Source organism: Lentzea sp. HUAS12, assembly GCF_024125735.1.
In the GTDB taxonomy this organism is placed as follows: domain Bacteria; phylum Actinomycetota; class Actinomycetes; order Mycobacteriales; family Pseudonocardiaceae; genus Lentzea; species Lentzea albida.
In genome coordinates this window covers 5,910,355-5,966,126 of record NZ_CP099738.1, presented here as the reverse complement: position 1 = coordinate 5,966,126, position 55,772 = coordinate 5,910,355, and the positions used below count along the sequence as shown (strand labels likewise).

Here is a 55,772-nt window from a genome sequence, read left to right as displayed (position 1 = left end):
TGGCGGCCTACCGCCTGGCGTGGGCGGCCCTGGTCGGCGCGCCGCTGGAGCAGGTGCGGGCAGCGTTCCACTACGTGCGGCACGACCACACGGTGCGGCCGGCGGACCTGCTGGAGGAGCAGGGCCTCAAGGACCTGATCCGGTCCGTCGAGTCGTGATCTTCGGGTTGTGCCGCCTGGCCATGATCGCGAGTTGTCCACAGGCCTTGGCTTTCTGAACTGCGGTTATCGTCTGGGCGGTAACCTGTGGACAGCCGGGAACCTAAGTCGCGGTTCGCTCGTTGCGTGGCAAGGAAGCGCGCGGGGGCAGCAGCAGGCCAGGTTGTGGAGGCCCGCCGACCCGCCACCGACGCGAGGTCGAGCTCCGAATGCGGGACCCAGCTGGATGCGAGACCCCGCAGCCCGTGACCGCAGGGCTGGGACGTGAGATCCGCTGCGATGCAGGACCACCTGTGGCGTGAGGCCTGCGGCGGCGCTAGGCCGAGCGGCGACGCGAGGCACCTTTGCGCCGCGAGACCCAGCTGCGACTCGAGACACCTGTTGCGACGTGAGACCCAGCTCAGCCCTGCGAGCCCGGGCTGCTGCCGGCCGGCGCGTGCGAGACCTTCAGCACCCGCTCGTAGAGCACCTCGAGCAGCCACCGCCCGAACAGGGACGGCCCGAATTCCGGCGAGCGGTCCTCCGGCGGCACCATGAGGTCGGCCGAGGTGTCGTCGCCCACCACGACGCCGATGCCGTAGTAGTCGAGCTCGATGAACGACCACGCCTGGGACTCGTCGGTGCGGGGGAGCATGACCGCGCACGGGGCGAGGGTCAGGAGGGTGCCGCACGACTGGAGGGCCCGGTCCGTTGTGGACTCGCTCACGAGGACGCCGACCAGTTCCACCGCGGCGACCGGGAGGCGGTCGTGTGCGGCCGGCTCGAACCAGGAGCGGAACCACGACGGGTCGGCTCTCGGGGGCCAGCCGTTCTGGGTTCGCCACTCGTGCACGTCGGACCGCAAACGCACCACCGCGGACACCTGCTGGCCCAGGACGGCGACGTCGGGAACGACGACTCCGTCCCAGCCGAGCGCTGTCGCGGCGCGCTGGAGAAGCGTTTGCACAGGGCGCATCCTAAGGTTCCTCGCGCGGGAAATGACAGCGTTTGCGGGATACTTGGTTAAGGATTACCCAGGGTGGTCGTTGGTCGCTTTCGCGACTTTCCACGCCCATGCGACAAGTGGGATCTGCAGCGGCAGGCGGCCGTAGGCGATGGCGCGGGCTTTGGGGGATTTGTCCCGGAAATCCAGAGCCATTTTCACGTTCGCTGGAAAGACGGCCGCGAACAGCGCTACGGCGGCGAGGCCGCCCAGGCGGCGCGTCTTGGGAGTGGCCACTGCGGCTGCCACGGCGAGTTCGGCCACGCCTGACGCGTACGTCCACTGCCTCGGGGTGCCGGGGAGTGCGCGGGGGACGATCGCGTCGTAGTACTTCGGCCTGGCGAAGTGGGTGGCGCCCGCGAGGCCGAGCAGTGCGGCCAGTGCCAGCGCCGACCGCGTTCGGGAACGGGTTGGTTCCATGGAGTCACCCTGTCATGCCTACGCCGCGTAGGCGAGGCGGGGCTGGCCTATTCTCCACGGGCGTGGCAGGTGATTCTCGTCATTCCGAACGTCCTGAGCGGTCCGTTCACGCCGAACGCACCGGATTCGGTGAGGGGACCGTTCACGCCGAACGGACCGCTCACGCCGAGCGCGGCGAGCATGGTGAGCACGACGCGGGGGCTGTTGCAGCTGAGCGTGCTGAGGGAGCGGTCGGCGCCGGGGGCGGTGACGGGTCGGCCGACGCCGGGGGTGGTGAGTGGACGGCTCACGTCGAACATGCCGAACAGCCCACCCGCGAACGTGCCGAACAGCCCACCAACCCCGAACGCACCGCCGTAACCGCCCTGAGCGACTCCTTCGTGCCCGCCCTCTGCGACTGGCTCAGGATCCCGAGCATCGGCGTCGACCCGGCCCACCACCCCGACGTGCGCAGATCCGCCGACTGGCTGGCGGCCCAGCTCAGGAAGGACGGCTGGCCCGAGGTCGAGGTCTGGGACGAGGGCCCCGCGCTCCCGGCGGTCTTCGCGTGCTGGCCGGCGGAGGACCCGGACGCGCCGACGGTGCTCGTCTACGGGCACCACGACGTGCAGCCGGTCGATCCCGTCGAGAAGTGGGAGCACCCGCCGTTCGAGCCGCGGGTCGTTGGCGAGGAGATCCGGGGCCGGGGCGCCAGCGACGACAAGGGGCAGGTCGCGATGCACCTGCTCGCGGTCAAGGCCCATCTCGCGGCCACGAAGCAGAGCGCGCCGAGCGTCACGCTCAAGTTGTTCGTCGAAGGGGAAGAGGAATCGGGGTCGCCGCACTTCCGGAAGACGCTCGAAGATCGCGGAGAGCGACTCGAATGCGATCTTGTCGTGTTCACCGACACGGCATTGCACGAACGTGACGCGCCCACGGTCAACACCGGGCAACGGGGTGTTCTCGGTGCCGAGATCGTGTTCGAAGGCGGCACCGAGGACGTTCATTCCGGACGTGCGGGCGGTGCCATTCCCAATCCCGCCACGGCCCTCGTGAAACTGATCGCCGCGCTGCACGACGACGACGGCAGGATCCAGCTCCCGCACTTCTACGACGACGTCCGCGAGCCGTCCGCGAAGGAGCGCGAGGACTACGGGTCGCTGCCGTTCGACGAGCAGGACTGGCTCAAGCGCAACGGGGGTGGCGCGCAGAAGACGCACGGCGAGCCCGGCTACACGACGTACGAACGGTTGTGGGTGCGGCCCACCGCCGAGGTCAACGGGATCAGCGGCGGCTACACCGGCCCCGGGTTCAAGACGATCATTCCCGCCGGCGCCACGGCGAAGATCAGCTTCCGGCTCGTGCCCGACCAGCACCCCGGCAGGACCACGGCGCAGCTCCGGAGGTTCGTCGAGGACCACACGCCGGACGGCATCACCGCCACCGTCACCATCCGGGGTGAGGGGGTGCCGCCGTACGCGATCAGTCCGGACGACCCCGCCAACGCCACCGTCAAGAAGGCACTGGAGATGGCGTTCGACCGGCCCGTCCGGTTCGCGCGGGCCGGTGGGTCCGGGCCCGCGGCGGTGCTCCAGCAGAAGCTCGGGGTGCCCCTCGTCTACCTCGGCGCGACGTTGCCGGATGATCGCGTCCACGCGCCGAACGAGCGCGTAGTGGTGCCGTTGCTCCTCAAAGGCGCGGAGGCGGCCGCTCACCTGTGGCGGATGCTCGCCGAAGCGGAGATCGCGAAGAGGGTGCCCTGATGAGCCTGACCGACGAAGCGTCGCACTCCCTCGTCGGCGTGATCAGGATGCCGGACAAGGTCGAGAGCCCTGTCCGCGCGATCCTGAAACGCGTCATCGGCGCCATGGCGGCGCTGATGCTCGCGGTGTTGATCGTTTACCTGGATCGCGACGGCTATCGCGACGTCAACGAGGACGGCGTCAGTCTTCTCGACGCGTTCTACTACGCGACGGTGTCTCTCTCGACGACGGGCTACGGCGACATCACGCCCGCGTCGTCGTCGGCGCGGCTGGTCAACGTCCTGGTCATCACGCCGTTGCGGGTCCTGTTCCTGATCGTGCTGGTCGGCACGACACTCGAAGTTCTCACCGAGCGCTCCCGTCAGGCGTTGCGCATTCAAAAGTGGAGGCGGGTCGTGAGGGACCACGTCGTGGTCGTGGGGTACGGCACCAAGGGGCGGTCGGCTGTCGCCGCGCTGCTCGGTGACGGTGTCGAGCCCGGCTCGATCGTCGTCGTCGACACCGTGCAGGAGTCGCTCGACGCGGCCACCGCCAAGGGGCTCGTGGTCGTGCACGGGTCCGGTACGCGCAACGACGTGCTGAGGGTCGCCGGTGCGGCCCGTGCGCGCGCGATCGTCGTTGCGCCCAACCGGGACGACACGGCGGTGCTGGTGACGTTGACGGCCCGCGAACTCGCCCCCAAGGCGCAGATCGTGGCGTCCGTGCGGGAACGCGAGAACGAGCACCTGCTGCGCCAGTCCGGTGCCGACTCGGTGGTCGTGTCGTCGGAGACGGCGGGACGGCTGCTCGGCATGGCCACGGCCACGCCGTCCGTGGTGGCCATGGTCGAGGACCTGCTCACGCCCGACCAGGGTCTCGCGATCTCCGAACGGGACGTCGAACCGTCCGAGATCGGTGGCTCGCCGCGGCACCTGCCCGACATAGTGCTCGGCGTGGTGCGGGGCGGGACGCTCTACCGGGTGGACGCCCCGGAGGCCGACGCGATCGAGCCCGGCGACCGGCTGCTCTACGTCAAGAAGGTGACTCCGCCCGGCGAGGAGTGACTTTCACCCGTGCGGCCTGTCCAATGGCGGGTCGTACGGGGAACGCACTCCGGGGGGATGCATGAGTTTTCCTGATGTCCTGATGGCGGCCGGCCTCGTCCTGCTGGTCGGGGTGGTGCTGGTGGCGATCACGAAAACCGGCGAGGAGAGCGCGAGTCTCCGCGCCGCCAAGGAGGCCACCGGCGCGGTCGACCGCTACGCGAAGACGGCCGGCTGGACGCACGTTCCCAAGGAGGAGCACGTCCCGGCCGGGCTGCTGAAGGGCCTGCCGAACGTCGGGCGGAGCGTGGCGGTGGCGGGAACTCACGAGGGACGGGCGGTCAAGGTCGCCGTTCTCAGCTCGTACGCCCCCAACCAGGCGGCCGGGGCGCAGAACGGCACGACCACCTTCGCGCTCGTGGTGGTGTTCGACGCGCCGGAACTCCCCGCGGACGCGGCGGTGGACCCCGGGTCGCGGGTCGTGTCCGCGCTCAAGCCCTACCAGGTGCCCGTCCTGGAGATCACCGACGGGCTCGCCTGCTTCACCTTCACCGACCTGGCCGTCGCCGGCGAGCTCGACCACGTGATCGGTCTGACGCACGACGTCGTCAAGGCGCTCGGGAGCGTCAGGAACGCGGAGTAGGCAGCACGGCCGGCGCGCGCAGAGGCGCGTAGCGGAACAGGAACGCGTAGAAGCCGCCCGCCAGCGCCGCCATGCACAGCAGCAGCGCGGTGAGGCGGCGCCCGACCGGGAGTCCGGCCGGGACGGACGCGGCGGACGACACCACCTCGCCGCCGGTGTTGACGATCTCGACGCTCTCGCCCTTGGTGTGGCCGCAGCCGTCGAGCTTCGCCTGCTTCTTCTGGCCGTCGGCGTCCCACTCGACCGTGTCCATGCCGGAGCCGCACGACCCGCTCTCGACGACTGTCGCCATCACGGGTCTAGGGGGTTCCTCGGCGCCCAACATCCTGGCGGGCACCAGAAGCGCGACCGCGACCCCGATCCCCACCAGTCCTACGACCAGCAGGATGAACACCCATCTGTCCGGGCTTCGCGGAACCGCCACACTGCGATGTTCGCAGACGCGGCGGCCCGCGTGGAGCCCAGGTTTTACTTCGGCAGCTGACGCAGCTTCTCGACCTTGATGGTCTTGCCGTCGGACACGGTGCCGGTCACCGCGACGAGGTCGCCGTTCTTCGGCTTCTCGCTCACGGCGGACAGGTCGAGCGGCGTCTGCAGGCCGTCGACCTGCACCAACGTCGCGTTGTTGCCGTTGACGTCCTTGACGGTGCCGCGCTCCTGCGCCTTCGCCAGCGCCACGTTGAGCGCCTTGCCGTCCTTCACGCGCACGGTCACGCGCTGGTCGGCCTTGAGGCCCGCGAGGTCGCCGCCGCGCAGCTTCGTCGAGCCGTCCGTGCTCAACGACACCTCGCCGCCGTCGTCCTTGGTGATCGTGAGCTTGCCGGACTCGACCGACTTGACCCGGCCGACGACGAGCGTGCTGTCCTTGAGCTTCTCCTTGCCGGGGCCGCCCTTGCCGTGACCACCGGGACCTCCGGGGTGGCGTTCCGCGAACGCCGCGGGCGGGCCGTCGGGGCCCTCGGCCGCCGTCGCGACCGCGATGCCGCCGACGGTGAGCCCGACGGCCGCGACGATGGCGCCGGCCCACGCTGATTTCTTCGACATGCGGACCAGCGTGCGCGCCCATTCTGAGCGCGAGCTGAAGGCGAGTCGCCCGAAGTCCCGATGATCAGCAGAATGGACACGTGTCCGCCAGGGTGTTGGTGATCGAGGACGCCGAGGCGATCGGCGCCGCGGTGTCGTCCGCGTTGCGCGAGTCCGGGTACGAGGTGCAGCACCGCCTGGACGGGCGCCAGCTGGAGACCGACCTCGGCCGCTTCCGCCCCGACCTCGTCGTGCTCGACGTGATGCTGCCCGGCCGCGACGGCTTCCAGCTCCTCGAGGTCATCCGGCGCTCGTCCGGCGCCGGGGTCGTCATGCTCACCGCGCGCGACGGCGTCCCCGACCGGCTGCGCGGCCTCGCCGGCGGCGCCGACGACTACGTGGGCAAGCCGTTCGTGCTGGCCGAGCTCGTGGCACGGGTGTCGGCGGTGCTGCGCCGCCTCGGCCGCACGCCGTCGACGGTGCAGGTCGGTGACCTGGTCGTGGACGCCGACGCGGGTGTCGTCATGCGTGCCGACCGGCCGATCGAACTGACGGCGACCGAGCTGCGCCTGCTGGTGTACCTGGCCGCGCAACGCGGGCGCGTAGTGTCGAAGACGCAGATCCTCACGGCCGTGTGGGGCTACGAGGACTACGACCCCAACCTGGTCGAGGTCCACGTCAGCGCCGTTCGCCGCAAGCTCGAGGAACACGGCACCCGGCTCGTGCACACCGTGCGCGGCCTTGGGTACGTGCTGCGGGCCGAAGAATGAACCTCCGCACGGTCTCGTTGCGGCGGCGGGTCGCGGTGTCCGTGCTGCTCGTGCTGTTCCTCGTGCTCGTGGCGCTGGTCATCTCGGTCGACCGGACGTTCGCCGGGCAGTCCTCGAAGGACGTCGACGGCGTGCTCGTCAGCTCCGGCAACCGCGCCGTGGAGATGTTGAAGAACGGCAGGCGCCCCGCCGAGGTCGTCGGCGCGCTGAGCAAGCGGAACATCCACGTCACCATCGACCTACCGAACGGCACGAAGGTCGGCAGCGTGCCGGACGGCGGCGAGCTCGAGAGCAGGGTCCGCAACTTCGGCCGCAACAAGATCACCGTCTACGCCGACACCGAGGTGATCTCGCAGGCGCAGCACCGGTTGCGCAAGCTGCTGCTCATCCTCGGACTCGGGGCGATCGCCGTCACCGGCGTGCTGATCGTCGTGGTCGTGCGGCGCGCGTTGGCGCCGTTGGACGCCATGACGTCGTTGGCGCAGGCCATCGCGGCCGGGCACAGAGGCGGGCGGCTCAACCCGTCGCGGACCGACACCGAACTCGGGCGCACCGCGGCCGCGTTCGACGGCATGCTCGACTCCCTGGAGGGCTCCGAGCAACGCACCCGGCGGTTCGTCGCCGACGCCGCCCACGAACTGAGGACGCCCATCACCGGCGTGCAGGCCGTCGCCGAGGCCCTCGTGCAGGCGCCCGTCGACTCACCCGACCGCGACCAGATGTCGTTCCTGCTGGTCCGGGAGGCGCGGCGGGCCGGGCGACTCGTCGACGACCTGCTCGCGCTGGCCCAGCTCGACGCCGGGTACGAGATGCAGCGCGAGTCGGTCGACCTGCTCGCGCTCGCGGAGGCCGAGGTGGCGCGGACCCGGTTCGTGGCGCCCGACTTCGACATCGCGGCCGAGGGCGTCCCGGTCGCGGTCGTCGGTGACGGGCAACGGCTCGCGCAGGTGCTCGCGAACCTCGTCGACAACGCCCGGCAGGCCACCGGCCCGTCCGGGACCGTGCGCATCCGGGTCGACCTCACCGGGTTCACCGTCTCCGACAACGGGCCGGGCGTCCCCGAGGCCGAACGGGAACGGATCTTCGACCGGCTGGTGCGGCTCGACGACGCCCGCGACCGGCGTTCCGGCGGCTCCGGGCTGGGCCTCGCCATCGCCCGCGGCGTGGTCCGCGCGCACGGCGGCGACCTGACCTGCGAGCGGTCCGCGGAAGGCGCCGTGTTCCGCGTCGTGCTGCCCGCCATCAATCCGGTCGCCCAGCCGGGCCTCGTCTGATTCCATGACCGCGTAAACGTCGTCGTGCAGTGGGTTCGTACCGAGTGGACCAAGCAGTCCCGGGGTGAGCCCGAGGCGACCCGGCGCAACGCCGTGCCGGAGGCGTTCCCGCTGCCGCACCTGAGGCCCGCGGTGCACGAGGTGCGCCTGCTGGAGTGGCACGACTTCGCCCCGGACTGGGCCCCGGAGCGCGCCGAGCCCGACCGGATGACCCTGAGCCTGCGCGAGGACGACGGGGTCCTCGCCGTGCAGCTCCAGGACACCATGATCGCCACCCCACGCCGGCAGCACCGCCCGTCGCCCGTGCGGCTCGCCCGCGGCGAGTGGCTGCGCTGGCAGATCAACCACCGGTGGGCGCGCCCGCGCGACGGCGGCTGGAACTACCTGCTGGTCACGCTGAACCTCGCCTACGGGCCCGTCGGCGACGCGAAGCTGTTCCTCGGCACGCCCACGCGGTACGTGGACGAGCGGGCCCGGCTCCGTTAACCGACGGAGGGCGCCGGAGCGGCGAACGTGTTGCAGGCGTCCGTCGAATTGGCCTTGAAGCCCGCGGACGCCCACTGCGCCTGGTTCCTGGCGGACCCGTGCGCGTTGTCCTCCGGCTTCTCCTCGACGGCGAACTGGAAGTCCTCCTGGGCCTGGCGCGCCAGGTTCGCCGTCACGGAACCGCGGCCGGACGCCGAGTTCAGGAACATGCCCGCGAAGCAGTTCGCCTGCAGCTCGATCCGGCGCGACATCTCAAGGCCCGCGGCGCTCTTCTCGCCCGCGTCGGTGATCTTCAGATCCGCCGCCCGCAGCAGGCCCGTCAGCGCCTGGACGTGGTGGCCGTACTCGTGCGACAGCGTGGCCAGGTGCGTCGCCGGGGCCTCACCGCCGCCGTTGTCGCGCAGACGGGACGTGGGCATGTAGATCGTGCGGTTGCGGCCGCAGTAGTAGGCCACCGCGTGGTCCGACTGCGGCGCGGCGCCGCACGGGCCGTCCTTCAACGTCGGCGAGGAGTCCAGGACGGGCTTGTCGAACGGCAGGTTCGCGCCGGTCAGCACCGGGCCCCAGGCCGCGTCCAGGCACTCGACGCCCGCCGCGTAGTAGGCGGCGAGCTGCCCGTCCGAGACACCGAACGGCGGCAGCGAGCAGGTGACCGGCGCCAGCGCGACCGGCTTCACCAGGAGCGGGTGGTCGGCCAGCCGGTACACCGCGCGCGGCCGGATCGCCGTCGACGGCTCGGTCGACGGGGCCGTGGCCTGGCGGGAGTCCGCCAGCGCGTGGCCCGTGACCACTCTGGGACGGCCCAGTTGACCGATCCCGAGGACGAACGCGACCACCAGCACGAAGACCCCCGCGAGCAGGACAGGGTTGTTCTGGGCCGGTCGGGTCACGCTCTCCCCTTCCTAGGAGACGGAACCTGGGTCGGCGGCCCAGGTGTTGCACTCGGACGCCTTGTTCGACTTGTAGCCGCGGTCTACCCAGGTCGCGTTGTTCTGCGGTGTGCCGTGGTCCTTCGTCGGATAGATGTCGTAGTCGCCGCGGTTGCCCGCGTCGGTCAGGGCCACCCTGATCACGTCGATCGGGATGGCGCCGTGCGACAACGGGGCCAGCGACATGCCTCCGAAGCAGGTCGCCTGCAGCTCCATCCGGCGGTTCAGGTCGAGGCCCTTCGGAGTATCCCATCCGCCCGCGTCGTACTGCGCGCGGTCCGACGCTTTGAGCATCCCGGTGAGCCACTGGACGTGGTGGCCGTACTCGTGGGCGAGCTGGCCCAGGTACTTGCCGGGGTGGTTCGGGTTGTTCGGGTTGCGCTCGGCGGCGTACGCGTTCGCCGTCCAGTAGATGCCGCCCTGGCAGTACCGCGCCGTCTGGTCCGCGCGGACCGTGCCGCACGGGTACTGCGTGGTCTCGGTGATGACGTGCAGCTCAACGGGCTGGTACGGCAGGTTCGCGGCCTGCAGCGCCGGCTTCCACATGTTCTCGATGCACGGCAGGGCCGCGCGCAGGAAGCGGTCCTGGCCCGCCGGCGAGTAGTCCATCGCCGGGAGACCGCAGCCGGAGATCGTGTTCGCGCCGAAGCCCGGCTTGAGGAACGGGTGGTCCGCCAGCGCGTAGACGGCCTTCGGGCCGGCCGGGGTCGCCGGGGCGGACGGGGTGCGCGAGGCCGAGGTGGGCGGTGCGGTGGTCGTCGCCGCGGCCTCCTCGGTCGTGCTCGGGAGGGTGAACGTCGGGCTGTACGTCGTGTAGTTCGAGTAGCCCGTGTCCTTCACCTTGCTGTTCAGCGTCGCCGCGAAGAGGCCGACCGCGCCGAGGCCGAGGATCACGACACCGCCCAGGACGAGGGCGACGATCGCGCCGTTGTTCCTGCGCCGCGGCGGCGGTCCCCCCGGATACGGCCCGTAACCGGGAGGAGGGCCCCACGCCGGCTGCGGCGGGGGCATGACCTGGCCGGGAGGCGGCGGGCCGTAGTAGCCCGGTGGCGGGCCCTGCGGCTGGACGTAGGGCGGCGGTGGGCCCTGGGGCGGACGCTGCCCGAGCGGTGCGGGCATCGGCGGCGGGCCCACCGGGCGCGGTGGTGGCCAGGTGCCCGGCGGTGGTTGCGTCATCGCCTGAGGTCCCCCCATTGGTCATCCTGGGTCGGGTACGAGCATAGGCGGACCGGGATCGCCCGTCCCCCGACCGGGCTAACACGTCCCCGTACTGGAGACGCGCGGGCCGGGCGTTCGGTTCACGAGACGTCCGCGGAACTCGCCGCCCAGGTGTTGCACGCGTTGATCTTGTTCTGCTTGTGGCCGTGCATCACCCAACGTTCGTTGTTGGGCGCACTTCCGTGGTCGGGCCTGCGGTCGTAGTCACCGCGCTTGCCCGCGTCGCTCAGACCGGTGTTCACGACTTCCATCGGGATGACGTTCTTGTGCGAGAACGGCGCCAGCGTCATCCCGCCCAGGCACGTCGCCTGGAGCTCGAGCCTGCGGTTGAGCTCCAGGCCCTTCGGGGTGTCGAACCCGCCGACGTCGTACTGCGCCTGGTCGGCCGCGCGCAGCATGCCGGTCAGCCACTGGACGTGGTGGCCGTACTCGTGACTGAGCTGCCCCAGGTAGACCCCGGGGTGCCGGACGGTCGAGCCGCCCTCGTTGGCGTAGAACGTGCCGGGCCAGTAGATGACGCCCCGGCAGAACATCGCCGTCGTGTTGTTCTGCCGCGACCCGCACGGCGTCTGCACGGTGCCGGTGAACACCTGCAGCTCCGCCGGCTGGTACGGCAGGTTCGCGGCCTTGAGCGCCGGCTGCCACGCCTTCTCGATGCACGGCAGCGCGGCCTCGAGGAACCTCTTCTCGCCCGCCGGGCTGTATTCCATCCGCGGCAACGGACACGCGTCGAAGTCGTTGGCGCCGACGTTCGTGGCGAAGATCGGGTGGTCGGCGAGCTTGTAGACCGCCTTGGGGCCGGCCGGGGTCGGCTGGGTGCTCGGGGTGCGGGTCGTGGTGGGGCGGGTGGTCGTGGTGGTCGGTTCCGCGGTGGTCGACGTGTAGGTGTAGGTCGGGCTGTAGGTCGTGTAGTTCGAGTAGCCCGTGTCCTTGACCTTGCTGTTGAGGGCTGCCGCGAAGACGCCGATCGCGCCCAGGCCGAGGACGACCACTCCGCCCAGGACCAGGGCCACGATCGGGCCGCTGCCGCTGCGGCGCGGCGGAGCCATGGGGTAGGGCGGGGGTGCGTACGCGCCGGGGTGGCCGTGGCCCCACGTCGGTCGCGGAGGGGGCATGACCGGACGCGGCGGCGGCATGACCGGGTGCGGTGGGGGGAGCGGGGGACGACCGGGAGGTGGGCCATAAGGAGGAGGCGCGCCGTACGGCGGTGGCGGACCCATCGGCATGGGCGGCGGAAGCGGCGCACGGCCGGGCGGCGGCCTGTACGCGGGAGGCGCGCCGTACTGAGGTGGTGCGCCCACGGGCGGTCGACCCATCGGCGGACGCGACGGCCCCTGGACCGGGTGAGGTGCCGGCGGCGGAGCTGCCGGGCGTGGCGGCGGCCAGGTGCCCGGTGGCGGTGGTTGCGTCATCGCCGGAGATCCCCCAGATGGCGTCCGTTCGAAAGTCCGCCGGAGCATATGAGGACTCCGCTATTGTCCGCAGCCGTGTCGAAGAACTGGGGTGCGGCGATCTTCGTCGCCGTCGCGCTGACGTCCGTCACGTCTCCGGGGACGGCTGCCGGCGCGCTGGCGCAGCCCCTTCCCGGCACCGTCAGCACCGAGGTGCGGCTGAAGCTGGAGCGCGACGCCCGGCTGTCCGTCACCGAGACGGTCCAGGTGCCCGAGGGCAGGACCGTGAAGCGGACCGTCCCCTTGCGACTCGCGGTCGGCAACGACCTCGAGCGGCTGTACCAGGTCACCGACGCGAAGGTCGAGGGCAAGGGCAGCACCTCCACGGGTGACGACACCTTCACCGTCACGCTCGAAGGCACCTCCACGCTCACCTACACGGTCGTCGGCGCGGTGGCGCCGGTCGGGGACGTGCTGGAGGTGCGCTGGCAGGTCGCGGGCGGCTGGGACACCGAACTGGACAAGGTCGCGCTCTCGTTCTCCGCACCCGACTCACCGACGTCGGTGAACTGCCTCGCCGGCCCCGTCGGGTCGTCGCAGCCGTGCACGAGCGCGGACCTCGCGGACGGCAAGGGCGTGCGGGCGCAGGAGATCAAGCTCGGCGCCGGCGAACGCGTGGACGTCGCGATCGGACTGTCCGCCGGGGTCGTGCCCCCGAACGCCGTCGTGGTCGAGCAGTCCGGTCTCGCGGCCGCGTTCGCGCTCACGCCGGTCAGCGGTGCCGCGCTCGGTGCGCTGCTCGTGCTGCTGCTCGGCGGTGTGGCGCTGCTCTGGTACCTGCGCGGCCGGGACGCCGCGGCGCTCGCGAGCGAGGTCGGCGCGGTGTCCGTGCTGGTCCGCGACCAGGACGGCCGCGTCGCGTTCGCCTCGCCCGACGGGGTGCTGCCGGGCCAGGTCGGCACGGTCGTCGACGAGCACGTGGACGTGGTCGACGTCACCGCCACGGTGATCGACCTCGCCGTCCGCAACTACCTCTGGATCACCGAGACCGAGGGCCACGACTGGCAGATCGTGCGCCGCAACCCGGTCGACGACTCGTTGTCCGGGTACGAGAAGGCCGTCTGCGAAGCGCTGCTGCCGCAGGGGACCGACGCGGTGAGCGTGTCCGAGCTGCGCGGGAGGCAGATCGACCTCGCGCACGTCCGCGACCGGCTTTACGCCGACGTCGTGGAGAAGCGCTGGTTCGCGCGCCGCCCCGACGCCGAGCGGAACCTGTTCTGGTGGGCTGGAATCGCGATCGCGGTGCTCGGCGTGGCCGCCACGGTCGTGCTCGCGCTGACGGTTGGCAACGCGCTGTTCGGGCTCGCGGTCGCGGTCGGTGGCGTGGCGCTCGCGTTCGGTGCGCGGTCGATGCCCGCGCGCACCAGGCGCGGCAGCGAGTTGCTCGAACACGTCCGGGGGTTGCGCGGGTACCTCCACGGGGTGACGCCCGCGGACGTCCCCGAGGCCGACCGCGAGCTCGTGTTCTCCCGGTCGCTGCCGTACGCGGTGGTGCTCGGCGCGACCGAGCACTGGCTCTCCACGTTCGGCCAGCAGGACCTCTACTGGTACGGCAACGCCACCGACTTCCGGCGCGGCTTCCCCGCGTTCCTCGGGGCGCTCGACGGCGTGCTCGCCCAGGCGGGCCACCTGCGATCGCTCCGGGAGCCGAACCCGTAGTCTTGCTCCATGGCCTCACCCGAACTGCACAGGTTCACGTTGCCCAACGGCCTGCGGGTGGTGCTCGCCCCCGACGCCAGCGCACCGGTCGTCGGCGTCAGCGTGCACTACGACGTCGGCTTCCGCTCCGAGCCCGAAGGGCGCACCGGGTTCGCGCACCTCTTCGAACATCTGATGTTCCAGGGCAGCGAGAGCCTCGAGAAGCTGGCGCACTTCCGGCACGTGCAGTCGTCGGGCGGCACGTTCAACGGGTCCACGCACCCCGACTACACCGACTACTACCAGGTGCTGCCGAGCGCGGCCCTGGAGCGGGCGCTGTTCCTCGAAGCCGACCGCATGCGCGCGCCGAAGCTCACCGAGGAGAACCTCCGCAACCAGATCGACGTGGTGAAGGAGGAGATCCGGCTCAACGTGCTGAACCGCCCGTACGGCGGGTTCCCCTGGATCCTGCTGCCCGCGGTGCTGTTCAAGACGTTCGCCAACGCGCACAACGGCTACGGCGACTTCGTCGACCTGGAGAGCGCGACGGTCGACGACTGCGCGGAGTTCTTCGACACCTACTACAGCCCCGCCAACGCGGTGCTGACCGTGGCGGGCGACCTCGACGTCGAGGCGACGAAGGCGTTGGTGGAGAAGCACTTCGGTGACGTGCCCGCGCGGCCGAAGCCCGAGCGCCCCTCGTTCGCCGAGCCCGCCCCGCAGGGCGAGGTCCGCCACGAGCACGGCGACGCGCTGGCCCCGCTGCCCGCGATCGCGATCGGCTACCGCGTGCCGGACCCGACCACCGACATCGACGGCTACCTCGCCTACCTGGTGCTCGCCGGCGTGCTCGCGGACGGCGACAGCTCGCGCCTGCAGCAGCGCCTCGTGCACCGCGAGGGCATCGTGATCGACCTGAACGCGGGCTGCGGCCTGTTCGGCCCGCTCGAGGCGCGCGACCCGGACACGTTCAGCATCACCGCGATCCACGCCGCCGAGGTCGAGGCCGCCCAGGTCGTCGCGGCCATCGACGAGGAGCTGCAGAAGCTCGCGCAGGAGCCGCCGTCGGCCGAGGAACTCGCGAAGGTCACGGCGCGTTGGGCGTCGACCATGCACAAGGAGCACGACCGGCTCACGAACCGCACGCTGGGCCTCGGCTCCGCGGAGCTGCTGTTCGGCCGCGCCGAGCTGATCTACGAACTGCCCGAGCGGATCGCCTCGGTGACCGTCGACGAGGTGTCCGCCGCGGCCAAGGCGCTGCGTCCCGACTCCCGCGCCCTTCTTCTCGTCAAGCCCACCGGAGGAGCCCAGTGACCTCGGCAAAGACCCACCGCACCGCCGAGGAGATCGGGCGCACCGCAACGGGCCCGCGCCCGCTGCCACCTCTGGGTGAGCAGAAGGCGGCCGCGGAGCTGTCCACTGTGGACACGACGCTGTCGAACGGCCTGCGCGTCATCGCCGTCCGCCGCGCCACCGTGCCGATGGTCGAGCTGCGCCTGAGGGTCCCGTTCGCCGACCCGTCCGGCACCAGCGCCGGCTCCCAGCACTCCGCGGCGGCCGAGATCCTCGCGAACACCGTGCTGACGGGCACGTCCACCCGCTCGCGCGTCGAGATCGACACCGAGCTGGCGCTGGTCGGCGGCGAGCTCGACGCCGTGGTCGACCCGGAGCGCCTGAGCTTCACCGGCAACGCCCTGGCGAGCGGCCTCGGCACCGTGCTGGAGGTGCTGGCCGACGTTCTGACCGGCGCTGCCTACCCGGCCGACGAGGTCGAGCGCGAGCGCGCCCGCCTGGTCGAGCGCATCACGCTCGCCCGGTCGCAGCCGAGCGTCATCGCCCGTGAGGCGCTGCAGAAGCTGCTCTACGGCGACCACCCGTACGCGAAGGAGATGCCGGAGGCCGACGAGGTCGCCGCCGTCTCCCGCGAGGACGTGGTGGCCCTGCACGGCAAGGCACTGCTGCCGCGCGGTTCGGTGCTGGTCGTCGTCGGTGACGTCGAGCCCGCCGAGGCCGTGTCCCAGATCGGCGACGCCCTCGGTGCGTGGCAGGGCGACGGCGAGGCCGTCCAGCTGCCGCCGCTGCCGGAGGTGTCCGGTGGCGACGTGGCGCTGGTGCACCGCGCCGGTGCCGTGCAGTCGCAGATCCGCCTCGCCGCACAGGCGATCCCGCGCACCGACGAGCGCTACCCGGCGCTGCAGCTCGCGAACCTCGTCTACGGCGGGTTCTTCTCGTCGCGCCTGGTCGAGAACATCCGCGAGGACAAGGGCTACACCTACAGCGCCCGGTCGCACCCCGAGTTCACCGTGCACGGCGCGACGTTGCTGATCGACGCCGACACGGCGTCGGACGTGACGGCGGCGGCGCTGCTGGAGACCCGCTACGAACTGGCGCGCCTCGGCCTCGTGCCGCCGTCGGAGTCCGAAGTGGACACCGCGCGCAGCTACGCCGTCGGCACGTTGCTCACCAGCACGTCCTCGCAGGGCGGCCTGGCGTCGTTCCTCGTGAACCTCGTCGCGCTGGGCCTCGGCCTCGACTGGCTGGTCGCGCACCCGCAGCGACTGGCGGCCGTCACGCCCGAGCAGGTGGCCGCGGCCGCGCTGGAGTTCTTCGCGCCGGCCAACTTCACCGGTGTGCTCGTCGGTGACGCCGACCTGCTCAAGCCGAAGCTGTCCGCGCTGGGTGGGATCGATTTCGGCGGGGTCTCGTTCCAGTGAGCTTCGACCTGATCGGGCTGCCGGCGCTGTCGCGGTCCGCGATCGACCGGGGCGAGCCGTTGCGCGGCGACGACGAGAAGCTCGCCGCGCTCTGGCCCAAGGCCCGGATGATCGTCGTGGACACGCGCGGCCGCACCCTGGTCGCCGACCGCGGCACGAGGCTCGCCGACCGGCCGGCCGTCGAGTTCGGCGACCTGCCCCCGGTCAACGCCGTCCTGCTGGGTGAGCAGGACGGCGTGGCGTACTTCGCCGTGCTGATGCCCGCCGAGGAGGGCGAGGCGACGCCGCCGAGCCGCGCCTGGGGCCCGCCCGAGCTCACGGACGAGCCGCAGTGGCTCGACCTGCGCCAGGCGGGCGCGACGCTGGACGACACGTCGGCGGGGCTGTTCACGACGGCCGCCGCGCTGTTCCAGTGGCACCGCCTCGGCAAGTACTGCGCGAAGTGCGGCGCCAGGACCGTGCTGGAGAAGTCCGGCTGGACGTCGGTCTGCTCGGGCTGCGGGCGCGAGGAGTACCCGCGCACCGACGCGGCCGTGATCTGCCTCGTGCACGACGGCGCGGACCAGGTGCTCGTCGCGCGCGGCCCGGAATGGCCCGAGGGCCGGTTCTCCGTGCTCGCCGGGTTCGTCGAGGCCGGCGAGTCGCTGGAGGCCTGCGTGGCGCGGGAGATCTGCGAGGAGGTCGGCGTCACCGTCCGGGACATCCGCTACCTCGGCTCGCAGCCGTGGCCGTTCCCCCGGTCGCTGATGATCGGGTTCGAGGCCGTGGCCGACCCCGCCGACCCGCTGACGCTCGCCGAGGGCGAGATCGCGGAGGCGAAGTGGGTGTCGCGGGCCGACGTGCGGCGGTCGATCGAGGAACCGGGCAGCGTTCCGGGCCTCGGGCTCGCCGGTGGCGCGTCGATCGCGTTCCGGATGTTGCAGAGCTGGTCGGGCGCCGGTCAGTCAGAGCAGTGACGGCAGCACGTGCTCCTCGGTGACCACGAGCCCGGTCGTGGCCATGGTCCCGGCGAGCGCGGGGTCCCAGCTCGCCTCCACCGGGCGGCTGTTCAGCGTCGGCAGTTCCACGCCGCGGGCGATCAGCGTGGCCACGGCGTCGCGGTAGTCCTGCGCTGACATCCGCCACGCCGTGCCGCCGGTCCAGGCGAGCACCTCGTTGGCGACGCGGAGGCCGTCCGGGGTGAAGTCGTTGTGGCACTTCACCGTCTTGCCGTCGAGGTGGTGCTTCGCCTGCGGCGTCAGGCCGTGGGGGAGCACCACCACCGGGCCGGGCAGGCCTGACTCGAGCAGGCGCGGGCTGCGGACGACGGTGACCTCCTGTGCTTCCAGGGTGTCGTTCAGCGTCAGGTAGCCCTGCGAGGTGAGGACGGGGTCGCTGTAGGCGTCGGGCAGCACACCCGCGCGCTCCCAGTCGAGCCCGGCCAGCGCCAGTGCTTTGTGGACGATCCGGGTGAGCGGGCGGCCGTCGTCGAGGTCGTTGCCCGCCAACGCGAACCGCGTGGTCCAGCGGCGGGGCTCGGGGTGCAGCCGCGCGAGGATCGACGCGGCCTGGTTCGCGATCATCGGCAGAGCGGGCTGCGGGATCTTGCCGTACCGGCGGACGTGGTCGATCCACTCGGCGGCCCACGGGCGGGACAGCAACCCGTTCTCGCGCAACGCGAACTTCAGCACGGCGTCCGCCGTAGAGGCCTCTTCGGAGGTGGACATGCCGATCGGCTTGCCGTGCACCGATTCCAGCACCTCGGGCAACGTGCTGCCGTGCGCGCGGAGGTGCTCGTCCAGGCGTGCCAGCGAGATCTGCCGGCGGGCCGGGTGCGCGATGGGCTTGCGCAGGAGTTCACCGAGGACGGCCGCGGTGCCCGCGTCCTCGACGCGGAAGCTGAACGCCGACCGGCCGCCGCCCTCCATCGTCTCGCGGGCGAGGCGCCAGAAGTCGGCCAGCTCGGGGCGCTCGTACTCGGTCACCGCACCAACCTAGGCCTTGACAGAACTCGCCGTTGAGCGGAGTCTGCCTAACCATGAGCGCCGCGCCTAATCGTGATAGGCAAGCCGAACGCCGTGAGGCGACCCGCCGGGAGATCGTCGACGCCGCGTGGGAGATCGCACGCCGCGACGGCCTGGCCGCCGTCACGTTGCGCGAGGTCGCGGCCATGATCGGCATGCGGTCGCCGTCGCTGTACTCGCACTTCGACTCGAAGAACGCGATCTACGACGCCATGTTCGGGCAGGCCTGGACCGTCTACCTGGACGAGATGAGGCAGCACGACCTGCCCGCGGCGCCGAGGGAGGCGTTGCTCGCGATCGCCGAGCACTTCTTCGCCTTCTCGATCACCGACGTCGCCCGCTACCAGCTGCTGAACCAGCGCTCGATCCCCGGTTTCGTCCCGTCCGAGGCCGCCTACGCGCCGTCGGTCGAGGTCATCGGCCTGCTGCACGAGACGTTCGACCGGCTCGGCGTCCCCGACCGCGCCGACGCCGACCTCTTCCTCGCCCTGTGCGGAGGCCTGCTCGAACGGCAGCTCGCGAACGAGCCCGGCGGCGACCGCTGGACCCGCCAGCTGCCCCGCGTGATCGACATGTTCGCCGACGAGGTCGGCCTGCCAGGACCGTCCCTGAGGAGCTCCCGATGACCACAGCACTCGCCGCCAGACCCCGAACGTCACCGTTGGACCGCGCGGTCGCGATGCGTCTCGCCGCGACCGAGTACGACCGCGTCGCCGCCCTGCTCGCCGCCCTCGCCCCGCACGACTGGGACAAGCCGACCTCGTGCCCGGGATGGGACGTGCGCGCGATGGCCACGCACGTCCTCGGCATGGCCGAGATGTCCGCGTCGATGCGCGAGGGCCTGCGCCAGGCCAGGGCCGCCCAGGCCCGCGACGGCGTGTTCATCGACGAGCTGACCGCCCTGCAGGTGGACGAACGCGCCGGCCTGACCCCGGCCGCCATCGTCGCCCGGTTCGCCGAGGTGGCCCCGAAGGCCGCGAAAGCGCGCCGCCGCATGCCGCGTTTCGTGCGTGCGCGCCGAATGCCCGGAACCCAGCACGTGAACGGGCGCGACGAGACGTGGACGCTCGGGTTCCTCTCCGACGTGATCATGACCCGCGACCCGTGGATGCACCGCACCGACCTCGCCCGGGCCACCGGGGCCGCGTTGGAGCTGACGGCCGAGCACGACGGTGTGCTGGTCGACGACGTGGTGCGCGAGTGGTTCGACCGGGTCGGCCGGGTGGTGTCGCTGCGGCTGACCGGGCCCGCGGGCGGGGTGTGGGGCGACGGGGAGCCGGAGGTGGAGCTCGACGCGGTCGAATTCTGCCGGGCGCTCGCGGGGCGTGGGGTCGCGCCGCTGGGCACCGAGGTGCCGTTCTGAGTGGTCACGGTGACCGTCGGCGGTGGGAGCACGTCCGCACCGCCGCGGCACACCGGCGTTCGGCTAGGGCCGCGGCGGAGTCTCCCGCCCGTCAGGGGTCGATGCGGTCCAGCGCCGCCCCGTCCCACGTCGTCTGCGTGCACGCCACACCCCGGCCGTTCTTCGGCCGCAGCACGTCGTAGATGTGCATGCGCGGGATCTTGTCCGACACGCCCCAGCCGGACGGCCAGGTGATCACCCAGTCCATGTCGAGGTCGACCAGCAGGCCCAGCATGCGCGCGATGGTCGGGTCGTCGAGGCGTTCGAAGGCCTCGTCGAGCAGCACCAGGCGGAGTGGGTCGAACTCGTCGCTCACGGCGTCGTAGAAGCTCGCGGCGGCCGCGAACAGCGTCACGTACGAGATCAGGCGGGTCTCGCCGGACGACAGCTGCTTGAGGCGCCGTTCGCGCGGGCCGCCGTCCGGGCCCGTGTCGGCGACGGTCACGGTGAACTGGTGCCACGTGCGGTAGTCGAGGGCGCGGGACAGGATCTCGGCGTAGCCGCCGGAGTGCGTGTCGCGCTCGTTCTCGATCCGCTCGGTGAAGACGCGGCGCAGCGTGGCGTCCTGCTCGGGGGTGCGTTCGCCGAACGGCAGGCGCACCAGCGCAAGCGCTTGCCGCGTCGCGTCGTCCAGCGCGCTCGACGACTTCCAGGCCAGCTTGACGTGCACGCCCTGGCTGGAGCGGGCCTGGCCGAGCACCTCGTTCATGCGCTTGGTCAGGTCCTCCGCGACGGTGATCTGGCCGCGCAGCCACTCGGCCAGGTCGCGGATCAGGTAGTCGGCGAAGATGCCCTGGTACTGCTCGTCGAGGAACCCGCGCTGCTCGGCCAGTTTCGTCGTCACGGTGCGGGCGGCGACGGCGACGGGCTTCGCGCCCTCCTCGCCGGTCACGGTGACGGTGAGCAGGCCCGCGTGCTGTTCGGCGGCGATGTCGTGGCTGCCCGCCAGGGAGGTCTGCAACGCCTGGAGCTTCGCGATCACGGTGGCCTCGGTGCCGCCGCGGCGGTCGGGGGTCTCCGCGATCAGGGCGCGGACCGAGGCCTCGTCGGACGCACCGTCGTGGTCCGGGAACGCGGCCACCACCAGGCCCGGCGCGCGGACCGTGGCGCCGAAGTTCGCGGACGCCCGCGCGAGCGCCTCCTCGGACTCGGCGACCTGCGTGGAGTTGGTCTCCAGCAACGCTTCCAGCTTCGCCGCCTGCTCGCGCGCGGTCGTGATGCTCTCCCGCACGCCCTTGAGGTCCTCGCGCATCTTCTTGCGCGACTTCTCCAGCGACGTGAGCTGCTCGCTGATCTCCTTGGCCTCGCCGCCGACGGCGTCGGTCAGCTCGGCCAGTGTTCCTGCCTGGGCGGCGTGGTCGACGCAGCGGCTGTCGGCGTCGGCCTCGGCGGTCCGCCGGTCGGCGACGGCCTCGTGGTAGCGGTGCGAGGCGTCCGTGAGGTCGGAGATCGTGCCCTGGCACCGCCTCTTCACCGCGTCCCCGAGCAGGTCGGCGGTCCGCTGGGCGTCCCCGGCGGCCGCGCGGGCCTGGCGGAGCGCCTCGGTGTCCGGCGGCAGCCCGGCGTCCCCGGCCTGGCGGGTCAGTTCCGACCTCGCCGCCTCCAGCCGGGACTGCGCGTCCTCCAACGCCTCCCGCAGCTCGAACGTGCGTTGCCGCGCGCGCACCGCCGACTCCTCGGCGGCCTGGACGCGGCTGTGCTTCGCGATCAGCTCGCCGTCGCCGGGGAACGCCGCGAGGTGCGCCTCCCACGTGGCGACGTGCTCGTGGGCGCGCGCCAGTTCGTCTTCCGCGGTGCCGAGCCGGGCCCGCAGGTCGGCCAGTTCCTCTTCCAGGGCGGCGATGCGACGGCCACGCGCCGCCTGCCGGGCGCCCGCGCCGATGAACTCGGCCTCGGGCTTGGTGAAGCGGCCGGTCAGCACGCCGGAGCGCCAGACGCCGTCCGTGGTGAGGCTCAGCGTGTCCTGGTCGTCCAGCGACACCGCGCGCAGCAGGTCCGCGACGAACCCCTCCGGCACCGGCGAGCCCTCGACCGCGGGCACGAGCACGTCCGCGAGGGTGCGGCCGCCGACCGGGGAGCTCGCGACGGCCAGCACGTCGTTCAGCTCGGTGTCGGCCAGCGTGACCCAGGCGTCGAGCAGGCCGCTCGCCTGCAACGCCGCCTCCAGCCCGGCCCGTTCCTCGTCGGTGAGCGACGGCGCGAAGTCCACGAGCCGGTAGAACGGCGCGCCCTGAGAGGCATCGCGGTTCGCTGACACATACCGGCCCGGCGCCGGCACGCGCTCGTTGCCGGAACGCAGACCGACGAGCTCCTCGTCCAGCGCGTCGAGGCGGGCGCGCAGGTCGGCACGCTGCTGGGCGAACGCGTGCGCGGCGTCGCGGGCCGTCTGCACGAGCGGCCCCGCCCACTCGCGGGCGGCGGTGCTCAACGTCCTCGCGGCGGCTGGGTCGGCGGTCCGCGGCAGCTCCAACGCCTCCGCCGGGCGCTCGTCGAGCAACGGGCCGCTCGACGTCCACACCTCGACCTGCTCCAGCCAGGCCTGCACGACCTCGGCCAGCTCCTGCGCCTCCTGGTTGCGCAGCGACGTCGACTCGGTCGCGCCGAGCTGGGCGTCACGGGCCTTCTGCCGCAACGACTCCACCTCGCGCTGCTGCGCGTCCAGCGCCAGCGCCTGCTCGTGCAGCGCCATCGCGAGCGCACCTCGCTGGCGTGCAAGGGAAGCGATGCCCGCGGTCTGGTCGGTCACCGACGCCAGCGCGGTCAGCACGTCCTCGGTCGCGGCGGCGGGAGGCACGCGGCGTTCGATCGGCAGCGGTCCCGCCTCGGGATCCGGCTTGGCGCGCACGGAGTCCGTGGTCACCGCGGCCTCGGCGGCCGGGACCTGCGGCACGTCCGGCGCGAGGTCCGGGTCCATGCCCGCGAGGCGCAGGTTCTCGCGCAACGGCTCGCTCAGCGCGTCGGCGGCCTGGAGGTCCTCCGCGAGGCGCTTCAGCAGGCGCAGCACGGTGTCGACGGCCGCGTCCTCCTGCGCGCGCTGCCGGTGGGCCGTCTCCAGGGCCGCGACGGCGGAGGAACGCATCTGCGCCACCAGGTTCTCGCGCGTCTTGAGGTCCTGCAGGTCGCGGAACGCCGGCAGCTCCTTCAGCGCCGCGATCGTCTCCTCGGCCTGCTGCTCCCCGGTCTCCATGTCGACCAGCGCCTGCTCGGACGCGGAGCGCTCCACGCGCGTGAGGTCGAGCTCCTGGGAGAGCTTCGCCTGCTCGCGCCGCAGCTTCGCCACCGACTTCTCGGCGGACTCCAGCCGTTCGGACGCGCCGCGCAGCCCGCCGAACGCGTAGTCCCGGTAGGTCTTGAGGAACGTCGACAGCGCACTGTCCGCAGAGGACAGTCGCACGATGTTCTCGCGGATCGACTCCAGGTCGTCGAACGACGTCGCGAGCTGCTCGACCATCGCCTGGTCGAGCGGCGGCAGGGCGTCGGACAGGATCTGTTCGAGCTGGCCCTCCAGCACCTTCAGGCCGACGTCCGGGTTGCGCAGCGTCCGCTGGAGGTGCAGCAGGTCGCCGTACCGCGCCGCGGGCACGCCGTAGACGGTCTCGGCGATCTTCGCGCGGAACGCCGGCTCCTCGAACATGCAGTCCGCGCCGATGAGGTCGCGCAGCTGCGCCGGGCCGTGCGGGACGCGTTCCGGGCCCGCGAGCTGCAGTTCCGCGCCGACGCGCTGGGGTGTGACGAACCGCCACGAGTCCGTGATGGCCTGCGAGGTCTTCGACGCCTTCACGCCGAGACCGCACGTCAGGTACTCGTTGCCGCTGTGGTCGGCGGCCTCGCGGATCAGCTCGACCCACGCGTAGCCGATGCGGTTCGGGCCGCCGTCGTAGTCGTCCAGCATGAGGCGCCGCAGGCTGACGGTGTCGAAGCCCTTCGAGCCGAGCTGGCGCAGGTCGCCGTCGAGGCACAGCGGGAGCAGCAGCTCGAGCGTGCGGGACTTGCCGGACCCGTTGGTGCCCTGGAAGATCGCGCGGCCACCGGAGAAGTCGAACGTCTGCTCGGTGTACTGCCAGATGTTGACCACGCCGCCGCGGTGCAGCCGCCACCTGCTCATGAAACGTTCTCCTCGTCGAACAGGGACCAGCTCGGTACTTCTTGCACCACAACGGGTTCGGGTTGTTGTTCTCGTTCGGGATCGCCGTCGGGGGACGGCAGCCAGCGGTGCGCGGCCGCGCTGATCGACCAGGCACCGTCCTCGGTGCGCGCGGCCAAGCCCATGCGGCGCAACAACTCCGTCACCTCGGCGACCAGCCGGTCGAGGTCGTCGGTGAACTGCTTCGACCACGCCGCGGGGTAGTCCTCGACCAGCCCGGCGCAGACCTCGCGCAGGCGTTCGGTGGTGACCACGTACCGGGCCGGCGCGTCCTCGTCCTCGCCGTCGAGCAGGTCCGGCAGCGCCAGCAACGTGATGCGCGCGACCGTCGAGACGCCGGGGAACGAGAGGTCGGTCAGGAAGTCCTCGGGGTCGGCGGCCAGCACGCCCTCGACGCGGCACTCGGTGTGCAGGCCGAAGGCCTGCTCCAGCAACGCCGTCTCCTTGCGCTGGTTGCGCCGCAACCAGTCCGCCTGCTCGTCCCGCAGGTCCGCGTAGAGCACCAGCGGCGTCTCGACGAGCCTGCGCCGCACGGCGTGCTCGATGCCGCGCGGACCGGGGCGCGCGGCCAGTTCGACGAGGTGGGCGGGGCTCTGCGCCTCGCCGACCGGGCCCGTCACGAGCTGGCCCAGCAGGTCGGTGTCGATCGTGATCAGGGCTTCCTGGGGCAGCACGTCCTGCGCGACCGAGCCCTCGGTCTCGTGCAGCACTCCCAGGGAGACGAGGTGCCGGAGCGCCGCGGTGAGCGCACGCCGTTCGGAGATGTCGTCCGGCGCGTCGATGCCCGCTTCCACCGCGGCGGAACGGATGTCGGCCACGAGCCGGGACAGCAGGGTCTGCCGTCCGATGCCGGTGAGCACCGCGAGGGTCAGCGCCAGGTACGCGTAGCCGCGCGGGGACATGCTGAGCACTCCGCGCGTGTCGTCGTTGCCGGGGCCCGACTTGTACAGGCGCGCGAACCGCCGTTCGACGACGAGCCGGTAGCCGAGCAGACCGGCGAACAGGTCCTGCAACGTCGCCCGGTGCCGGTAGACGAGGCCGAGCAGCTCCCCGTCGGGACCGTCGGAACGCAGCAAAGGCCTGCGCAGCAACGTTCGCGCGCACCGCACCACGTTGGCGGCGTCGATGTCGGAGAGGGTGTCCAAGTGGTTCATCGCTTCAGTGCCACCGTCGCGTCGTGCAGGGTGAGGGTGCCGGCGGCCGACCTGATCTGCGTCGTGGTGCCGTGGGCGATCTCGAGTTTGAGGCCGCGCACGGGGTCGCTCGCGGAGCCGCTGTCGTTCGGCGAGTCGCGCTGGGCCATCGCGAGCGTCAGCAGCTCGCAGAAGACCTCCAACGCGCCGTGCGTGAGCGTCGTGTTCTCCAGGTTCCCGGCGGCCTGCGTCAGCTCGGCGACGTGCCGCGCGCGGATCTCGTCCGCCTCACGGGCCTCCGCCAGCAGCGACTGCTCGGTCATCGGGTCGTCGAGGATCCGCGACGGTCTGCCGCGCCCGCCGCGGTCGCCCCGCGTGCGGACGCTCACGGTGACGTCGCAGACCGGGCCGTCGCGCCACGGCGTGCGCTCGTTGTCCGAGTCGTGCTCGGGCGCGGGGGAGAGGTGCCGGGCGCTGTAGAGACCGAACGCCGAGGCGTAGATCTCGTGCGCCTCCTCGCGCGTGGAGTTGTCGAACCAGGCCGCGAGCTTCAGCAGTTCGGCACGGCGTCCGGGGAGCAGGCCACCGCCGGAGGTCGCGCGCTTCACGCTCGCCAGCAGGCTGCCGATGGCGCGGGCGGTGGCCTCGCGCAACGCCGTGACCTGCGATGGGCGGCCGGGGCGGTCGACGAACCAGTCCGTCAGCTCCTGCCAGTCCTCCGGCGTGCGGCCGCGGGCGCGTTCGACGTTCTGGCCGAGGTCGGTGCCGAGGAGCCGGAGCAGTTCGGCGCGGGCCCTCGTGAGGCCGGCGAGGGCCGTGGCGATCGGGGGCGTGAACTTGAGGACGTCCTCGACGACCCGCTGGATGTACTCGACCAGCAGGTTCCGGAAGCCCGCGATCTCCTCGGGCGCCAGGTGGTTCCGCGTGACGACCTGGCCGAGGTAGGCGTAGAAGTCGCGGACCGTCGCCGCGAGCTCGGCGTGCTGCAGGAACAGCGTGGTGACGCGTTCGGCCAGCAGCTCCTTGGTGCGGTCGCCCTCGTTGAGCAGCGCGACGCTCAGGGACCCGCCCAGCTCGTTGAGGCCGCGTTCGATCGCGGGGAGCAGCTCGCGGGAGACCTCGCGGGCGCCCTCGGGGACCCGCAGCAGCTCGTCGACGTCGCGCTGGACGCGGACGGCGAGCTTGGAGACCTGGTAGCGGACGCTGCCGTGCTGGAACTCGGCGATGCTGGCCGCGACTACCTCGCGCCGGCCCTGGACGAGGTTGCCCCACTCGACCAGCTGCCGGAGGCGGTTGATGACGTTCTCGATGCGCGACTCGCCCTGCTCGACGCGGCCCTCGCGCTCCTGCCCGGCCAGTGCTCCGGCGACCTCGCCCGCAGACAGGTCGGCCAGCAGCGTGGAGGTGAACAGGCGCATGATCGCCAGGTACGTGCGCTGATGATCGCGCGCGTCCAGATAGGCGTACAGCTTCAGCCGCTTGTGCTCCACGACCGGCCACCCTAATGCGCGCGCCGGGGCGACGCGGCGCTACCGTGCCTTCGACGAACTGGGGAGGAAGCCGTGGGTGCGGGTCGCGCGTTGGGGTTGTTGCTGGGCGTGGCGGCGGACGCGGTGTTCGGTGATCCACGCCGATTTCACCCGGTAGCGGCATTCGGGACGTCCGCGGCGGCCCTGGAGAAGCGCCTTTACGCGAACTCCGAGGCGGCCGGTGCGGCGTACACGGCCGTGCTCGTCGGTGGGACCGTGGCGCTCGGTGTGGCCGTGGAACGGGCCACACGCCGCAACTGGCTGACGCAGGCCCTCGCGACCGGCGCGGCGACGTGGGTGGTGCTCGGCGGTCACTCGCTGGCCACCGAGGGCACGTCGATGGGCCGCGAACTCGCCGACGGTGATCTCGACGCGGCTCGGACGCGCCTGCCCAACCTGTGCGGCCGCGACGCCGCCCGCCTCGACACGACGGGCCTGGCGCGCGCGACCGTGGAGTCCGTGGCCGAGAACACGTCGGACGCCGTCGTTGCCCCGCTGTTCTGGGGCGCCGTCTCGGGCGTGCCGGGGCTGCTGGCGTACCGCGCGGCCAACACCCTGGACGCGATGGTCGGCCACAAGTCCCCTCGCTACCTGCGCTTCGGCTGGGCCTCGGCGCGGCTGGACGACCTGCTGAACCTCATCCCGTCGCGGCTGGCGGCGTTGCTGACGGTCGGCGGCGCCCCGGTCGTCGGCGGCTCGGCCCCGCAGGCCCTCGAGACCTGGCGCCGCGACGCGGCCGCGCACCCGTCCCCCAACGCGGGCCAGGTGGAAGCGGCCTTCGCGGGCGCCCTGGAGATCAGGCTCGGCGGCCGCACCGCCTACTCACACGGCGTCGAGGAACGCCCGGTGCTCGGCCACGGCCGCAACCCGGACTCAGGTCACGTGACGCGAGCCGTGGAGCTGTCCCGCGTCGTCGGCTTCGGCGCGGGCCTGGTCAGCGCCTTCATCGCCCTCTTCCGCAAGTAGCTCGGCGATCGACTTCTTCTTCGTGCGGCCCTCGTAGAGCACGCCACCAGGCCGTGCCTCGCGGATCGTGAAGTACAGCCAGCCACCGACCGCCATCACCCCGAACGCGATCCACTGCAGCGCGTAGGAGAAGAACGGCCCGGACTCGAGCCGGGGCAGCGGCAGCGTGTCGAGCGCGCCCGGCTGGTTCTCGATCAGCTGGTAGTAGCCGGGCTCGATGTTCTCGCCGACGGCCTTGTTGTTGATCGAGTAGATCTGCTTGCGGCCGTCCTGCTGGAACGCCGGCTGCTCGTTCGACTCGTTGGGCCTGGCCAGCCCGATGAGCGTGACCTCGTTCGTGGGGGGCGCTGCGAAGTCCGGCGGCTTGATTCCGTTGACCGGCCGCACGTACCCGCGGTCGATCAGGATCCGGTGGCCCGTGGTGGTCTCGAACGGCGTGATGACCTCGAACGCCGCCTCGCCCTGAACGGTCCTCAGTCGTGCGAGCGCTTCCAGTTCCGGCAGGTAGCGGCCCTTGATCTCGACCTTCTGCCACTCGTCGTGCCGCGCGCCGAACGGGGCCGGGTCGCTCTTCAGCGACTTGGTGATGGCGGAGTTCTGCTGCTGCCGTTCGTCGTTGCGGCCGAACTGCCACGGCGACAGGAAGTAGATGCAGGCACCCGCGAACACCCAGACGGCCAGGGTCAGCGCCAGCCAGCCCGGCTTGAAGAGGAACTTGAACCGCACGTCCTCACGGTAGTTGCGTGAGCTGGACCTCGTGGAACTGGGTCACGAACCCCTCCCCCTCCGGGCTCGCCGCCATGATCCCGGCCCGCACCTCGACGTCGGGCGGGAAGTAGGCCTTGCGCAGCAGGTTCGTGGGCTCCTGACCGTCCAGGCCGTACCGCACCCACACCGCGTCACCCTTGCGTTCGGCGCTGACGGTGAACCGCTCGAACGACCCGACGAGCGCCAGGTTCCAGTCCGAGAACCCGCGCGTCACGACCGTGCTGGCCTGCCGCTTCCCGTCGAACACCTCGACCCCGGCCTTGATCCAGTTCTCGCCGTCGAGCAGCAGCCCGACGCCCGCGTGGTCGTACTGCGCCGCGTACTCGCCGCTGAAGGTCGCGGTGACGGTGAAGTCGCCGGTGACGCTCATGCCGTAGAGGTGGCCGTTGTCGCGGACGACGCCGTTGCCGGTGAGGCGCCAGAAGTCGCTGCCCGGATCGGCGCGCACGGTCAGCGGGGTGGGCGACCACTCACGCGGTTCGTTGAGCCAGGTCCAGCCGGTGACGTCCATGGACTTCATCCAAGCAAAGCGGCCCTGGCCGCGCTGATCGCCTGCGTGCGGTAGCCGCCGCCGAACAGGACGGCGTGCACGAGCAGCGGGAACAGCTGGTGCAGCGGCACGCGCGCCTGCCAGCCGTCGGCCAGTGGCGCGACCTCCCGGTACGCGCCCAGCACGTGGTCGAGGAACGGGCAGCCGAAGAGCTGAAGCATCGCGAGGTCGCTCTCGCGGTGGCCGCCGTGGGCCGCGGGGTCGATGAGCCACACCTGGTCGTCGGCGCCCCACAGCACGTTGCCGCTCCACAGGTCGCCATGCAGCCGTGCGGGAGGTTCGGGCGGGCCGGTGAGTTCGTCGATACGCGCGCACACCTCGCTCATGTCGATGCCCGCTTCCCGCGCGTACGGCTCGATGCGGTGTGACGCGAACCACGACGGCCACTCCGACGCGGGCTCGTTGAGCATCGAGGCCATGCCGATCGTGGCTTCGCGCGGACCGCCGGGCGGGGGAGCGCCGAACGCCGGGGCTCCGGCGAGGTGCAGGGCGGCCAGGCGGCGTCCGAAGGTCACGGCCGCCTGAAGATCCAGCTCGCCGTGCGGGATCTCGTCGATCACCAGCTCGCCCTCGTGCGCACTGTGGACGAACGGGACCGGCGGGCCGCCCTCGACGCGCAGCCACCGCAGGCCGGCCGCCTCGGCGGTGGTGGCCCGAGGTGACTGGTGCTTGCGCATCAGAGCTGCTCGCGGACCCACGCGATCAGCCCCGGCATCGCCGCCTCCGTCATGACCAGCACCTCGGCGAACCCGGCGTCATCGCCGTAGTACGGGTCCGGCACGTCCACGCCGTCGGCGTCCGGGTCGAACGAACGGAGCAGTCGCACGCGGTCCGGATCGACCATCCGGCGCAACGCGCGGGCGTGGCCGGAGTCGAGCGCCACCAGCAGGTCGGCGTCCAGGTGTTCGGCGCCGACCTGCGCGGCCACGTGGTCGACGGGATATCCGTTGTCCGCCAGGGACTTCACCGCGCGGGGATCAGCGGGGTCGCCGACGTGCCATCCGCCGGTTCCGGCACTGGACACCCGGACCTGGTGCGACAATCCTTCCCGGGACAGCCATTCCCTGAACACGAGCGCTGCCACGGGGGACCGGCAGATGTTGCCGGTGCAGACGAACGAGACGTGCATGGAACGCAGCCTATGCGGTGCCGCCGCACGGTAACGCTCAACCGCTGTCGCAAGATGTACGGACAAACGACATGGAGGCCGCCCATGCAGACAGGTACCGACGTGCCCCCGCAACGGGAGATCATCGGGTGTACCGACGCCCTCGGGCGCCGTCGTGCGTTCGAGGTGTACCTCAACGAGAAGGGTCGCGTCTGCTTCCGCACCCCGCCCGGTGAGTCCGCGCAGCTCGACGCGTTCCAGCTGGACGAGCTGATCAGCCACCTCACCGAGCTCCGCCGCTACATGCAGTGACGTGGTGCTCTGGGCCGGTCGCCTAGAATTCGCGCGATGACCAGCCCAGACCTGCGCCACCACGGTGACGTCGACGCCGCGCCGGGCCTCGCCGACTTCGCCGTCAACGTGCGGGTGCCGCACCCGCCCGATTGGCTGCGCGAACGGCTGGCCGCGGCGCTCGGCGAGCTCGGACGTTATCCCTCGGTTTCGGCTGAAGAGCGCGCCCGTGAGGCGGTCGCACGCCGTCACGGGCGCTCGCCGGACGAGGTCCTCCTGCTCAACGGTGCCGCCGAGGGCTTCGCGCTGCTGCCGAAGCTCGCGCCGCGCCGTGCCGCCATCGTCCACCCCGGCTTCACCGAGCCCGAGGTGGCGTTCCGCGACGCCGGGATCCCCGTCGAGCACGTGCTGCTCGACGGCGACTTCCGGCTGCGTCCGATCACGACCGACGCCGACCTCGTCGTCATCGGCAACCCCACGAACCCGACGTCCGTGCTGCACGAGGCCGCCGCGCTCAAGGCGCTGCCCGGCAGGCTGGTCGTCGACGAGGCGTTCATGGACGCCGTGCCCGGCGAGCCCGAGTCGCTCGCGCACGACCCGGACGTGCTGGTGCTGCGCAGCCTGACCAAGACCTGGGGCCTCGCGGGCCTGCGCGCCGGCTACTTCCTCGGCGACCCGGACACGCTGCGGCGGCTGGCGCACGGCCGTCCGCATTGGCCCGTGGGCAGTCTCACGCTGGAAGCGATCACGGCGTGCTGCGAGCCGTTCGCGCTGGAGGAGTCCGCGCGGTTCGCGCTGGAGGCCGAACGGCACGCCGCGTCCGCTTTGGAGCAGCTCCAAGACCTCGTCGTCGTTGCCCCGAAAGGGCCGTTCCTGCTGATCAGGGCGCCGCGCGGCACGCGAGAGGCGTTGCGGGACAAGGGGATCGCGGTCCGCCGCTGCGACACGTTCCCCGGACTGGACGACACGTACCTGCGGGTGGCGATCCGTCCGCCGGAGGAGTTCGCGGTGTTCGTGGACGCGCTGCGGGTAGTGATGGAGGAACTGGCGTGAAGCTCGCCGACGTGATCGCGGTCCTGGAGTCCGCGTATCCGCCGAAGACCGCCGAGTCGTGGGACGCGGTCGGCCTGGTCTGCGGTGACCCCGGGGAGGAGGTCACCAGGGTCCTGGTCTGCGTCGACCCCACGTCGTCCACAGTGGACGAGGCCCTGGAGGGCGGCGCGCAGCTCCTGCTCGCCCACCACCCGCTGCTCCTGCGCGGTGTCAACGGGGTTCCGGCCGACGAGCCCAAGGGTGCGTTGGTGCACAGGCTGATCCGGGGCGGCGCCGCGCTCTACTGCGCGCACACCAACGCCGACAGCGCGTTGCCCGGCGTCTCGGACGCCCTCGCGCAGGCCATCGGCCTCACGGTCACCGGCCCGCTCGAAGCAGGCGAGGAGAGCGGCACCGGCATCGGCCGCATCGGTGAGCTCGCCGCCCCCGAGCCGCTCAGCGCGTTCGCCCAGAGGGTGGCCGACGCCCTGCCCGTCACCGTGCAGGGCGTGCGGGCCGCGGGGGACCCGGACCGCCCGATCAGGCGCGTCGCGGTGTGCGGTGGAGCGGGCGACAGTTACCTGGCGACGGCGAAGCGGGCCGGCGTCGACGCCTACGTGACGGCCGACCTCAGGCACCACCCCGCCAGCGAGCACATCGAGTCCGGCGGGCCCGCGTTGGTCGACGTCGCGCACTGGGCCAGCGAGTGGCCGTGGTGCGAGCAGGCGGCGGAGATCCTGCGGTCGGCCTTCGGCGGTAGGGTCGACGTACTCGTCTCCACTCGCCGGACCGATCCGTGGACCGTCGGTGCGACGAGCACAGCAGCAGGAGGACTTGCGTGAAAGCCGATCCCGCAGTGCAGCGCAGGCTGCTCGACCTGGCCGAGGTCGACGCCGAACTGGCGCGCGTCACCCACCGTCGCCGCACGCTGCCCGAGATCGCGGAGATCACCGAGGTCGAGCAGCTGGTGCGCACCAAGCAGGACGCGCTGGTGGCCGTCGAGACGACGCTCACCGACCTCGACCGCGACGTGAAGCGCCAGGAGACCGAGATCGACCAGGTCCGCGCCCGCGGCGAGCGCGACCGCAAGCTGCTGCAGTCCGGCTCCGTCGGCGCCAAGCAGCTCACCGACCTCGAGCACGAGCTCGCCACCATCCAGCGCCGCCAGGGCATCCTCGAGGACGACCTCCTGGAGCTCATGGAACGCCGCGAGGCCGTCGAGGCCGACGTCTCCTTCGCGAGGGTCGAGCTCGACAAGGCCAGCGAGAAGCTCGAAGACGCCAAGGGCCGCCGCGACGCCGCCCTCGCCGACCTCGAGGCCGTCGAGACCAGGCGCACCACCGACCGCTCGACGATGGCCAAGGGCTTCCCCGACGACCTGCTGAAGCTCTACGACCGCCAGCGCGAGCAGCGGGGCATCGGCGCGGCGGTCTTCCAGTCGCGCAGTTGCGGCGCCTGCCGCATCGAGCTCGACCGCAGCGCGCTGGCGAAGGTGAAGGACGCGGCAGCCGACGAGGTCGTGCGCTGCGAGGAGTGCGGCGCGATCCTGGTCCGCATCGCCCAGCCGGGCCAGCAGCAGTAACAGCTCCGCACCGTCCCCGATAGTCCTGCTCATGGGCGATTTCGAAGATCAGCTGCGTGAGCAGGTCCACCGGGCCCGGCGGCAGGACGACCAGGAGCGGAACCAGATCGCCGAAGTGCTGGCGAACATGGCCGTGTACCGCGCGACCTGGACGGACCAGGCGCGCGCTTTCCTGAGGGTCGCTGCGGAGATCGGCATGAAGCCGCTCCAACACCGCACCGAGCGCGTCGTCAAGAAGCGCTTCGGCCGCACCGCCACCGAGACGACCGTCATCGAGTACCACTCCATCGGGTTGACGGGCATCGGCATCACGCTGACCGGCGAACTGGTCGCCGACAGCGGCGAGCAGCCCGTCCTGCGGCCGCTCGAAGAGCTGAAGGCCGACCTCGTCACCGTGCTGGTCTACCGCGACTACCCGGCCGCGCGGTCACCGCGGTCGGAGACGGTGGTGCGGCTGAGCGCCGGGCGGGTGAAGCACGGCGTCACCTCGGCGGGCGAGTTGCTCCTGGTGGGAGATTCCGACGGCACAGACAGCTACACAACCTTCGAGCACGAGCTGAAGAACAAGATCCGGATCGCCCTGGGCAGGGCCTGGAACGAGTGAGCGGCTCTGCGACACCGCCGCAGAGTACGCAGGCGCTATGATAAAGGCCCGCGCCGCGGTGGGGGCCCAGCTGGTGTTCTCGAGCGAGCAAGATGGCGGGCATTTTCGATGCGCAGTGTCAGTGTGACAGCTGCCTTGCGGCCTTCGGATCGTCGACTTCTTGCGTCCACGAGGTCTTTACACCCTGATAGTGCTGCGGAGATCCCTTCTGTAGGAAGACGCTCGCCGCACGGCGTTGGTCTCGACTGTCGCTGTGTGAGCTGGAATTTTCTCACATGCGTAACAGGATCGACGACGTGAGAGATCTACTTCTTGTTCAGAAGCAGTCGAACCAAGTCCATGGCAGCTTTGCGGCGCGCCGGATCTCCGGACCAAGCGGCTGGCAGCAGGATCGCGGACGACAGTAGGAAAACGGCCACTACGGTCGCGGCGATTCCATAGCCCAACATCGGGTGCAGTGTGGCAGCTCCGGTCAGGCCGCTGACGACTGCAAGTCCAACAGCTCGTTTGTTTCTCGTCATCGGTCCATCACCTCGCCCAGCCTGTACGTGCCCCTTGTTGGTCGAACCCCCAAGGTGTTGTGGAATCGAAGAACATCTTGCTGGTTGGGGGTTGGCTTGCGTTGCGGCACGTACAAGGTGAAGACGAGCTGCGGACGGAGGAGTGTGCTTGCTTGCATCATCGGCAGATGGGCCGAGTGAGTTCGCTGAAACAGGTTCTCGGCTACAAGGTGACGCGGAGTTGTGCCGGCGGCTCAGGGAGTTGAAGTATCAGGGGCCGGAATGGGAGGAGTTCGTCGACGCTCTGACGAGCTATGGCATCGCCAGGCTGAGGCTGCTCATCAGCACAGGGGTGATCTTCGAGGAGGACACCGTGTTCGGGCGGACACAGAGGTACAGCGGCCTGCTCGATCAGCCGGGCGAGGCCGACGAACTGATCGACGACGTCGTCCTCGCCGGGTTTGCGATATTCGTGAGGAAGGGCCTGGTCGGCCGACAGTGGGATCCGGCCAAGGGAGCCTCACTGACGACCTACTTCATGGGGGCCTGCAAACTTGCCTTCAGAGACGTGTATCAGGCCAGACGCAGGCGCCACCGTCGAGTTTTCGAACACGAGCATCTCTGCGATGATCTGTCGCCGTTCCTGTTCGACCATGAGACTTTGAATGACGACGACTGCGAGGAGCTGCTCGATCAGCTCACGGATGTTCTCGGTGGCGAAGTCATGCAGATGTTCGGCATGGTCCGGGACGGCTACCTGCAAAGCGAGATCGCTGAGCACTTCGGTGTCACGGCGAAGACCGTCGAAAGGCGGATAGCACACGCTAGAGCCAAAGTGCGCGGATTCCGTCCGAAGAATTGGAGGGAAGCGTGATGGTATCTCCACTGCGATCCGTGTTCGCCGAATTCCTCCCGGATGCGGCCAGCGGCCGGCCCCAGTCGGTGCTCGGCGACTTCCTTCCCGCGGCGGTGGCCGGCGATCGCCGGGCGATAGAGCGAGTCCTGGCCTACATAAGGCCGCTGGTGGTCAGGTACTGCAGGGCGCGTGTGTCTGGTGGAAGCGACCTCCCCGACGATGTTGCTCAGGATGTATGCCTTGCTGTTCTGACATCGCTGCCGAGCTATCGCGACCAGGGGCGACCCTTTCTCGCCTTTGTGTACGGAATCGCCGCGCACAAAGTGGCTGATTCGTACCGACGGCGGAACCACCTTCATGATCAGGTGCTCGGTTCGACAGGTGTCGGCATCGCGAGGCTGATCGAGCAGTCATCATTGGGGCGCCCGCAGGCTCGTCTCGCACGTTCACGGGCATCGAGTCGCCACCTCAGAAGCCGGACGAACGAGGTCATGAAATCCATGCTGGAGGAACACGGGATGGCCACGCAGTCGGCATCTGGAGAACGGCTGGGTGCTGAACTGCCCAGCGAGTTGAGCAGGCTTTTTCAACTTCTTCCTGAGAAGCAGCGGGAGATCTTGGTGCTGAGGGTCATGGTGGGGTTGTCGGCGGAGGAGACCGCTGAAGCGGTGGGGAGCACGCCTGGTGCGGTTCGAGTGGCACAACATCGGGCAATCGGACGGTTGCGCAAGGAGATCGAGGCTGCGGAGTCGACTCTCAAGCCGAAGTTCGATTCGTAGAAGCTGACGTTCTCGGCCGAGGGCGTCAGGCGTTGGCCTCCAGCCACGGCACGATTGCCCGGATGAAACCGTCCGGACTGCTCATCGGCCGGCCGTTCATGGTGGCGACCAGGTGCCCGACGCCGAACAGCGCGTCCCACGTGCGCGCCCGCCGGTAGGTCTCGGCGGAGACGGCGCGGCGCACGTTCTCCCAGCCGTGCCATGCCATCTGGGCGGCGTTGACGGCGGGGTCGGCGGGCATGGCCATGTCCCAGTCGAGGACGCCGAGCAGCTTGCCGTTTCCGGACCAGTGCACGTTGGACCCGCTCAGGTCCCCGTGCACCAGCGCGTCGGACACGGGTTCCAGCGCCAGCACGGCGTCGAGGCGCCGCCGGCCCTCGGCCTGCCATCCAACAGGCAGCCGGGGCAGGATCTCCTCGGTGACGATCGCCGACCAGGACGGCCCCTGCGCCCGGTCGTCCACCACCTCCAGCAGCGATCCGGTCAGGGGAACGGACCGCACGGCGTCCAGCACCTCGGCGATCTGCGCCGGATCGCCGACCCCCTCGGGCAGGTGGGTGCCGTCGATCCACGACACGGCGACGGCGGCCCGGTCGCCGAACGTCGTCACGGGGCCGAGCGGTTGCGGCACCTGCAACGGCAGGCCCGCGGAGGCCAGGTGGCGCAACACCTCCACGCGGCGGGGCATCGAGGCGGTGGTGAGCGGGCCCTTAGTGACCCGGACGGCGGCGACGCCGGGGACCAGCAACACCTCGTGGATGTTGCCCTCGGTGGCTCGGACGGCCTTGTCGAGCCGTACGCCCGGCAGCAGTGCGGAGGCGATCTCCACCAGGTCCGGCGAGGGCTTGATCATGTCCAGAACGTACAACGCGAGAGCCAGTCCGTTCCCACCGCAGAACGTCTGGGCGAGATGCCCGGAACCCTCGCGGCGACGAGTGACGCGAGGGTTCCGGGTGATCGTCTCAGCTCGCTAGACGACCCACTTCACCGCCCGAGACCCGCCGCCCCCACGACGACACCGTTGTGATGTCCAACGCACCGGCACTGGTGACACAGGCGGGGAACCCGAACTCGAGCCGCGTGCCACCCCTCTCCCAGAAGACCGGCACCTGGTTGCCCCCCGGCCAGGGTGGAGCCGACCGTCTCGCCGAGCGAGTTGACCGCCGTCGCACTGGTCGTGGAGTCGACCGCCAGCCCGCTGAGGACGGTCACGCTGCCATCCGGGCTCCAGCGCACCGCCGTGGTCGCGATGGCGGGACCCGTGACGACCCCGGCCACGTATCTGTTCGCCGAGGCGCCCGTCAGGCTGGCCGAGGTCGCGCCCGCCGGCAGCGCCAGCGCATGACGACACCGGCGGGGCTCCAGCTCGCCGGGACCTGGCGGCGGGTCACATCGGTGATCAGTTCCCACTACTCTTCCAGGCGCCTTTCTGGCGTTCCCTCAGAAGGCAGCACGCATTCTCCGGGAGAACACCGCTCTGATGGCGGTGGCACAGCTGCTGCAGATCCTGCAGGGCCTCGGTGCCACGGCCGACGTGTCGCGCGTCGTCTCCAAGTCGTTCATGGTCAGCAGCTACCGGAAGAAGATCCGCGAGCGAGGAATGCGGAACAACTTCTGGGGGGACTCCGCGGCCGACGCGTCGCTCGACAGGCACTCGCTCCACGAGAAGTTGGCCGAAGCCCGTCAGGTGTGCCTGAAATCGATCAAGGCGTACCCCGCCGCGGCGGCGGAACTCAACAGCATCCTGGGTGACATCGATGAGCAGCTGGCGCGCCTTTCCTGAGCGGTCGTGGGCGGACGTCCGCGGCAGCTTCAGCGGCTTCGGCCGGGGTGCGAGCCCGTTCGGTATGGCCTACACCGCCGACACCGGTCGGCGCATTCTCAACGGACGCGTGTCCGCCACCATCCGAATGGGGCGTACCGACCGGCCTGCCGGAGCCGGGGTCGTGTGCAGAGCCGATGACCTGCGTTCGCTCGTGGCCTTCTACATCATCTGCGACCCCGCGACGCCAGGGGTCTTCTCGGTCCGCGTCACCGCGTTCAAGTTCGGCACAACAGTGGCGATGGCGGCACTAACCGAGCCCTTCGAGTTGACCGACGACGAGGCGCACTTCTCGCTGCAGTTCTTCTCCGGAACGCTTCGCGGTGAGGTGCGCAGCGGCGACCGCGTCGCCACCATCGAGCGACTGGTCCCGGAGATTCCGTTCTCCGGTCACGCGGGTCTGGTGCGGTTCTACGACTGTCCCGTCTTCGCCCGTGGCGTTGCCGTCGAAGAGATCGGTACGAGACCGGTCCTGCCCGACGAGACCGTTGCGAACGCTACCCGCCAGTACGAGTACGACGTTTTCCTGTCACACGCCAAAGGTGACGAAGTACTGGTCGCGGAGGTCACCCGAGCCTTTCGCGATGCGGGCATCACGTACTGGATGGACGAGGAGCAGATCACGTTCGGCGATCCCGTCATCGGCAAGATCGAGGACGGCCTGCGGGACAGCCGCTTCGTGATCGTGGCACTCAGTGAGATCCTGGGGCACAACGGCTACTCACGAGCCGAGTACGGCGCGATCCTCTACCGGGAGTTCAGCGGTGACACCGCGCGTCGCGTCATTCCGCTCAGCCTGGACGGGTCTGACAGCGAAAGGGCCATTCCCCTGCTCCTCTCGGAGAAGATGCGTGCGGACCTGACCAAGAAGGAGAGCTTCGAATCCCTGCTGAAGTTCATCAAGAACCTCGACGCTTCATAGCGCCACGACCTGGTCGCCGAGACGGCGGTCGTCGAACTCCAACCATCATTGCTGGAGGTGCGCGCTGCCGCCGCGGTCCCCGGTTGCAGCCCCCGTGCCGTCGGCGGTGCTCGATGATGTGACGGAGGTCATTACGCCGTAGAACCCCGGAGATGCTCGCTCGGCTCTACGGGCAATCGGGATTGTGCTTCGGCGTAAAACGCAGAAGAGGCCGTCTGTGCGACGACCTCTTCTGCGTGTGGTTAACACTGGTGTCCGAGGGGGGACTTGAACCCCCACGCCCTTACGGGCACTAGCACCTCAAGCTAGCGCGTCTGCCATTCCGCCACCCAGACTGATGTGAACAGAATACAGGGTGCCAGGAGGGGTCTGAACGCGGGGTTACGATCGGCCCGTGAAGGTGATCGTCGAGGCGGATGGCGGCTCGCGGGGCAACCCCGGACCTGCTGGTTACGGTGCGGTCGTGCGCGACAGGCTCAGCGGCGAGACCTTGGCCGAGCGCAAGGGGTTCATCGGGGTCGCGACCAACAACGTGGCCGAGTACCAGGGGCTGATCGCCGGGCTTCGGGCCGCGCGGGAGCTCGGTGCCGAGGTCGTGGACGTGCGGATGGACTCCAAGCTCGTCGTCGAGCAGATGTCCGGGCGCTGGAAGATCAAGCACCCCTCGATGCAGCCGCTCGCGCGGGAGGCGCAGGAGGTGGCGCGCGGGTTCGCGAAGATCACCTACGAGTGGATCCCGCGGGAGCGCAACAAGCAGGCCGACCGGCTGGCCAACGAGGCCATGGACGGCGAGGGCCGCCCCGAGAGGGCCGAAGAGCCCGCGGAGGCCAAGGCCGAGGGGGACAAGCAGCCGCATTGGAGCGGTGCGGTCGGGGAGCCCACGCGGATCATCCTGCTGCGGCACGGGCAGACGAAGCTGTCGGTCGACCGGCGCTACTCGGGGCGGGGCGACCACCCGTTGACGGACCTCGGGCTGGAGCAGGCGGAGAAGGCGGCGGCCAGGCTGTCCAAGTTGGACGGCATCGCGGCCGTCATCTCCTCACCGCTGCAGCGCGCGCACCAGACCGCCCAGAAGCTCGCCGACAAGATCGGCCTCGAGGTGGTCACGCACCAGGGCCTCATCGAGACCGACTTCGGCACGTGGGAGGGGCTGACGTTCGCCGAGGCGAGCGCGCAGGACCCCGAGGTGCACCGCCGGTGGCTTGGTGACACCTCCATCACACCGCCGAACGGCGAGAGCTTCGACCAGGTGCACGCCAGGGTGCGCAGGGCGCGCACGGACATCATCTCGAAGTACGGCGGCAAGACGGTCGTGCTGGTCAGCCACGTCACGCCGATCAAGACGATGCTCCGGCAGGCGCTGGACGTGGGGCCGCAGTTCCTGTTCCGGATGCACCTCGACCTGACCGGGGTGTCGATCGCCGAGTTCTACCCGGACGGGCACGCGTCGGTGAAGCTCATCAACGACACCTCGCACCTCGGCTGAGGTCAGCGCGACGAGGAACGGCGGCGCACCACGAAGACGGCCGCCCCGGCCACGACGAGAACGGCCACGAGCACCGCGACGCCTGGGCCTGCTGTGATGTCCTTCGCGCGGGCCGGGGACGGTCCGTCCAGCACGCCGAGCAGCAGGAAGGCACCCACGACGGCCACCGCGGACAGGACGGCGAGGAGCGGCTTCACTCTCCCCATCAAAGCGGAAGGTCAGCTCACCCGGCGCAGACGTGGCGTCAGCGCCGTCGTGAACCGGTCCGCCGCCGCCTCCAGGGCCGCGTTCGCCGCGGGGGTGCCCACGTTCTGGTCCAGCACGAACTCGCCCCGCACCACCTGGTCGGCGCCCTTGGCGGCGAGCAGCGGGTGCAGCGCGTAGTCCATCGCCACGAGGAAGCCCTGGCTGCCGCCCGTCGCCAGCGGCAGCACCGCGCGGCCACGCAGCGCCTTCTTCGGCAGCAGGTCCAGCAGGGCCTTGACCAGGCCGCTGTAGGCGGCGCGGTAGACGGGCGAAGCGACCACCACGCCGTCCGCCGACAGCACGCCGCTCACCGCGTCCGCGATCTCCGGATCGCGCAGGTCCTCGGTGAGCAGCGACAACGTGGGCAACGCCCGCACGTCGAGCAGCGCCACGCGGTGCCCGGAGGCCCGGAGGTGGTCCTCGACGTACGACACGACGACCCCGGTGGGCGCGGAGTGGGACGGCGCGCCGGAGATGATCAGCAGATCGGACATGACGAGGCACTCCCGAGGTCGCGGACTGAGGACGACAGACTCAGGGAAGGCAACAGAGGCTTGCTGCCACGCGGCCGTAGTCGACGTGGCGACGTCGTGTCATGGCCGAAGTCAACCAACGTCCGCACCGGTGGACAACCGGTTCCAGACGCTGGGATATCCTGGTGAACGCGGATGAGTCGGCAGGGCGGCCGCGGCGCGTGAGCGTCGAGGAAAGTCCGGACTCCACAGGGCAGGGTGGTTGTTAACGGCAACCAGGGGTGACCCTCGGGACAGTGCCACAGAGAACAGACCGCCTCGCTTGTCGAGGTAAGGGTGAAACGGTGGTGTAAGAGACCACCAGCGCCCCAGGTGACTGGGGCGGCTAGGTAAACCCCACCCGGAGCAAGGCCAAGAGGGGCACCGGATCGCAAGAGAAGGTGCCTGCGCGAGCGTTCGAGGGCTGCCCGCCCGATGCTCGCGGGTAGGCCGCTAGAGCCTGCCGGCGACGGCAGGCCCAGATGGATGGCCGCCGACTGGGACCTCGGTCCCACGAACAGGATCCGGCTTACATGCCGGCTCATCCGCCTGTATGCATGAAGTCATGCTCTCGCACCTGGAATGTGCCCGCTGCGGCCGCCACCACGACGCCGACGCCGTCCAGAACCTCTGCCACGAGTGCGCGTCGCCGTTGCTCGCCCGCTACGACCTCACGAAGGTGGGCAGGCCGACCGGCGAGAACAGCCTCTGGCGCTACCGCGACGTCCTGCCGGTCCGCGACCCCGACCCGGCGTTCAGCCTCGGCGAGGGCATGACGCCACTCGTGCCGCTGCCCGCGCTGAGCCGGGCACTGGACGCGAAGGTGCTCATGAAGGACGAGTCGCTCGTCCCGACGGGCTCGTTCAAGGCCCGTGGCGCGGCCGTCGGCGTGGCGCGGGCGAAGGAGCTCGGCGTCAAGGGCATCAAGATGCCGACCAACGGCAACGCGGGCGCCGCCTGGGCCCTGTACGCGGCGCGCGCCGGTCTGCGCAGCGTCATCGCGATGCCCGAGGACGCCCCGCTGATCACCCGCGAGGAGGTCCGGGCGAGCGGCGCCGAGCTGCGGATCGTGCCGGGCACCATCGCCGACGCAGGCAAGGCCCTCGCGGACGTCGACCTCTTCGACGCGTCGACGCTGCGCGAGCCGTACCGCATCGAGGGCAAGAAGACGATGGGCTACGAGATAGTCGAACAGCTGGGCTGGCGCGTCCCCGACGTGATCATTTACCCGACGGGCGGGGGTGTCGGCCTCATCGGCATCCACAAGGCGCTCACCGAGATGCTGGAGCTCGGCTGGATCAGCGGGAAGCCGCCGCGCCTCGTCGCCGTCCAGTCCACGGGCTGCGCCCCGATCGTCCGGGCGTTCGACGCGGGCGAGCGGGAGTCGGTGTTCTGGGACGCCGCCTACACCGGCGCGTTCGGCATCAACGTGCCGAAACCGCTGGGGGACTTCATCATCCTGCAGGGCATCAACGAGACCGATGGCACCGCGGTGGCGGTGACCGACGAGCAGATCGAGGCCGACCGAGCCGAGACCGCGCGCCTCGAAGGCGTGTTCCTCTGCCCGGAGGGCGCCGCGACGATCAGCGCCGTCCGGCACCTGCGCGGGACCGGGTGGCTCGGGGCTGACGACGAAGTGGTCGTGCTGAACACCGGAGCGGGCATCAAATACCCATCTCTCCGCCTCTAGGTCCCCCACTGCCCCAAGGGTGTTACAGAATTTCGGCTGTTCGAGTGGTGCGCGGCCCGCACTTGTCCACTCTCGGTATCACCAGGAATAACGCCAGATCCTCCTGTCAGACGGTCGGCCCCTGCAGCCGGCCGTCCCCAAAGGGAGGGAAGAGACATGCAACGCAAGCTGACGGTCGTGCTGGCCCTGTCCAGCCTCGTCGCCGCCGGAGCGGTCGGTGTCGCGACCGCCGACGTCTCGGAGTTGCCCGTCTACGGGGTCACGAGTTCCGGTCTCGACCAGGAGCAGGCCCAGCAGCTGCAACGGGCGTTCGGCCTCAAAGACGTCCAGAGATCCGAGTCCGGCGCGGTGTCCTTCGCGGACGAGCAGCGCTACCAGTACCTGCCGACCGTCGACAAAGGACAGGGCAGACCCGACGAGGACGGCAACGACACCACGCAGACCGCGCTCGACACCGAGGCGCTCAAGCGCATCAGGACCATCTCGACGGAGGAGGCCACCAAGCGCGCGCAGGAGGGCCTGAGAGCGGCGGGCGTGCTGCCCGGCAACGCGTCGCCCACCGCGCAGCACACGACGTTCGAACTCGCGGACCCCAACGGGCGCAACGCACTCACGGCCAACCTCGACACCAGCGTGTCGTACACGTTCCAGCTCGGCGGCATCCCGCTGGAGGGCGAGGGCGCGAACATCCGCGTGTCGTTCGACGCGCAGGGCGTGACGGCCGTCAGCCACGCCGCCCGCACGTACGACAAGGCCGGCACGGTCAAGGTCAACGACCTCGCCCACGGCGCCAAGCTGTGCCAGAAGTACCTGGGCGCCTCGGTCAAGGCGGAGGCGAGCTACGTCTACGTCGCGGCGCCGCTGGAGGACAAGACCGACAAGGTCGAGCCCTCGTTCCGCTGCACCGGCCGCAACGACGACGGCGGCGCACCCCAGGCCATCACCCTGCCCGCCGCGGTCGGCGCCGAACTGCCGCAGCCGGGTCCGGGCCAGGAGCCCCGGCCGGAGGCCCAGTTCAAGATCCAGGGAGCCGGCACCCAGGTCGGCAGCGAGGGCACCGGCAACTGCGCCGGCCTGCCCAACACCGCCGCCAACATCGGCACGTTCAACACCGAGGCGGGCAACCACGGCATCACCCGCCAGTTCAGCTGGCTCGACGGCAACGCCTGGGAGAGCGACTTCAAGGACCCGGCCTTCGCGGGCGGTGACGACACGAACTGGGCCGACGACGTCGACCTCACCTACTGGCAGGGCCACGGCAGCGGCACCGGCTTCTACTTCACCGGCTGCTCCAACCACACCGACGACAAGCTCGCGAACACCGACGCCCGGTGGGGTCAGAACGACGTCGAGTGGATGAGCCTCTTCACCTGCCAGGTCCTGGAGGACTCGACCGGCGGGCAGACGTGGGCGCAGCGCTGGGGCCAGGCCTTCCGCGGTCTGCACCAGATCAACAGCTTCACGACGGTGAGCTACAACTCGGCCAACCACGGCGGCAAGTTCGGCCACTACATGTGGCGCTCGCCGTTCCTGTGGTGGAACAACCCGATGAAGGTCCGCGACGCGTGGGCGCAGGCCAGCATCGACACCCAGCCGGCGTCGGTCCGGTGGGCGACCATGGGTGTCTACCTGCCGGCGTCCGGCGGGCTCGGCAACTACGACGACTACTTCTGGGGCAAGGGCTCGGTCGGGCCCGACTACGCCTCGACCGGCTGGTTCTGGCGGATCTCCGGCACCAGCTGACCCTCGCGCGACGAAGCCCGGTGACCCGCTGGTCGCCGGGCTTCACCGGTCGCGGGTAACGGGCTCGAGGCCGGTGCCGAGCTAGGGGCATGGACGCTGAGCGTGCCGCTGAGGCAGATGGTGGAACGAAACTGGACGTGGTGCTCGGTGACCCGAAGTTCGCGGCGGACGTCATGCTCGCCGAGTACAAGTCGCTCCGCGACGAGATCCTGAAGAAGATGGACCACAGGACCTCGTTGGTCGTGTGCTCGGTGACCGTCAGTTCCGCCGTGCTGGGGTTCGGCATCGACCGCAGGAGCGGAGCTCTGCTCCTGGTCTCCCCTCTGGTCTCGCTGCTGCTGGGGACGTTGATCCTCTTCCACAACGTGCAGATCGCGGAGATCTCGCAGCACCTGCGCAGGCGGTTCGAAGGGCCGCTGGCCGAGCGGGTCGACGGCTTCGTGGGCTGGCACGTGTACAAGCGCGAGCCCAGGTACCGCTTCGCCCGGCGGCTCGTCCCCTACCAGCTGTCGCTCGCCCTGATCGCGATGGCGCCGGCGGTGGTGGCGATGCCCCTGGCACTGGCGAACCCCAACTGGGTCGCCTGGGTGGTTCTCGGCGTCGACCTCGCACTGCTCACGGTGTACGTCGGTCAGTTCGCCGGCTACCGCTCCTTCAACCAGACGGCGACCTGAGGTCTCAGCGGTTCGCCGGGCGTCCCGACGGCATCCGCAGCACCGGCCGGAACGGCTCCCCGCCGTTGTAGAGCTCCTCCAACTCCGTCACGTACGCCAGCACGGCCGGGTTGACGATGTCGGCGAGCGAGCGGACCCCCGCCTGGGGCTCGTAGGAGGAGAGGTAGGTGGCCGCCGCACGGGCCCGCTCCAGCACGGACCGGTCGAAGTTGATCGTCCTTTGGACCCGACGCCGGGATTGCGCGCTCTGCCCGGTAGGCTCGTCCACGCCTGGAGCACTAGGGGAGGCTGTGATTCCGTCCACACTTCCATCCGGCACGAGGTCAGGTTCGAGCATGGGCGAATCTCCTCGGGGTCGTCGCTCCGGCGCGCGCCCGCGGTGTCCGTCCCGGGGCTCGCGAACCGGCCGATCAGGGCGTTCACATGGGTGCGCACGTGCGCATGTTTGAGACGCACGCACTGTGGGTGACCAGGGCGTTCGCAGTCGGGTGAACCTTGCCAGCGACGGAGAGAATCTTGATCCGGGTGTTCCCCGCTGACCTCTGCTCGGTGATGATGTGTCGGCCAGATTAGACGTAATTCCTCCCAGGGGGAACGGCCAGATGATCTACACCCCGCTTCACTTGCCCCACACGCCGTGACGAACTCGTGTTCTACTCGTAGCGCTAGCCCCCGCGCACTCTGGAGTACCTAATGATCGCCATGGACCTGGTGACACTCGCTCAGCAGCAGCCGACGGTGCCGGGCACAGGCAATGTCCGGGACTGGATCCTGGACAACATCGTCCCGCTCCTGCTGCTGACCGTCGCGCTGCTGCTCCTCTGGCTTGGCGGTGGCAAGGGCGACAACGCGGGCGTGATGCGCCGCCTCGGTGGCGTGATCGTCGCGCTGGCCATCATCGGCCTCGCCGTCACCACAGACGCTGGCGCGAACATCGGCCAGTGGCTCGCCGGTTTGTTCGTCGGAGGCTGACACGTGCGGGTCCGCACCGACGACGAGGTCTACCGGGTCGACGCCGTCTGGCTCGGCCCGCCCAAAGCGACTTTCCCCTGGCGCGCGCGATACGTCGCGTGGGGCGTCGGGATCGTCGTTTTCCTCGTCGTACTCACGATCGAGCGGCAGGTGGGCGTCGGGTTCGGGTTCTTCTCGACCGCGTGGGCCCTCGTCGCGACGATCATCCTGACGCGCTTCATCACCCAGCGGATCAGCCATGAACGGCCCCTCACGGCCGTCATGTCGATGTGGGTCCGCGAGCTCACCGCACCTCGAGAACGCACGGCCAGCACCGGCGGAGCGGCCAGTGCCGCCCGGATCCGGGTCAGCCCTCAGCGCCCTCGTCCCAAGTTGAGCAAGAAACAACAACGACGGGCGAGACAGCAGGCCCAGCCCCGCCGGACGTCAGCCAGCCGTAAGAAGGAGGTTCGCGGTGTTCGGACGCCGGCGAGACCGTGACCGTCGCTCCGCCCAGCACATCGCCCAGCACGCCGCCGCCGACCCGCGCGACCGCGACCGGGCCGCCTATTCGAAGCGCGGCCGCCGCCTGCCCGGCGAGCAGGCCGTGCCGAGCTACACGCCGTCGATCAGCGCCCGCAGCATCGACGGTCACCTGCTGCGCACCGGCCAGGAGGTCTACGCCTGGTACCGGCTCGCGCCGCAGCGCTGGTCGTTCCGCAGCGACTCGCAGCGCCAGGACCTGATCGCCGCCATCGCGGGCCAGTACGCCGAGCTGCAGGGCCGCTGGATGCACCTGCGCGTCACCACGCGGCCGTACCCGATCCGCATGTGGGCCGAGGCGCACGTGCACAACGCCGTCAAGCGCCTTCCGGACACCCCCGGCACGCTGTCGTTCGACGACTACATGGTCGGCGAGCAGCAGCAGCTCATGGGCCGCTCGATGGCGGAGAAAGAGGTCTACCTGGGCGTCCAGGTGCAGACCCGCAACATGATGGACCGCGCCGTCGAACGCGCCGCCCCCGTGCTGCGCAAGGTCTTCCCGGACGCCGTCGACGCCGAGCTCGTCGCGCTCGACTCCGAGGTCGAGCACCTCGACCAGGTCATCGGGTCCGCCGGTCTCGAAGGCCGTCCCGCGACGGCCGAGGAGATGTCCTGGCTGATGCACCGGTCGTGCTCGCTGGGCCTGCCCGCGCCGCGCAACCTGCCCGCCGTGCCGGGCGCCGCCTGGGAGCCGGAGGACCTGGCGTCGTTCACCGACGCCGCGGACTTCCACCAGGAGCCCTACTCGCCGACGGTGACCGTGCGCGGCCGCACCGGCTCGAACGCGGGCATCAAGCGCCACGTCGCCGTGCTCACGGTCGGGCTCATGCACGGCCTGCAGATCCCCGAGGTCGACGACCCGTGGGTGCAGCGCGCCGACCGGCTGCCGGCGAGTGTCGAGTGGTCCGCCCGCATCTACGTCCGCAGGCCGGAGGAGGTCTCCGGCGAGCTGTCGCGGCAGATGAGCAAGGTCCGCTCTCAGGTCCGCCACTACACCGACGAGCACGAGCTGGAACCGCCGCAGTCGCTGGCCCGCCAGGCCGGGCGCGTGCTGGAGATCGACGACGAGATGACGTCGGGCTTCACCGCGCTGGGCACCCGGGTGCGCTCGTGGTGGCGCCTCGCCGTCAGCGGCCCGACCGAGCGCGAGGCACTGCGCCTCGCCCAGTCGTTGCTGGAGCTGTACAAGCCGAAGGTCGCGATCGAGCACCCCGAGGCCCAGTACGCGATCGCCCGCGAGTTCATCCCCGGCGAACCGCTGTCCAACGGCGCGTACCTGCGCCGCGGCAGCGTGCTGTGGGCCGCGAGCGCCGTGCCCACGGCGACGGCCGAGGTCGGTGACCGCCGCGGCATCCTGCTCGGCGAGACCGTCACGGCCACGCGGCGCCCGGTCGCGTGGGACCCGTGGATGGCGCAGGAGCTGCGCGACGCCTCCGGTCTGACGGCGATGGTCGCGGGCTTGGGTGCCGGCAAGTCGTTCCTCGGCGGCGGCATGGTCTACAAGACGCTGCGCGCGGGCGCCCACTGGACCCTGCTCGACCCGTCCGGCCCGCTGTCGGCGCTGTGCGAACTGCCCGAGTTGCGGCCGTACGCGCGTCCGATCAACCTGCTCAACGCCCAGCCCGGCATCCTCAACCCCTACCGGGTGGTCGCCGAGCCGATGATCGAGCACTTCCTCGACGAGGACGACCCGGAACGGGCCTGGCGCCGGGAGAAGGCCCTCGCGGCCGCCACCCGCCGCCGTCTCGTGCTGGACGTGCTCACCGGCCTGCTGCCGTTCGAGGTCGCGAGGCTCCCGCAGACGCGCATCGTGCTGCTGCGCGCCGTCCGCACGGTCGGTGGCCGCTTCGACGCCCACCCCGGTCTCGTCTTCGAGGCGCTGCGCCGGGACGCGTCCGAGCACCACGAGCACGCGGTCGTCGTCGCGGACTTCCTCGACGAGATGCGCGAGCGCATGTCGTTGCTGATCCCCGAGGACAACCACGACCCGTACAACGAGCAGCGCGACGACCGGCTCACCGTCCTCACGATGGCGGGCCTCAACCTGCCGAAGGACGGCGTCGGCCGCGAGCACTGGACCGACGCGGAGTCGCTCGGCGTCGAGATGCTGAACCTCGCCGCCTGGCTCACCCAGCGCTCGATCTACGACCGGCCGAAGGACCTCCGCAAGGGCGTCTGGATCGACGAGGCGTTCTTCCTCTCCGAGGTCCCGACCGGCCGCGTGCTGATGAACCGCTTCGCGCGTGACTCGCGCAAGTGGAACGTCCGCGTGCTGCTGTCCTCGCAGATCCCCGCCGACTTCCTCCGGATCCAGGGCTTCGTCGCGCTGCTCGACTCGGTCTTCGTCGGCCGCCTCGACGACGACCAGGCGCAGGCCGACGCGCTGCGGCTGCTCAAGGTGCCGGTCGGCGCCGGGTACGAGCAGGTCGTCGCGTCGCTCGGCCGCCGTCCCGGTGGCGAGCGCACCGCGACCGAGCGCGACCGGGCGCCCCGCCAGTTCATCTTCGGCGACGGTGCCGGTGGTGTGGAGCGGATCCGCATCGACTTCAGCGGCCCGCACCTGGAGCACCTGCGCACCGCCCTCGACACGACGCCCGACGCCAAGCGCGACAACGGCAAGGGCGAGCTCGTGCCGGTGGACGACCAGCCCGCGGCGCCGCAGCCGCCCGCCTACGTGCCCGACGAGATCGACGACGAACTGGCGGCGGACATGGAGCTCGGCCTGACGGAGGAAGAGGCCCAACTGGTGGGCCACGGTGACGGCCCGAACCGCCACCGGGACGGCGGCGCATGACCGCGCTGACGATCGTGCTCGCGATCGCCGCCTTGCTCTGGGCGAGGCGGCGGTTCGCGCTGCGCACGTCAGCACGCACCAGGTCGGTGGGCCTCGTGGCCGCCATCCTGGCGCTTCAGGTGGTCATAGGTGCCCCGATGGCGCACGCCCAAACCTGTGGCGAGGCACCGAACCCGGAACGGCCCGGCGCGGGCATGGTCGGCGCGCTCGACCCGCCCGTCGGCAACGGCCTGCCCGGCTCGCCGTACCTCGAGTACGGCTACGCCGGCATGGTCTGGCACCAGTACAACGCCAAGTGCGGTGTCCTGCCGGACGCGAACGCCACGCTCGACACGTGGGCGGGCAACGAGCTGTTCAGCATCGGCAAGAACATCGTCGGCGCCACGAACGCGTTGCACTACACCGTGATGGGCCGCGGCCTGCTGGTCCCGCTGGACGACGCCGTGAAGAACGGCGTGCAGAAGGTCTACGACAACGTCTACCTGCGCTGGTTCGGCCTGGTGGCGCTGATCCTCGCGATCCTGATGTTCCGGCAGATCTGGACCGGCGACTTCGCCACGATCTCCAAACGCGGGCTCTGGGCGCTGGCGGCCATGTGGCTCGCGACGTCCACCCTCGCGCTACCGCAGTTCTACAACCTCCTCGACAACACGCTGGTCTCCAAGACGTCGGAGATCCAGGCCGGGTTCATCGAGGCACCAGAAGAACAAGGCACGCTCCACGTCCTACCGACGAAGTTGCACGACGCCGTCGTTTATCAAAGCTGGCTGCGCGGCGCGTTCGGCACGCCCGAGGCACCGCAGGCCGCCGAGTACGGCCCGCGCATCCTGAAGACGCAGGCGTGGACCACGGCCGAGATCGCCGAGGGCAAGGACGGCGACCAGGCCGCCCTGGACGCGAAGAAGTCCGAGTGGAAGGCCCTCGAAGCCCAGCTCGGCACGGCCAAGGGCTACTTCGACGGCACCGACGGCAGCCGCACCGGCGCGGGATTCCTCGCGCTGCTGCAGTCGATCGCGTTCTCGCTGTTCCAGCTGTTCGCGAAGGCCGCCGTGCTGCTCGCCCAGCTGCTGCTGCGCATCCTCACGCTCGCCGGCCCGCTCATCGGTCTCGTCGCGCTGCTGCACCACGACCTGCTCCGCAAGGTCGCCCGCGCGGCCGCCGTGACGGTGTTCAACGTGCTGGTGCTCGCGGTCCTCGCTGGTGTCCACGCGTTGCTGCTGCAGGCCATCTTCAACGCGACGGGGCTGTCGTTGCTGACGCGCACGTTGCTCGGCCTGATGCTGACGCTCGTGTGCTTCGTGATCGGCAAACCGTTGCGCCGCATGTGGCAGATGGTCGAGATGTCCGTCGGCTCCGCGTCCAACGTCCTGCCGATGAGCGGGGGCGTCTGGTCCAAGATGATGGGCCGCCGGAAGCAGGTCGGCCCGACGCCGCAGGACGAGTTCTGGGAGTCCGTGCGCGACAACGACGGCGAGGGCGCGGACGTGCCGCAGCGCGGCCGCGGCCGGATCCGTCCCGAGGCGTCCAGCCCGGTCATGGCGACGGCGCAACGGCTCGACCGCGACGCGGTGCCGGTCCAGATCGTCAACGGCGGCGACTCCTCCGCGCCGGTGCGAACGGGCGCGCTGCCCGCCGGATCGGGGCCGGCGGCGCTGCCGGTGGCCCGCTCGCGCGTGGTGGACAGCCCCACGGTCACCGACCGGCAGTGGGACAGGGTCGACGACGCGGTGCTCGTGCCGTCGCGCTCCAGCGCCTACGCGGCTCCGGTGCAGGAACCCCGCAGGGCCGAGACGGAAGTGGTGGCAGGACGCCCGGTGCACGTGATCTACCGACCGTCACGCGGTTTCGAAGTCAGGGACAACTGAAGGGAGGCGTAGGTGCCGATCCGGACCAACCGCGGCCGCGCCGCGGTCTACCGCAGGCTGTGGGGATGGCCGCTGCGTTCCCCGCGTCACCTGGCCGCGTCGATCATCATCTTCGTGGTGGTGGTCGTCGCTCTCGGCGTGATCATCCCCAGGGTGCTCGACCGCAGGCCGGCTGATCCGACCGCGGCCGGTCAGCCCTCGACGTCGTCGCAGGGCACCCAGGTCGGGCAGCTGCCGTCGAGCGGCGCCTCGCTGCCGACCAAGCAGCCGGCGCCGTCCAACTCCGCGAAGGCGGCACCGCCGCCGGTCGACGCGGGTCTGGTCGCCGAGCTGTGGGCCGAGACCTGGATCAAGCCGCCGCCGGACAACGACGTCACCAAGTGGCTCAAGCAGCTCGAGGACTACACCACCCCCGAGTTCCTGGCGCAGATGGCGACGATCGACCCGCGCAACGTGCCCGACAAGATCACCGGCAAGGTCAACGCGGTGAAGTCGACGACGTCCTCGGTCGACTACGAGGTCCCGACCGACCAGGGCAAGGTGCGGATCACGCTGGTGAAGGCGCCGGACGGGTCCTGGCGTGTGAACAGCTACACGAAGGTGGACTGACCATGCGCGTGATGTTGCTGATCGGGGCGCTCGCCATGATCGTCGTGATCGCCGTGGCGACGTCGGGCGTGTCGCAGGTGGTCAGCAACTCCACGAACCCCGCCGTGGGCGGGAACGTCATGAAGATGAGCTGCAACGCGGCCATCGGACCGTGGACGATCAAGGGCGGCGAGGCCAAGGGCCAGGCCGACGCGGCCCGCCTCAACGAGGAGCAGCGCAACATCGTCGCGCGCATCATCTCCATCGGCCAGGAGCGCCAGCTGCCGCCGCTCGCGTGGCAGATCGCGATCCAGGCCGGCATGACCGAGTCGGGCCTGCGCCCGCTCAACTACGGCGACCGCGACTCGCTCGGCATCTTCCAGATGCGCCCGTCGATGGGCTGGGGCACCCCGGCCGAGGTGATCGACCCGACGTACGCGATCAACAAGTTCTACGACGTGCTGTTGAAGGTGCCGGACTGGGAGAACAAGCGGCCCGGCGACTCGGCGCAGGCGGTGGAGCGGTCGGCGTTCCCGGACCGGTACCACAACTGGGAACCCATGGCGACTTTCCTGCTGAGCGAGCTCGGGCAGATCAGCGACCCGGCCGGCTGCGGTTCCGGCGCGGGGGAGTTCCTGCTGGCGTCGAACGCGGCGGGCATCGCGATCGAGTTCACCAAGCAGCAGCTGGGCGAGCCGTACCTGTGGGGCGGCAACGGCCCGGACGCGTGGGACTGCTCGGGCATCCTGGTGAAGGCCTTCGGCGCGGCGGGCGTGAGCATCCCGCGCGTCGCGAACGACCAGTACGAGAAGGGCGGCGCCCACCTCCCGGTGCGCGACGCCCAGGCAGGCGACCTGATCTTCTGGGCGACCGACACGTCGAACCCGCGCACGGTGCACCACGTGGCCATGTACCTCGGCGGCGACGAGTACATCCACGCACCTCAAACGGGTGATGTCGTGAAGATCAGCAAGATCAACTGGGATTATTACGAGTTGATGCCGCTGGCCGTCCGGCCGGGCGTGTAGATCGCGGGGAGGCGCTGCATGTTCAACCACGACCCCATCCCGAGGCCTTCCGGACCGCCCGCGTCGAGCACTCCGGTGCGTGACTACATGGCGGCCGGTGCTCCGGGGGTCTCGTCCGACTACGTGGTGATCCCACGGGCGTTGGCCGAGGCGATGCCGTTGCCGTTCCAGCAGCACCTGGTGCACCTGCTGGCCGACTTCCACCGCACGTACGGGCACCTCAAGTGGCCGGTCTACCGCGTGGTGCCGTCCCGCTACGAGAAGCTCGCGGACCTCGACGAGGAACAGCTGGCCGAGGTCGGCGCGATCATGGAGATCGACTCCGACGGATCGCTCGTCTACCGCGACCGCTCCGGACGTAAGATCGAGAACGCCGAAGACCGCACGGTGCTGGTCTCGTGTTTGGACCCGATCCCGTCGGAGTACGCCAACGCCAACCAGTCGACGCCGCCGCGGGGATTCCCGGCGCCTTTGGGAGGCGAACGCGTATGAGTGACAGCAGCGGGTGGTACTTCTGCCTGACCCACCAGACGGTGGAGCACGGCAAGGGCTGCAAGGGCCCCGACCGGATGGGCCCGTACCCGGACGAGGCCACCGCGGCCCGTGCCCTGGAGATCGCCAGGGAACGGACCAAGGCGGCCGACGAGTCCGACAAGAAGTGGCGCGGCGACGACGAGGACTGATCGTCCGGTCTTTAGTCTGTGCGGGTGCCTTCCCAGGTGATCCGCACTGGCCGTGCCGACCTGTCGTTCGACGGCCTGCGCTCCGAGTTCAGCCTGCCTCCCGCGTTCCCGGCGGAGGTGCTGGCCGAGGCCGAGGTGGCGGTCTCCCGTTCCCCGGGAGACCGCCCCGACCTCACCTCGCTGCCGCTGGTGACGATCGACCCGCCCGGCGCCAAGGACCTCGACCAGGCGCTGTGCGTGGAGCGCTCGGGTGACGGCTTCGTCGTGCACTACGCGATCGCCGACCTGGGCCTCTTCGTGACGCCCGGCGGTCCGTTGGACCTCGAGGTCCGCCGCCGCGGCCAGACGATCTACCTGCCCGACGGCAACGTCCCGCTGCACCCGACCGCGCTCTCCGAGGGCGCGGCGTCGTTGTTGCCCGGCGTGGTGCGCCCCGCGGTGCTGTGGACCTTCACGTGCGGCGCCGACGGCATCCCGTCCGACGTCGAGGTGCGCCGGGCCCTGGTCCGGTCGACGGCCCAGTTCGACTACGCCACCGTCCAGGCCTCGTTCGACGCCGGTGACCCGCACCCGTCCGTGGCCGCGCTGGCCGAGTTCGGCCCGCTGCGCCGCGCGTACGCCCTCTCCCGGGGTGCGATCGAGCTCCAGCTGCCGGAGCAGGAGATCGAGCAGGACGGCTCGGGCTGGAAGCTCGTGACCCGCCCGCGTACGGCCGTGGACTCCTGGAACGCCGAGATCTCCCTGATGACGGGCATGGCGGCCGCCTCGATCATGCTGGAGGCGCGGGTCGGCGTCCTCCGCACGCTGCCGGACCCCGACGACGCCGCCGTGGCGTCGCTGCGCCGGTCGGCCGCCGCCCTGGACGTGAAGTGGCCGGCCGACCTGTCGCCCGGCGCCTTCCTGGCCGGACTCGACCCCGCCACGCCCGAGGCGCTGGCGTTGTTCACCGACGCCACCCGCCTGCTGCGGGGCGCGGGCTACTCGGCGTTCGCCGGTTCTGTGCCCGAAGTGGTGACCCACGCCGGTGTCGCAGCTCCCTACACGCACGTCACCGCACCTCTGCGGCGGCTGGTCGACCGTTTCGCCACCGAGGTCTGCCTGGCGGTCACCGCCGGGGAGGAGCTGCCGCCGTGGCTGGCCGAGGCCCTGCCGCAGCTGCCGTCGCTCATGGGGTCGTCGGACTCGCTGGCGTCGAAGGTGGACCGCGCGGCCACGGACCAGGTGGAGGCCTGGGTGCTGGCCGGACGTGCCGGGCAGGAGTTCGACGCGGTGGTGCTGCGGGCCGGCGAAGACGAGGCCGAGGTGTTCGTGGCGGAGCCGCCGATCCTGGCCAAGTGCGCGGGTGAGCGGCTGCCGGAGGGGGAGCGGATCCGGGTGCGCCTGGTGGAGGCGGACCCGGTTGAGCGCAAGGTCCGTTTCGCGGGCCCGGTGTGACCCAGGCCAACACCGCCTCGTGTGAAGATGCAGGGGTGACTGACATTCGTGACCTCACCGTCGGCGTCCTCGGCGGTACCGGCGCCCAGGGCAAGGGCCTCGCCATCCGCTGGGCCAAGGCGGGCGTCAAGGTGATCATCGGCTCCCGCAGCGCAGACCGGGCCGAGGTGGCCGCCAAGGAGATCCAGGAGATCGCCGGCGGCGACGTGCGGGGCGCGGACAACTCCGACTGCGCGGCCGACTCCGACATCGTGCTGGTGGCCGTGCCGTGGGACGGCCACGGCGACCTCCTCACGGCCCTGCGCGACCAGTTGGCCGGCAAGATCGTCATCGACTGCGTGAACCCGCTCGGCTTCGACAAGCAGGGGCCGTTCGCCCTGCCGGTCACCGAGGGCAGTGCCGCGCAGCAGGCCGAGCTGCTGCTGCCGGAGTCCCGCGTCACGGCCGCGTTCCACCACGTGTCGGCGGTGCTGCTGGCCGACCTGAGCGTGTCCGAAGTGGACATGGACGTCCTGGTCCTGGGCGACGACCGCGAGGCCACCGACACCGTCCGGGAACTGGCCGAGCTCGTGCCGGGCTTCCGGGGCGTCTACGGCGGGCGGCTGCGCAACGCGCACCAGGTCGAGGCGTTCACCGCGAACCTCATCGCGGTCAACCGCCGCTACAAGACCCACGCCGGTCTGAAGATCACGGGCGTCTGATGCTCCCCGCCGACGACCTCGGTGAGCCGGTCCCGCTGGACCAGCCGCGACGAGTGGTCAGCCTGGTGCCTTCGATCACCGAGGCCGTCGCGCGGAGCGTGCCCGGCTCCCTGGCCGGTGCCACGGACTACTGCACCCACCCGGCCGGTCTCGACGTCCAGCGGGTCGGCGGGTCGAAGTACCCGGACGTCGACAAGATCCTCGACGTGAAGCCCGACCTGGTCGTCGCCAACTCCGAGGAGAACCGCCCGGAGGACGTGGACCGGTTGCGCGCCAACGGGATCAACGTCTGGGTCACCGAGGCGCCGAAGACGGTGCCGATGGCGCTGGAGTCGTTGAAGCGGCTCTTCGCACTGGCCTGGGACCTCGAACC

The 55,772-nt window shown here is 70.6% G+C and carries 59 protein-coding genes, 1 tRNA gene and 1 other RNA gene (2 of these 61 only partly in view); 40 read left to right on the top strand and 21 right to left on the bottom strand.

The annotated features are described in order from the left end of the window. Positions 1-158 carry the end of an ATP-dependent DNA helicase gene (locus tag ND450_RS27130; RefSeq protein WP_253321421.1) on the top strand. It extends 3,202 nt beyond the left edge of the window, so only the last 158 of its 3,360 coding nucleotides appear in the window; its start codon lies off the left edge, out of view; it ends in the stop codon at positions 156-158. 400 nt (positions 159-558) lie between these two features. On the opposite strand, the gene ND450_RS27125 is transcribed toward ND450_RS27130, so the two are convergent. The 3 genes from ND450_RS27125 to ND450_RS27115 all read right to left on the bottom strand — a co-directional run bounded on the left by ND450_RS27125 (position 559) and on the right by ND450_RS27115 (position 1,859). Then, entirely contained in the window at positions 559-1,104 is a 546-nt protein-coding gene (locus tag ND450_RS27125) for a hypothetical protein (protein WP_253321420.1), read from the bottom strand. A 63-nt stretch (positions 1,105-1,167) separates the two neighbouring features. Then, entirely contained in the window at positions 1,168-1,560 is a 393-nt protein-coding gene (locus tag ND450_RS27120; protein WP_253321419.1) for a hypothetical protein, read from the bottom strand. Positions 1,561-1,607: 47 nt separating this feature from the next. Then, the gene (locus ND450_RS27115) at positions 1,608-1,859 is read right to left on the bottom strand and encodes a hypothetical protein (RefSeq protein WP_253321418.1); all 252 of its coding nucleotides are present in this window, start codon (positions 1,857-1,859) and stop codon (positions 1,608-1,610) included. An 81-nt stretch (positions 1,860-1,940) separates the two neighbouring features. Here ND450_RS27115 and ND450_RS27110 point away from each other — a divergent pair, with 81 nt between their 5' ends. From ND450_RS27110 to ND450_RS27100, 3 genes are all read left to right on the top strand, one after another. Continuing rightward, entirely contained in the window at positions 1,941-3,302 is a 1,362-nt protein-coding gene (locus ND450_RS27110) for a M20/M25/M40 family metallo-hydrolase (protein WP_253321417.1), read from the top strand. Beyond that, positions 3,302-4,345, top strand: a complete 1,044-nt coding sequence (locus ND450_RS27105; RefSeq protein WP_089909971.1) for a TrkA family potassium uptake protein — start codon at positions 3,302-3,304, stop codon at positions 4,343-4,345. The genes ND450_RS27110 and ND450_RS27105 overlap by 1 nt, the downstream gene beginning before the upstream one ends. A 61-nt stretch (positions 4,346-4,406) precedes the next feature. Beyond that, positions 4,407-4,967: a hypothetical protein gene (locus ND450_RS27100; RefSeq protein WP_253321416.1), complete on the top strand. Its 561-nt coding sequence runs from the start codon at positions 4,407-4,409 to the stop codon at positions 4,965-4,967. Here the strand turns inward: ND450_RS27100 and ND450_RS27095 are convergent. After that, entirely contained in the window at positions 4,951-5,391 is a 441-nt protein-coding gene (locus ND450_RS27095; protein WP_143091447.1) for a hypothetical protein, read from the bottom strand. The genes ND450_RS27100 and ND450_RS27095 overlap by 17 nt on opposite strands. A 44-nt stretch (positions 5,392-5,435) precedes the next feature. Beyond that, positions 5,436-6,011, bottom strand: a complete 576-nt coding sequence (locus ND450_RS27090; protein WP_253321415.1) for a hypothetical protein — start codon at positions 6,009-6,011, stop codon at positions 5,436-5,438. A gap of 80 nt (positions 6,012-6,091) precedes the next feature. On the opposite strand from ND450_RS27090, the gene ND450_RS27085 reads away from it, so the two are divergent. Genes ND450_RS27085 through ND450_RS27075 form a run of 3 tightly spaced genes read left to right on the top strand, consistent with a single transcriptional unit; the run spans position 6,092 to position 8,520 of the window. Then, a complete protein-coding gene (locus ND450_RS27085; protein WP_089909982.1) occupies positions 6,092-6,760 on the top strand; it encodes a response regulator transcription factor in 669 nt (222 codons plus the stop codon). Next, on the top strand, positions 6,757-8,034 hold the full coding sequence (locus tag ND450_RS27080; protein ID WP_253321414.1) for a HAMP domain-containing sensor histidine kinase: 1,278 nt from the start codon (positions 6,757-6,759) through the stop codon (positions 8,032-8,034). The genes ND450_RS27085 and ND450_RS27080 overlap by 4 nt, the downstream gene beginning before the upstream one ends. Positions 8,035-8,058: 24 nt before the next feature. After that, positions 8,059-8,520: a hypothetical protein gene (locus tag ND450_RS27075; RefSeq protein ID WP_253321413.1), complete on the top strand. Its 462-nt coding sequence runs from the start codon at positions 8,059-8,061 to the stop codon at positions 8,518-8,520. Here ND450_RS27075 and ND450_RS27070 read toward each other — a convergent pair. From ND450_RS27070 to ND450_RS27060, 3 genes are all read right to left on the bottom strand, one after another. Further along, positions 8,517-9,410, bottom strand: a complete 894-nt coding sequence (locus tag ND450_RS27070; RefSeq protein WP_253321412.1) for a neutral zinc metallopeptidase — start codon at positions 9,408-9,410, stop codon at positions 8,517-8,519. The genes ND450_RS27075 and ND450_RS27070 overlap by 4 nt on opposite strands. Positions 9,411-9,422: 12 nt before the next feature. Then, entirely contained in the window at positions 9,423-10,643 is a 1,221-nt protein-coding gene (locus ND450_RS27065; RefSeq protein WP_253321411.1) for a neutral zinc metallopeptidase, read from the bottom strand. Positions 10,644-10,747: 104 nt separating this feature from the next. Beyond that, complete coding sequence (locus ND450_RS27060) at positions 10,748-11,782, bottom strand: neutral zinc metallopeptidase (RefSeq protein WP_253328006.1); 1,035 nt, start codon at positions 11,780-11,782, stop codon at positions 10,748-10,750. Between the two features lie 372 nt (positions 11,783-12,154). Between ND450_RS27060 and ND450_RS27055 the strand changes: the two genes are divergently transcribed. Genes ND450_RS27055 through nudC form a run of 4 tightly spaced genes read left to right on the top strand, consistent with a single transcriptional unit; the run spans position 12,155 to position 17,426 of the window. After that, on the top strand, positions 12,155-13,777 hold the full coding sequence (locus ND450_RS27055; protein ID WP_253321410.1) for a DUF2207 domain-containing protein: 1,623 nt from the start codon (positions 12,155-12,157) through the stop codon (positions 13,775-13,777). 9 nt (positions 13,778-13,786) lie between these two features. After that, a complete protein-coding gene (locus ND450_RS27050; RefSeq protein WP_089909999.1) occupies positions 13,787-15,070 on the top strand; it encodes a pitrilysin family protein in 1,284 nt (427 codons plus the stop codon). After that, positions 15,067-16,470, top strand: coding sequence for a pitrilysin family protein (locus ND450_RS27045; protein WP_253321409.1), 1,404 nt, complete (start codon positions 15,067-15,069; stop codon positions 16,468-16,470). Before ND450_RS27050 ends, ND450_RS27045 begins: the two co-directional genes overlap by 4 nt. Continuing rightward, on the top strand, positions 16,467-17,426 hold the full coding sequence (gene nudC, locus ND450_RS27040) for an NAD(+) diphosphatase (RefSeq protein ID WP_253321408.1): 960 nt from the start codon (positions 16,467-16,469) through the stop codon (positions 17,424-17,426). The genes ND450_RS27045 and nudC overlap by 4 nt, the downstream gene beginning before the upstream one ends. On the opposite strand, the gene ND450_RS27035 is transcribed toward nudC, so the two are convergent. Continuing rightward, positions 17,415-18,434, bottom strand: a complete 1,020-nt coding sequence (locus ND450_RS27035) for a DUF2399 domain-containing protein (RefSeq protein WP_253321407.1) — start codon at positions 18,432-18,434, stop codon at positions 17,415-17,417. The two genes, nudC and ND450_RS27035, sit on opposite strands and share 12 nt — an antisense overlap. A gap of 53 nt (positions 18,435-18,487) precedes the next feature. Here ND450_RS27035 and ND450_RS27030 point away from each other — a divergent pair, with 53 nt between their 5' ends. Together ND450_RS27030 and ND450_RS27025 are read left to right on the top strand one after the other, a co-directional pair. Beyond that, a complete protein-coding gene (locus ND450_RS27030) occupies positions 18,488-19,099 on the top strand; it encodes a TetR/AcrR family transcriptional regulator (protein WP_253321406.1) in 612 nt (203 codons plus the stop codon). After that, positions 19,096-19,836: a maleylpyruvate isomerase family mycothiol-dependent enzyme gene (locus tag ND450_RS27025; RefSeq protein ID WP_253321405.1), complete on the top strand. Its 741-nt coding sequence runs from the start codon at positions 19,096-19,098 to the stop codon at positions 19,834-19,836. The genes ND450_RS27030 and ND450_RS27025 overlap by 4 nt, the downstream gene beginning before the upstream one ends. A 91-nt stretch (positions 19,837-19,927) precedes the next feature. On the opposite strand, the gene ND450_RS27020 is transcribed toward ND450_RS27025, so the two are convergent. The 3 genes from ND450_RS27020 to ND450_RS27010 are packed head-to-tail and all read right to left on the bottom strand — an operon-like array spanning position 19,928 to position 26,642. Then, complete coding sequence (locus ND450_RS27020; RefSeq protein WP_253321404.1) at positions 19,928-23,980, bottom strand: TIGR02680 family protein; 4,053 nt, start codon at positions 23,978-23,980, stop codon at positions 19,928-19,930. Continuing rightward, positions 23,977-25,173 carry a TIGR02678 family protein gene (locus ND450_RS27015; protein WP_253321403.1) on the bottom strand — a complete coding sequence of 399 codons (1,197 nt, stop codon included), beginning with the start codon at positions 25,171-25,173 and terminating at the stop codon, positions 23,977-23,979. Before ND450_RS27015 ends, ND450_RS27020 begins: the two co-directional genes overlap by 4 nt. Next, positions 25,170-26,642: a DUF2397 domain-containing protein gene (locus ND450_RS27010; protein ID WP_253321402.1), complete on the bottom strand. Its 1,473-nt coding sequence runs from the start codon at positions 26,640-26,642 to the stop codon at positions 25,170-25,172. Before ND450_RS27010 ends, ND450_RS27015 begins: the two co-directional genes overlap by 4 nt. 72 nt (positions 26,643-26,714) lie before the next feature. Here ND450_RS27010 and ND450_RS27005 point away from each other — a divergent pair, with 72 nt between their 5' ends. After that, positions 26,715-27,647 (top strand): cobalamin biosynthesis protein, encoded by a 933-nt coding sequence (locus ND450_RS27005; RefSeq protein WP_253321401.1) that lies wholly within the window; start codon positions 26,715-26,717, stop codon positions 27,645-27,647. Here ND450_RS27005 and ND450_RS27000 read toward each other — a convergent pair. The 4 genes from ND450_RS27000 to ND450_RS26985 are packed head-to-tail and all read right to left on the bottom strand — an operon-like array spanning position 27,555 to position 30,094. Then, the gene (locus ND450_RS27000; RefSeq protein ID WP_253321400.1) at positions 27,555-28,373 is read right to left on the bottom strand and encodes an SURF1 family protein; all 819 of its coding nucleotides are present in this window, start codon (positions 28,371-28,373) and stop codon (positions 27,555-27,557) included. The genes ND450_RS27005 and ND450_RS27000 overlap by 93 nt on opposite strands. A gap of 4 nt (positions 28,374-28,377) precedes the next feature. After that, entirely contained in the window at positions 28,378-28,935 is a 558-nt protein-coding gene (locus tag ND450_RS26995) for a DUF1349 domain-containing protein (RefSeq protein ID WP_253321399.1), read from the bottom strand. Continuing rightward, on the bottom strand, positions 28,932-29,642 hold the full coding sequence (locus ND450_RS26990) for a fructosamine kinase family protein (protein ID WP_253321398.1): 711 nt from the start codon (positions 29,640-29,642) through the stop codon (positions 28,932-28,934). Before ND450_RS26990 ends, ND450_RS26995 begins: the two co-directional genes overlap by 4 nt. Further along, positions 29,642-30,094 (bottom strand): low molecular weight protein-tyrosine-phosphatase, encoded by a 453-nt coding sequence (locus ND450_RS26985; protein WP_253321397.1) that lies wholly within the window; start codon positions 30,092-30,094, stop codon positions 29,642-29,644. Before ND450_RS26985 ends, ND450_RS26990 begins: the two co-directional genes overlap by 1 nt. 84 nt (positions 30,095-30,178) lie before the next feature. On the opposite strand from ND450_RS26985, the gene ND450_RS26980 reads away from it, so the two are divergent. The 7 genes from ND450_RS26980 to ND450_RS26950 all read left to right on the top strand — a co-directional run bounded on the left by ND450_RS26980 (position 30,179) and on the right by ND450_RS26950 (position 35,717). Further along, positions 30,179-30,385 (top strand): hypothetical protein, encoded by a 207-nt coding sequence (locus ND450_RS26980; RefSeq protein ID WP_030472678.1) that lies wholly within the window; start codon positions 30,179-30,181, stop codon positions 30,383-30,385. 36 nt (positions 30,386-30,421) lie between these two features. Further along, positions 30,422-31,417 carry an Rv2231c family pyridoxal phosphate-dependent protein CobC gene (gene cobC / locus ND450_RS26975; RefSeq protein ID WP_253321396.1) on the top strand — a complete coding sequence of 332 codons (996 nt, stop codon included), beginning with the start codon at positions 30,422-30,424 and terminating at the stop codon, positions 31,415-31,417. Continuing rightward, positions 31,414-32,238: a Nif3-like dinuclear metal center hexameric protein gene (locus ND450_RS26970; RefSeq protein ID WP_253321395.1), complete on the top strand. Its 825-nt coding sequence runs from the start codon at positions 31,414-31,416 to the stop codon at positions 32,236-32,238. The genes cobC and ND450_RS26970 overlap by 4 nt, the downstream gene beginning before the upstream one ends. Beyond that, positions 32,235-32,978 (top strand): zinc ribbon domain-containing protein, encoded by a 744-nt coding sequence (locus ND450_RS26965; RefSeq protein WP_253321394.1) that lies wholly within the window; start codon positions 32,235-32,237, stop codon positions 32,976-32,978. The genes ND450_RS26970 and ND450_RS26965 overlap by 4 nt, the downstream gene beginning before the upstream one ends. Before the next feature lie 31 nt (positions 32,979-33,009). Further along, positions 33,010-33,582, top strand: a complete 573-nt coding sequence (locus ND450_RS26960; RefSeq protein WP_253321393.1) for a hypothetical protein — start codon at positions 33,010-33,012, stop codon at positions 33,580-33,582. Between the two features lie 669 nt (positions 33,583-34,251). Continuing rightward, positions 34,252-34,956 carry an ECF-type sigma factor gene (locus ND450_RS26955; RefSeq protein ID WP_253321392.1) on the top strand — a complete coding sequence of 235 codons (705 nt, stop codon included), beginning with the start codon at positions 34,252-34,254 and terminating at the stop codon, positions 34,954-34,956. Beyond that, positions 34,956-35,717 (top strand): sigma-70 family RNA polymerase sigma factor, encoded by a 762-nt coding sequence (locus tag ND450_RS26950; RefSeq protein ID WP_371927789.1) that lies wholly within the window; start codon positions 34,956-34,958, stop codon positions 35,715-35,717. The genes ND450_RS26955 and ND450_RS26950 overlap by 1 nt, the downstream gene beginning before the upstream one ends. Positions 35,718-35,742: 25 nt before the next feature. Here ND450_RS26950 and ND450_RS26945 read toward each other — a convergent pair whose 3' ends face one another. Continuing rightward, positions 35,743-36,570, bottom strand: coding sequence for an aminoglycoside phosphotransferase family protein (locus ND450_RS26945; RefSeq protein ID WP_253321391.1), 828 nt, complete (start codon positions 36,568-36,570; stop codon positions 35,743-35,745). Between the two features lie 276 nt (positions 36,571-36,846). Here ND450_RS26945 and ND450_RS26940 point away from each other — a divergent pair, with 276 nt between their 5' ends. From ND450_RS26940 to ND450_RS26930, 3 genes are all read left to right on the top strand, one after another. After that, complete coding sequence (locus tag ND450_RS26940; protein WP_253321390.1) at positions 36,847-37,062, top strand: hypothetical protein; 216 nt, start codon at positions 36,847-36,849, stop codon at positions 37,060-37,062. A gap of 141 nt (positions 37,063-37,203) precedes the next feature. Further along, positions 37,204-37,500, top strand: a complete 297-nt coding sequence (locus ND450_RS26935) for a hypothetical protein (RefSeq protein ID WP_253321389.1) — start codon at positions 37,204-37,206, stop codon at positions 37,498-37,500. Further along, positions 37,475-38,461 (top strand): toll/interleukin-1 receptor domain-containing protein, encoded by a 987-nt coding sequence (locus ND450_RS26930; protein WP_253321388.1) that lies wholly within the window; start codon positions 37,475-37,477, stop codon positions 38,459-38,461. The genes ND450_RS26935 and ND450_RS26930 overlap by 26 nt, the downstream gene beginning before the upstream one ends. A gap of 249 nt (positions 38,462-38,710) precedes the next feature. Here ND450_RS26930 and ND450_RS26925 read toward each other — a convergent pair. Further along, positions 38,711-38,796 (bottom strand) — tRNA-Leu (locus ND450_RS26925). Positions 38,797-38,861: 65 nt separating this feature from the next. Between ND450_RS26925 and ND450_RS26920 the strand changes: the two genes are divergently transcribed. Beyond that, positions 38,862-39,947: a bifunctional RNase H/acid phosphatase gene (locus tag ND450_RS26920; protein WP_253328004.1), complete on the top strand. Its 1,086-nt coding sequence runs from the start codon at positions 38,862-38,864 to the stop codon at positions 39,945-39,947. A gap of 2 nt (positions 39,948-39,949) precedes the next feature. Here ND450_RS26920 and ND450_RS26915 read toward each other — a convergent pair whose 3' ends face one another. Both ND450_RS26915 and ND450_RS26910 read right to left on the bottom strand, forming a co-directional pair. After that, the gene (locus ND450_RS26915) at positions 39,950-40,144 is read right to left on the bottom strand and encodes a hypothetical protein (RefSeq protein ID WP_253321387.1); all 195 of its coding nucleotides are present in this window, start codon (positions 40,142-40,144) and stop codon (positions 39,950-39,952) included. A 21-nt stretch (positions 40,145-40,165) separates the two neighbouring features. After that, positions 40,166-40,687, bottom strand: coding sequence for an NAD(P)H-dependent oxidoreductase (locus ND450_RS26910; RefSeq protein WP_253321386.1), 522 nt, complete (start codon positions 40,685-40,687; stop codon positions 40,166-40,168). A 175-nt stretch (positions 40,688-40,862) separates the two neighbouring features. Here ND450_RS26910 and rnpB point away from each other — a divergent pair. The 4 genes from rnpB (at position 40,863) to ND450_RS26890 (ending at position 44,812) form a co-directional block, all read left to right on the top strand. Then, positions 40,863-41,253, top strand: an RNA gene (gene rnpB, locus ND450_RS26905) — RNase P RNA component class A. A 17-nt stretch (positions 41,254-41,270) separates the two neighbouring features. Beyond that, the gene (locus ND450_RS26900) at positions 41,271-42,395 is read left to right on the top strand and encodes a threonine synthase (RefSeq protein WP_253321385.1); all 1,125 of its coding nucleotides are present in this window, start codon (positions 41,271-41,273) and stop codon (positions 42,393-42,395) included. A gap of 156 nt (positions 42,396-42,551) precedes the next feature. After that, positions 42,552-44,138 carry a DUF6345 domain-containing protein gene (locus tag ND450_RS26895; RefSeq protein WP_253321384.1) on the top strand — a complete coding sequence of 529 codons (1,587 nt, stop codon included), beginning with the start codon at positions 42,552-42,554 and terminating at the stop codon, positions 44,136-44,138. A gap of 89 nt (positions 44,139-44,227) precedes the next feature. Continuing rightward, complete coding sequence (locus tag ND450_RS26890) at positions 44,228-44,812, top strand: hypothetical protein (protein ID WP_253321383.1); 585 nt, start codon at positions 44,228-44,230, stop codon at positions 44,810-44,812. Positions 44,813-44,816: 4 nt separating this feature from the next. Here ND450_RS26890 and ND450_RS26885 read toward each other — a convergent pair whose 3' ends face one another. Beyond that, positions 44,817-45,080 carry a hypothetical protein gene (locus ND450_RS26885; RefSeq protein WP_253321382.1) on the bottom strand — a complete coding sequence of 88 codons (264 nt, stop codon included), beginning with the start codon at positions 45,078-45,080 and terminating at the stop codon, positions 44,817-44,819. A gap of 425 nt (positions 45,081-45,505) precedes the next feature. Between ND450_RS26885 and ND450_RS26880 the strand changes: the two genes are divergently transcribed. The 11 genes in view from ND450_RS26880 to ND450_RS26830 are tightly spaced (at most 35 nt apart) and all read left to right on the top strand, a layout consistent with a single transcriptional unit that may run on beyond the window. After that, positions 45,506-45,784: a hypothetical protein gene (locus ND450_RS26880; protein WP_177229566.1), complete on the top strand. Its 279-nt coding sequence runs from the start codon at positions 45,506-45,508 to the stop codon at positions 45,782-45,784. A gap of 3 nt (positions 45,785-45,787) precedes the next feature. Next, entirely contained in the window at positions 45,788-46,264 is a 477-nt protein-coding gene (locus ND450_RS26875; protein ID WP_089910077.1) for a hypothetical protein, read from the top strand. Further along, on the top strand, positions 46,239-49,100 hold the full coding sequence (locus tag ND450_RS26870; RefSeq protein WP_371927417.1) for an ATP-binding protein: 2,862 nt from the start codon (positions 46,239-46,241) through the stop codon (positions 49,098-49,100). Before ND450_RS26875 ends, ND450_RS26870 begins: the two co-directional genes overlap by 26 nt. Then, on the top strand, positions 49,097-50,965 hold the full coding sequence (locus ND450_RS26865; protein ID WP_253321381.1) for a hypothetical protein: 1,869 nt from the start codon (positions 49,097-49,099) through the stop codon (positions 50,963-50,965). Before ND450_RS26870 ends, ND450_RS26865 begins: the two co-directional genes overlap by 4 nt. 12 nt (positions 50,966-50,977) lie before the next feature. Next, positions 50,978-51,574, top strand: coding sequence for a hypothetical protein (locus ND450_RS26860; protein WP_253321380.1), 597 nt, complete (start codon positions 50,978-50,980; stop codon positions 51,572-51,574). A gap of 2 nt (positions 51,575-51,576) precedes the next feature. After that, entirely contained in the window at positions 51,577-52,581 is a 1,005-nt protein-coding gene (locus ND450_RS26855) for a C40 family peptidase (protein WP_253321379.1), read from the top strand. A gap of 18 nt (positions 52,582-52,599) precedes the next feature. Beyond that, positions 52,600-53,073: a hypothetical protein gene (locus ND450_RS26850; RefSeq protein WP_089910093.1), complete on the top strand. Its 474-nt coding sequence runs from the start codon at positions 52,600-52,602 to the stop codon at positions 53,071-53,073. Beyond that, entirely contained in the window at positions 53,070-53,264 is a 195-nt protein-coding gene (locus ND450_RS26845) for a hypothetical protein (protein WP_253321378.1), read from the top strand. The genes ND450_RS26850 and ND450_RS26845 overlap by 4 nt, the downstream gene beginning before the upstream one ends. Positions 53,265-53,288: 24 nt before the next feature. Further along, positions 53,289-54,698: an RNB domain-containing ribonuclease gene (locus ND450_RS26840; RefSeq protein WP_253321377.1), complete on the top strand. Its 1,410-nt coding sequence runs from the start codon at positions 53,289-53,291 to the stop codon at positions 54,696-54,698. Between the two features lie 35 nt (positions 54,699-54,733). Further along, positions 54,734-55,399 carry an NADPH-dependent F420 reductase gene (gene npdG, locus ND450_RS26835; RefSeq protein WP_089910095.1) on the top strand — a complete coding sequence of 222 codons (666 nt, stop codon included), beginning with the start codon at positions 54,734-54,736 and terminating at the stop codon, positions 55,397-55,399. After that, a protein-coding gene (locus ND450_RS26830) for a helical backbone metal receptor (protein ID WP_253321376.1) crosses the window boundary here: on the top strand, positions 55,399-55,772 show its beginning. The gene runs 388 nt beyond the window's last position; only the first 374 of its 762 coding nucleotides appear in the window; its start codon is at positions 55,399-55,401; its stop codon lies beyond the right edge, outside the window. Before npdG ends, ND450_RS26830 begins: the two co-directional genes overlap by 1 nt.

Coding starts and splice junctions, on each gene's coding strand:
- ND450_RS27020 (WP_253321404.1), bottom strand. CDS start 23,980: ATGAGCAGGTGGCGGCTGCACCGCGGCGGCGTGGTCAACATCTGGCAG.
- ND450_RS26930 (WP_253321388.1), top strand. CDS start 37,475: ATGAGCAGCTGGCGCGCCTTTCCTGAGCGGTCGTGGGCGGACGTCCGC.
- ND450_RS26950 (WP_371927789.1), top strand. CDS start 34,956: ATGGTATCTCCACTGCGATCCGTGTTCGCCGAATTCCTCCCGGATGCG.
- cobC (WP_253321396.1), top strand. CDS start 30,422: ATGACCAGCCCAGACCTGCGCCACCACGGTGACGTCGACGCCGCGCCG.
- ND450_RS27090 (WP_253321415.1), bottom strand. CDS start 6,011: ATGTCGAAGAAATCAGCGTGGGCCGGCGCCATCGTCGCGGCCGTCGGG.
- ND450_RS26990 (WP_253321398.1), bottom strand. CDS start 29,642: ATGCGCAAGCACCAGTCACCTCGGGCCACCACCGCCGAGGCGGCCGGC.
- ND450_RS27105 (WP_089909971.1), top strand. CDS start 3,302: ATGAGCCTGACCGACGAAGCGTCGCACTCCCTCGTCGGCGTGATCAGG.
- ND450_RS26945 (WP_253321391.1), bottom strand. CDS start 36,570: ATGATCAAGCCCTCGCCGGACCTGGTGGAGATCGCCTCCGCACTGCTG.
- ND450_RS26985 (WP_253321397.1), bottom strand. CDS start 30,094: ATGCACGTCTCGTTCGTCTGCACCGGCAACATCTGCCGGTCCCCCGTG.
- ND450_RS27065 (WP_253321411.1), bottom strand. CDS start 10,643: ATGGGGGGACCTCAGGCGATGACGCAACCACCGCCGGGCACCTGGCCA.
- ND450_RS26845 (WP_253321378.1), top strand. CDS start 53,070: ATGAGTGACAGCAGCGGGTGGTACTTCTGCCTGACCCACCAGACGGTG.
- ND450_RS27060 (WP_253328006.1), bottom strand. CDS start 11,782: ATGCCCCCTCCGCGACCGACGTGGGGCCACGGCCACCCCGGCGCGTAC.
- ND450_RS26850 (WP_089910093.1), top strand. CDS start 52,600: ATGTTCAACCACGACCCCATCCCGAGGCCTTCCGGACCGCCCGCGTCG.
- ND450_RS27115 (WP_253321418.1), bottom strand. CDS start 1,859: ATGTTCGACGTGAGCCGTCCACTCACCACCCCCGGCGTCGGCCGACCC.
- ND450_RS26895 (WP_253321384.1), top strand. CDS start 42,552: ATGCAACGCAAGCTGACGGTCGTGCTGGCCCTGTCCAGCCTCGTCGCC.
- ND450_RS26865 (WP_253321381.1), top strand. CDS start 49,097: ATGACCGCGCTGACGATCGTGCTCGCGATCGCCGCCTTGCTCTGGGCG.
- ND450_RS26890 (WP_253321383.1), top strand. CDS start 44,228: ATGGACGCTGAGCGTGCCGCTGAGGCAGATGGTGGAACGAAACTGGAC.
- ND450_RS27050 (WP_089909999.1), top strand. CDS start 13,787: ATGGCCTCACCCGAACTGCACAGGTTCACGTTGCCCAACGGCCTGCGG.
- ND450_RS27015 (WP_253321403.1), bottom strand. CDS start 25,173: ATGAACCACTTGGACACCCTCTCCGACATCGACGCCGCCAACGTGGTG.
- ND450_RS26880 (WP_177229566.1), top strand. CDS start 45,506: ATGATCGCCATGGACCTGGTGACACTCGCTCAGCAGCAGCCGACGGTG.
- ND450_RS27030 (WP_253321406.1), top strand. CDS start 18,488: ATGAGCGCCGCGCCTAATCGTGATAGGCAAGCCGAACGCCGTGAGGCG.
- ND450_RS27080 (WP_253321414.1), top strand. CDS start 6,757: ATGAACCTCCGCACGGTCTCGTTGCGGCGGCGGGTCGCGGTGTCCGTG.
- ND450_RS27100 (WP_253321416.1), top strand. CDS start 4,407: ATGAGTTTTCCTGATGTCCTGATGGCGGCCGGCCTCGTCCTGCTGGTC.
- ND450_RS27120 (WP_253321419.1), bottom strand. CDS start 1,560: ATGGAACCAACCCGTTCCCGAACGCGGTCGGCGCTGGCACTGGCCGCA.
- ND450_RS26855 (WP_253321379.1), top strand. CDS start 51,577: ATGCGCGTGATGTTGCTGATCGGGGCGCTCGCCATGATCGTCGTGATC.
- ND450_RS27025 (WP_253321405.1), top strand. CDS start 19,096: ATGACCACAGCACTCGCCGCCAGACCCCGAACGTCACCGTTGGACCGC.
- ND450_RS26910 (WP_253321386.1), bottom strand. CDS start 40,687: ATGTCCGATCTGCTGATCATCTCCGGCGCGCCGTCCCACTCCGCGCCC.
- ND450_RS26960 (WP_253321393.1), top strand. CDS start 33,010: ATGGGCGATTTCGAAGATCAGCTGCGTGAGCAGGTCCACCGGGCCCGG.
- ND450_RS26995 (WP_253321399.1), bottom strand. CDS start 28,935: ATGAAGTCCATGGACGTCACCGGCTGGACCTGGCTCAACGAACCGCGT.
- ND450_RS26900 (WP_253321385.1), top strand. CDS start 41,271: ATGCTCTCGCACCTGGAATGTGCCCGCTGCGGCCGCCACCACGACGCC.
- ND450_RS26980 (WP_030472678.1), top strand. CDS start 30,179: ATGCAGACAGGTACCGACGTGCCCCCGCAACGGGAGATCATCGGGTGT.